The organism is Streptomyces sp. NPDC093591 (assembly GCF_044764885.1).
In the GTDB taxonomy this organism is placed as follows: Bacteria; Actinomycetota; Actinomycetes; order Streptomycetales; family Streptomycetaceae; genus Streptomyces.
The window spans coordinates 600,509-657,403 of the sequence record NZ_JBIWIY010000001.1 but is presented as its reverse complement, the minus strand read 5'-3'; the positions used below and the strand labels follow the sequence as shown (position 1 = coordinate 657,403).

Sequence of the window (56,895 nt, the reverse complement as noted above, 5' to 3'; positions counted from 1 at the left end):
CCTCGCCCTGCTGTTCGCGCTGATGCTCGACTCCGACAAGGTGCGGCTCGCGCCCTTCACCCGGCTCGCGATCTTCCTGCCGTACGCCATCCCCGGCGTCGTGGCCGCGCTGCTGTGGGGCTTTTTGTACCTGCCGGACGTGAGCCCCTTCTACTTCGCGCTCGACAAGCTGGGTCTGCCGCAGCCGGACCTGCTCGACGGCGGCCCGTTGTACCTCGCCCTGTCGAACATCGCCGTCTGGGGCGGCACCGGCTTCAACATGATCGTCATCTACACCTCGCTGCAGGCGATCCCGGCCGAGGTGTACGAGGCGGCCAAGCTGGACGGTGCCACGCCGCTGCAGATCGCGCTGAAGATCAAGATCCCGATGGTGGCTCCCTCGCTGGTGCTGACCTTCTTCTTCTCGATCATCGCCACGCTCCAGGTGTTCAGCGAGCCGACCACCCTCAAGCCGCTCACCAACTCCGTGTCCACGACCTGGAGTCCGCTGATGAAGGTGTACCAGGACGCCTTCGGCAAGGGCGACATCTACGCGGCGGCAGCCCAGGCCACGATCATCGCCCTGGCGACGCTGCTGCTGTCCTTCGGCTTCCTGCGGGCCGCGAACCGTCGTAACAAGCAGGAGGCAGCGCGATGAGTTCTCTTGCCGTGAGCAAGGCCGACACGGCCGCGGGCGTCACGCCCGGCACCGCCCGGAACCGCCCGCCGCTGCGGCGCCGGATCGCACTGATCCCGACGGTCACGCTGCTGCTCGGCGCCCTCTACTGCCTGCTGCCCGTGGCCTGGGTGGTGATCGCGGCGACCAAGTCCGGCAGTGAGCTGTTCTCCACGTTCACCTTCCTGCCGGGGACCGGCTTCGCCGACAACCTCTCGGACCTGAGCGCCTACCGCGACGGCGTGTACTGGGAGTGGATGGGCAACTCCGCCCTGTACGCCGGTCTCGGCGCACTGCTGTCGACGGTCGTCTCGGCGTTCAGCGGCTACGCGCTGGCGATCTACCGCTTCCCCGGCCGCGAGTCGCTCTTCAACGTGCTGCTGGCGGGTGTGCTGATGCCGCCGGTCATCCTCGCCATTCCGCAGTACCTGCTGCTGGCGAAGGTGGACCTCACGGACTCGTACCTGGGCGTGCTGCTGCCGCAGCTCCTGTCACCGTACGGCGTCTACCTCTCGCGGATCTACGCGGCCGCCGCCGTCCCCGCCGACGTGGTCGAGGCCGGGCGGATGGACGGGGCGAGCGAGTGGCGGATCTTCTCGCGGGTCGCGCTGCCGATGATGATTCCCGGAATGGTGACGGTGTTCCTGTTCCAGTTCGTGGCGATCTGGAACAACTTCCTGCTGCCGTACATCATGCTCAGCGACGACGAGAAGTTCCCGATCACGCTGGGTCTGTTCACGCTCCTCGAACAGGGCGCCAACACGCCGGCGCTGTACACGCTGGTGATCACCGGCGCGTTCCTCGCGGTGATCCCGCTGATCGCGCTCTTCCTGGTGGTCCAGCGGTTCTGGAGCCTGGATCTGCTCTCCGGGGCCGTAAAGTCATGACCATGAGCAACACGGGGGGCCGACGCAGACCGCCGACGATCCACGACGTGGCACGCGAGGCCGGAGTCTCACGGGGCACGGTCTCGCGGGTACTCAACGGCGGGCACTACGTCAGCCCGGCGGCGCAGGAAGCCGTCAACGCCGCGATCCGCAAAACGGGTTACGTCGTCAACCGGCATGCCCGTTCACTGATCACGGGCCGTTCGGACTCGATCGGCTTCCTGCTGACCGAGCCGCAGGAGAGGTTCTTCGAGGACCCCAACTTCAACGTCCTGCTGAGCGGTTGCACCCAGGCGCTCGCGGCGCACGACATCCCGCTGCTGCTGATGCTGGCGGGCACGCGGGACGAACGGCGGCGCATAACGCGGTACATCACGGCCGGTCACGTCGACGGGGTGCTGCTGGTGTCCAGCCACTCCGGGGACCCGGTGGCCGACGAGCTGCGCGAGGCCGGGGTGCCGCTCGTCCAGTGCGGCAAGCCCATGGGGCTCGGCTCCAAGGTGAGTTACGTGGCGGCGGACGACCGGGACGGTGCCCGTGACATGGTGCGCCACCTGCTGTCGCTGGGCCGCCGCCGGATCGGCGTGGTGAGCGGGCCGCTGGACACCCCGGGCGGTGTCGACCGCCTCGCCGGATACAAGGAGGTGCTCACGGAGGCGGGCATCGAGGTCGACGAGCGGCTCATCGTCTCCGGCGACTACAGCCGGGCCAGCGGCGAGGCGGGCACCGAACGGCTGCTGGCTCAGGTCCCGGACCTGGACGCCTTGTTCGTGGCCTCCGACCTGATGGCGCAGGGCGCCCTGACGGCGCTGAACCGGGCCGGCCGCCGGGTTCCCGAGGACGTGTCCGTGGGCGGGTTCGACGACTCCAGCGCGGCGACGGAAGCCACCCCCGCCCTCACGACGGTGCGCCAGCCCTACGACCGCATCAGCGCCGAGATGGTGCGGCTGCTGCTCGCGCAGATCGGCGGTGAGGACCCGGCGGCGGTGATCCTGCCGACGGAGCTGGTGAAGCGGGAGTCGACGTAACGGCGTGCGCGGGCCGCGAGGGCGCGCCGCACGGCGATCCGGCCGCGGGCGCGCCCTCGCCGCGCGACCGGTCAGGAATCGAGAAGCCGCCCGCCGCTCCCCCGCCCTAGCGTGAAACCACCGCCGAAACCGTCGGCGCACACATCACGTCAGGAGTACGCCATGACCGCCGGAGTCAACACGATCATCTACCCCGTCAAGGACCTCGACGGGACGAAGGCCCTGTTCAGGGCGCTGCTGGGCACGGAACCGTATGCGGACGAGCCGTACTACGTCGGCTTCAAGGACGCCGGACAGGACGTCGGCCTCGACCCCAACGGCCACGCGAAGGGCATGACCGGCCCGGTCCCCTACTGGCACGTCGACGACATCCGGACGACCCTCGCGGCCCTGCTGGACGCGGGCGCCGAGACGCTCCAGGACGTCCACGACGTCGGCGGCGGCAGGCTGATCGCCTCCGTGAAGGACGCGGACGGCAATCTCGTGGGGCTGCTCCAGGACCCGACCGGCTGAGAGCCCGCCACCGCCCCCTTGCACGTGCACTAGTTGCATAGTCAATGAATGGCCGATTCGGTGCTACCGTGCCGGTATGGCAGCGAAAACGGCCGACGCAGGGCTCGAGGAACGGTGGCGGGACATCCTGTCGGTGCACGCGCGCACCATGTGCGAGATCGACCGCGCGCTGCACCCGCACGGCCTCGGCGCGAGCGACTTCGAGGTGCTCGACATGCTCGCGTCGGCGGCGCCCGAGGAGGGCGACCAGTGCCGGGTGCAGAACCTCGTCGGGCGGGTCCATCTCAGCCAGAGCGCGCTGTCGCGGCTCATCGGCCGGCTGGAGAAGGACGGTCTGGTGGAGCGTTCCGTCTGCGCGGAGGACCGGCGCGGCGTGTTCGTCGCGCTGACCGGCAAGGGCCGCGACCTGCACGCCGAGGTCCTGCCGCTGCAGCGCGACGTACTGGCCCGGATGCTGGGCGGCTGACACCGGGCGGCGGGATCGTTCCACGCCCGTGCCATGACGAAGGGGATGAGCGGCTTCGGTGCCGCTCATCCCCTTCGCGTCGTCGTCCGGCGCTACGGCCGCGCCAGCAGGGTCCGTACGCCCTCCGACGTCAGGGTCAGCGGGTGTGGGGAGCCGGCGTCTATCGTCAGGGCCAGGTCGTCGGCCGGCCACTGCGAGGCGAGTGCGCCCAGCGGTACCAGGCGGTAGCGGGAGACGAAGGGCAGCAGTTCGGCCATCGCGGGCTCGGAGGTGAACACGGGGACGACCGGTTCGCCGCCCGCCCTCTCGATGACCGGCAGCGCCACGGCGCTGGGGTCGGTGGCGTCCTGCTCGGCGTCGTCCGGGACGGGGACGAGGACGTCGCTGCTCGCGAGTGTGTCCATCGCCGCCCTGTCCTCGGTGTTGTCGGCCAGCGCGTCCAGCGCCCGCCGGGCCGGTGTGGCGGTGTTGTCGTTCGCGGGTGTTTCCATGGCAGATCCCCTGGTAGCGGCGGTCGGGCGGTCCTGCTCGCGTACCCGATCCGGACCGGAGCATTCCTATGCCTGACCAGGGAATCCGCCGGGTGGTCGGGACCCCTGTCTGCCAGGGAGATCTTCTCCCAAGGGATCAAGGGATCGAGGAATCAAGGGATCAACGGAATGTGGTCGGAGGCAAGTCCCAGGCGGTCGCAGCCCACCCGGCGGGCGAGCGGCTCGGCCATGCCGGGGCCGACGTGGGTCCAGTACGTGGCCGCGTCCCGGAAGTAGCGCTGCATCCGCTCGCCGTCGCGCGCGTGCCGGGAACCGGCCGTGCGGAAGAGGGTGCCCTGCAGGACGTCCCAGGTCATGCGGCCGGCGTTGAGGAACATGAGCGCGAGGCGGTTGTCCTCGGCCATGGTGAAGGGGGCGCCGCCGGTGGTGTTGCGGCGGCAGGTCTCCATCCAGTCCTCGGCGGTGCGCCGCAGCGCCGCCTCGGCCGTGTGGATCACGCCGAGGGCCTCACCGAGGTGCCGCTGGTAGTCGTGGAGCTCGGCCCGGGTGCGGTCGGGTTCGAGGACGAGGGGGCGCTCGGCGACGGCACGGGCGTACTCGTCGGCGGCGGCGTACGCGGTGCCGATCATGATGGCGGCCAGCTCGCCGTGGAAGAAGCTGGGCGCCCGCCCGGCGTACATGGGGTTCCCGTGCAGCTCGGAGCCGACGCTGCCGCCCTCGACGGGCAGGTCGAGCAGGCTCGCCTCGCAGGTGAGGTACGCGGGGATGCGGACCTGCTCCATGTGGATGCTGTTGGAGCCGCTGCCGCGCAGTCCCAGGACGCCGTGCCAGTCGTCGAGCACCGTCCACACCGAGCGCGGGGCGACGAACAGCACCGGCGGTCCCGGCGGGGCGCCGGGGTGGTCGGGGGCGCGCAGGGTCTGGCCGACGTAGTGGGTGGAGTAGGGGGCGCCCGAGGAGTAGGGCCAGGTGCCGTCGAGGACGACATGGCCGTCGCCGTCGGGTTGCGCGACGCCGACGGGCGCGACCGTGGACGCGGCACGGAAGTCGCCGTCGGGGCCGAAGATCTCGTCCTGCGCCCTCTCCTCGAAGAGGGTGGCGACCTGCAGGACGTGGGCGGCGGTGAGGGACAGGGCCCAGCCGGTGGAGGGGCAGCCGCGGGCGATCTCGGTGACGACGCGGTAGAAGGTGGGCAGGCCGAACTCGTAGCCGCCGTACCGGCGCGGCTGCAGGATCCGGTAGAAGCCGGCCCGCAGGAAGTCGTCGTGGGTGTCCTTGGGGTAGTGCGTCAGCCGTTCCGTCTCCGGCTGGCGTTCGAGCAGCACGGGCCGCAGGTTCACGGCACGTTCGACGAGGTCGCGTTCGGTCGGGCCGGGCTCGGGAGCGGCGATCACGATGCCTCCTGACGTGGGGGGCCGTCCGTTCGTGCCGTGATGCGTGACGCGATACGAGTGATTGAACACGGCAACCGCCGCGGCGGTACCGACCGGATATCGCCAAGTGCCTGGACCCGGGCGAACAGTCGTAGCCTGAAGAGGTAGGGACAGGCTCCCGCCCTCGTGGGCGCGGGAGGCGGCGATGCGATACGACGACCGCAGGGCGGCCGGGCGGCAGCTGGCCGAGGGGCTTGAGGAGCTGCGCGGCCAGGATGTGGTGGTGCTGGGGCTGCCGCGGGGCGGGGTGCCCGTGGCGGCCGAGGTGGCCCGGCGTCTGGGCGCTCCGCTGGATGTGCTGGTGGTGCGCAAGCTGGGCGTGCCCGAGCAGCCGGAGTGGGGTTTCGGGGCGATCGGCGAGCACGGGGTCCGCGTCCTCAACCAGGACGTGATCGGCGAGGCCGGGCTGGATGCCGACGCGCAGGAGGTGGTCGAGGCGGCCGAGCGGGCCGAGCTGGAACGGCGGGTGCGCAGTTACCGCCAAGGCCGTGACGCGCTGCCGGTCGACGGGCGTACGGCCGTCGTGGTGGACGACGGGCTCGCCACCGGCGCCACGGCCGAGGCCGCCTGCCGGGTCGTACGAGGTCAGGGCGCGGCCCGGGTCGTGCTCGCGGTGCCGGTCGGCCCCGACCACGGCGTGGCCCGGCTGCGGGAGGTGGCCGACGACGTCGTCTGCCCGCAGACGCACCGGATCCTCGGCTCGGTGGGCGCCTGGTACCGGGACTTCGACCAGGTCTCGGACGCCGAGGTCACGTCCCTGATCGCGGACGCCGCCCGGTCCCTGCCCCGCTCCCCCGCCGCGGCCGCTCCCCCGAACCGTGAGGTGCTGATCCCGGCCGCCGGGGCGCAGCTGGGCGCCCGGCTGGTCGTGCCGGACGGGGCGCCGGCCGCCGTGGCGTTCGCGCACGGCAGTGGCAGCGGTCGGCACAGCCCGCGCAACCGGTACGTCGCCACCGCCCTCAACCGGGCGGGCCTGGCCACCTTGTTGCTCGACCTGCTCACCGACGACGAGGCGCTCGACCGGCACAACGTCTTCGACATCCTCCTGCTCGCCCGGCGCCTGCACGCCGCGTCCGTGTGGCTGCGCCGTGAATCCGGCCTGCCCGTCGCCTATTTCGGGGCCAGCACCGGAGCCGCCGCCGCGCTGGAGGCGGCCGCGCTGTCCGGCTCCGAGATCCGCTCGGTCGTCTCCCGCGGCGGCCGTCCCGACCTGGCGACTCCGGCGGCGCTGACCCGTCTTCGGGCGCCGACGCTGCTCATCGTGGGCAGCCTCGACACTCAGGTGCTCAGCCTCAACCGCCTTGCCGCCGACCGGATGCACTGCGAGCACCAGATCGCCGTGGTCCCGGGCGCCACGCACCTCTTCGAGGAACCCGGCACCCTCACCACCGTCGCCGAACTGGCCCGCGACTGGTTCACCGCTCATCTCGACAGGCCGACCGCGGACACACCACCGCGCCGGTCGGCGTGAGGCACTCGCCCGGCCGGGCTCCCGCGGCTTGTTCCGGACGGTCCGGAGGCCTCGGTTCAGCCCAACTCCGGGGCCATGGAGATTATGTGCGGAACATATGCCTAAACTCTGGATCCCGCACGGAGAGGGACCCTTACGTGAGTGAACCCAACGGCCCCGTCTGCCCGTTGTGCGGTGCACCCCGGGCATCGGACGGGACTCCGGCCTGCTCCTGCGCCCGCCGCGCCTCCGAGGCCCGCCGCAACGCGCGCACGGCGGAGGCGGCGGCCGCGGAGGACTTCGATCCCGTGCGGATACGGCCGTTCGTGGAGCTCGGTGACGACAGCGGGGCAGCTCCGGCGGCGGTGGACGAAGTCCCGCAGGAGCCAAGGGACTTGGCGGACCCGGACGGCATGCCCACGTCCCCGGCCGCAGCAGAGACGGCGCCCGGCGGAGCGCCCCTCGCCGGCCCGGCCGACGCCCAGGCAGGCCCCCCACGCAGGCGCCGCACCCTCCTCATCACGGGTGCGGGCGCCACCCTGGTCGTCCTGCTGACGGGCGCTTTCCTGGGCGGCCTGTTCCTGTACGACAGCCCTTCGCGGGACAGATCCGTGTCCGACGACGTACGGGCGCCCGTCCCGGACGGCTCCGCCGAGGACGGCACCTCTCCCGAGGGGCAGTCCGCCGGTACGGCCTCCGCATCGGCGTCCCGGAGCCCCACGTCATCGCCCAGCGCGACCCCGAGCGACAGCTCCGCCCCGCCGACCGGCTCCGCCGCCGTCCCGACCGCGGCTCCCTCCAGTGCGGGTGCCACCACCAGCGGCGCCCCCGAACCGAGTGACGCGGAAGGGCAGCCCCCGGTCCTGCGGTTCGGCGACCGGGGGCCGGAGGTCACCGAACTCCAGCTCCGCCTGCGCCAGATCGGCCACTACGGCGGAGACATCGACGGCGACTACGACCGCGAGGTCGAGAGCGCGGTGCGCGCCTACCAGCTCACCCGCGTCATCCTCGGCGACGAGTCCGGCGTCTACGGCACTCCGACCCGGAAGTCACTCGAATCCGAGACCTCTGAGCCGTGATCACCGAGCCGTGAGGGCCCGGCACGGGAGCGCTCGCTCGTCGGCTGCACCGCCCCCGTCCGTCACCCGGTACACGGACGCGCCCGGAGCCCGGGAGACGGCCTCCGTGAGCCGACCGTCCGTGAAGAGGGCGCCGGTGCCGTCGTCGAGGGCCCATCCGGCGGGCAGGGCCCCCGTCGCCACGGCCGACCGGTAGGAAGGGCGGCGCCCGGGTTCGCTGTCGTAGTGCGGGCACACCGAACCCGGCAGCAGGCCCAGGCCGTTCGGGAGGAAGGTGAGCGGGCCGAAGGAGTCGGTGAGCGAGGCCTCGGCCCAGCAGTTGGCGCCCGCGCTGATACCGCACAGCAGGCTTCCCTGGTCGTAGGCGGCGCGCAGCAGGCGGTCCACGCCGTGCGCGCGCCACACGGCGAGGAGGTTCGCGGTGTTGCCGCCGCCCACATAGACGACGTCCTGAGCGAGCAGGAACGCACGCAGCGCGTCGTCGTCGAGCTCCCTCTCGAACAGCCGCAGGACGGAGGGCTCGCAGTCCGGCCGGCCGCGGAACGCGGCGAGGAACTTCTCGATGTACGCGGGCGCGTCACCGCTGGCGGTGGGCAGGAAGCAGACCTTGGGGCGGGGCGTCCGCGCCTGTCCCAGCACCCAGTCGTCCAACAGGCCGTCCTCGTCGGTGGAGAAGCCCCCGCCGAGCAGGGCCAGGCGGCGCCGGTGGCTCACGCCGTCCCCTCCAGCAGCTCCGCGACCGTCGTCACCCGGATCAACGGCCGGTACAGGTCCAGCACGTGCAACGCCTTGGCGTGCGAGTCGTCGTCCGCACCCGCGCAGGCGTCGGCGACGACCAGCACCTCGACGCCCGCGTCGGCGGCCGCCAGCGCCGTCGACAGCACGCAGCAGTCGGTACTGACACCGGCCAGGACCAGGCGGCCCGCCAGGACGGTGCGTCGGGCCAGCTCCGGGGTCCACTTGCCGAAGGTGGTGGCGTCCAGTACGTGCTGTGCCTGATCGACGAACTCGTCCGTCAGCTGCCACAGTCGGGCGTGCGCAGGTCGCAGGGCGAAGGGGTGCTGTTCGTAGTACGCCCGCCAGGCTCCTTCCGGTTGGCCGGGTGCCACGAAGCGGGTGAAGGTGACCCGGTCCCCGAAGGCCGGCAAGAGGCGCCGTACGCCTGCCGCCGCTTCGGCGAAGCGTGGGGAGGCCCAGGGGCTGTCGGCGTCGGCGAAGACGCGCTGCATGTCGATGACGGCGAGCCATCCGGTGGTCATACGGTCGCCTCCTCGTCCGGCGTCGGGCTCGGTGCCTGCGCCTCCTGTTCGCGGACGCGTCCGCGCCGCAGCGCCAGCGTGCCGAGGAAGCCGAGCGCGAGGGCCGCCAGGACGCCGAGGTTGGCGTAGGCCCACGCTCCTGACCTGCCGCCGAGGCCCAGGGGGCCGAGCAGATAGCCCTGCCAGTCCAGCCAGCTCGCCGTCGAGTTGGTGACCAGGCCCCAGCCGAGGACGGTGGCCGTGAGCGTGAGGAGCAGGGGGGTCGGCGGGACGTCGCCGTAGCGGCCGGCCGGGCGGTAGAGGTCGGGGTCGTCGTAGTCGCGGCGGCGCAGGGTCAGGTCGGCGAGCATGATGCCGCACCAGGCGGCGATGGGGACGCCGAGGGTGGTGAGGAAGCCCATGAACGGGCCGAGGAAGTCGTCGGCGACGAACACGATGTAGATCGAGCCCACGATCATCAGGACGCCGTCGGCCAGCGCGGCCAGGTAGCGGGGCACGCGCAGGCCCGCCGAGAGCAGGGCCAGGCCGGACGAGTAGATGTCGAGGACCGCGCCGCCGACGAGGCCGAGGACGGCGACGACGGCGAACGGCACCAGGAACCAGGTCGGCAGGATGGTCGTCAGCGCGCCGATGGGGTCCGCGGCGACGGCGGCGCTGAGGTCGCCGGAGGAGCCGGCCAGCAGGAGGCCGAAGACCAGCAGGAGAAGGGGGGCCAGCGAAGCGCCGAAAGTGGTCCAGCCGATCACGCCCCGGCCCGACGCGGTGCGCGGCAGATAGCGGGAGTAGTCGGCGGCCGCGTTGACCCAGCCGAGGCCGAAGCCGGTCATCATGAACACGAGCGCGCCGATGAACTCCTGGGCGGAGCCCGCCGGTACGGCGCTGACGGCGGACCAGTGGATGTGGTCGGCGACGAGGGCGACGTACACGATGGTGAGCACACCCGTGACCACGGTGATCACTGCCTGCAGCCGCATGATCAGGTCGAAGCCCATGACGCCGACGACCACGACCAGCGCGCCCACCAGGACGAGGGCGACCACCTTCGTGCCCGTACCGCCGCCCCAGCCGAGCCGGCCGAACACGGTCGCGGTGGCCATGGTGGCCAGCGCGCACAGCACGGTCTCCCAGCCGACGGTGAGGACCCAGGAGATCACCGACGGCAGCCGGTTGCCGCGGACGCCGTACGCGGCGCGGCCGAGCACCATCGTCGGCGCGGAGCCGCGCTTTCCGGCGACGGCGACGAACCCGCACAGCAGGAACGAGAAGACGATGCCGACGACTCCGGCGGACAGCGCCTGCCAGAAGGAGATCCCGAAGCCGAGCGCGAAGGCACCGTAACTCAGGCCCAGGATGGACACGTTGGCGCCGAACCAGGGCCAGAACAGGGTGCGGGGCGTGCCTTTGCGCTCGGCGTCCGCGATCACGTCGAGGCCGTGGGTCTCCACCTGGAGCTTGCGGCCCGGGGTGCGGTCGTCGCGTGGGTCCGGGGGTGTGATCATCCCGGCATCGTCGCACCGCTCACCCCGCCGGGGAAGAAGGACGCCGATCCACGCACCGGCTTACCGCGACCACCTGCTGGAGATCCTCCGCGACTGGTGACTCCTTCGGGCCACGCGGCACGTTCAGTACTTCTTGGCGCCCGCCACGATCGCCTCGCGGATGCGGTGGTACGTCCCGCAGCGGCAGACGTTGCGGATCTCGTCGAGGTCGGCCTCGCTGATCTCGCGGCCCTCCTCGCGGGCCTGGCGGACCTTGGCGACGGCGGTCATGATCTGGCCAGGCTGGCAGTAGCCGCACTGGGCGACGTCGTACTCCAGCCAGGCCTCCTGCATGGGGTGGAGCTCCTTGCCGACCGTGGCGGGCAGCCCTTCGATGGTGGTGACCTCGTCGGTGGGCCGCAGGTCCTTCACGGGGACCGAACAGGGGTTGAACGCCTTGCCGTTGATGTGGCTCGTGCACGCCTGGCACACGCCGAGGCCGCAGCCGTACTTCGGGCCGGTGACGCCCAGGACGTCGCGGAGCACCCACAGCAGCCGTACGTCGTCCTCGATGTCCACGGTGACGGGCTCGCCGTTGAGGATGAAGGTGTGTTCGGGCACGGTGGCTCCTAGAAGGCGCGGCTCAGGCCGTCGGTCGGGGACGCGGGGATCGGCGGGGTGGTGGGCAGCGGCTCGAAGCCGAGCGGTTCGCCGTGGTTGAGGGGGAACGTCGTCGGCATGGTGCCGGTCGCGCGGCCGTAGGCGCAGGCGACGGCCGCCATCGCGCCCGCGACGGCCAGCTCGCCCGCGCCGCCGGGGGTGTCGGTGGTCGGCGGCATCACCACGATCCGCAGCTCCGGCGGGGTGTTCCACTGGCGGGTGTAGAAGTAGTTGTCCCAGCTTCCTTCCAGGAAGTGCCCGTCCGCGAGGTGCAGCCCGGAGCTGAGCGTGATCGCGATGCCGTCCATGATGCCGCCCATCATCTGGGCCTCCAGGCCGCGCGGGTTGACGGCCAGTCCGACGTCCACGGCGCACACGACCTTGGTGACGCGCGGGCCGGTGTAGGCGTCGGGGATCTTCCGGCCGGTGGTCTCGGGACGGCAGTCGATCTCGGCGAGGACGGCGACGTACGCGTGGTACTCGGGGTGGATCGCGATGCCCTGTGCCGTGCCCGCCGGCATGCCGCGGCCCCACTCCCCCACCTCGGCGACCTTGTCGAGGACGGCCCGCGCCCGCTCGTCCTTGAGGAAGGCGCGGCGGAACCGGTAGGGGTCCTTGCCCATGCGCCGGGCGAGTTCGTCCACGACCAGCTCCTGCGCGCAGCGCACGTTGGGCGAGTAGATGTTGCGCATGGAGCCGGTGTTGAAGCGCTTGTCGGTCTCGCTGAGGAGCTGGGTGACCACGCCGAAGTTGTACGGGGTCTGCTGGGTGAGCGCGAAGATCGTCTCGGAGAAGGTGAGGTCGCCGACGGGCAGGCGGGCGGCCTCGGCGGTGATGATCTCGCCGACGCCGTGGCCGAAGTCGGTGGCCACGGAGGTGTGGCGCTGGTCGTAGGTGAGCACCTGGCCGAGCGCGTGGGTGGCGCGTACCCGGGACGTCGACATGGGGTGGGTGCGGCCCTGACGGAAGTCGTCGGTGCGGTGCCACATCAGTCTGACCGGCTTGCCCATGGCCCGGGAGATCTCCGCGGCCTCGGCGGCGGCGTCGTGGAAGAGCTTGCGCCCGAACGAGCCGCCGCCCTCCGTCACATGGACCTTGACGGCGGTCACCGGGAGGCCTAGCTCGAGGGCGATCTCCTCCTGGGCGGTGATCGGCGACTTCAGGCTTGCCCAGATCTCGGCCGAGTCCTCGCGTACGTCGGCGACGGCGCAGTTGGTCTCCAGGGCGCTGTTGCTGGCGAAGTGGAAGGTGAAGCGGGCGTCGACCGCCTTGGTCAGCAAGTCCAGGCCGGGGAGCGGGAGTTCGGCCTTGCGCAGTGCGGCGCGGACGGTGTCGTCGGAGGCGTCCTGCGCCGTTCCCGGCGCCCAGGTGACCTCCAGCGCGCGCACCGCGTCGATGCACTGGCCGAAGGTGCGGCCGCGTACGGCGACGCCGGTCGAGATCCGTACGACGTCGGTGATGCCGGGCATGGCCCGCACCTCGTCCAGGTTCCCGACGGAGCGGACGGTGCCGTTGATCGTCGGCGGCCGGCACACCATGGTGGGCAGCGCGCCCGGCACTGCCACGTCCATGGCGAACTTCTTGCGTCCGGTGACCGCCTCCAGCGCGTCGATACGCCGCCGTGCGGTGCCGATGACCTTGAAGTCGGCGCGCTCCTTCAGGGTCACGGAGACCTGGCCGGTGGCCACCGAGGCGGCCTTCTCGGCGAGTTCGCCGTAGGTGAGGCTCTTGCCGGTGACGGTCGAGGTGATGGTCCCGGCCTTCGCAGTGAGGGTGTCGAGGACCTCCCCCAGTTCGAGCGCGGCGGCCCTGAGGAGCCGACCGCGGGCCACCGCGGCCGCCACGCGGATCGGGGTGTAGGTGGAGATGGTGGTGTTGGAGCCGCCGGTGATCTGGTTGAACAGCAGCTCGGGGCGGGCGTCGGCGAGGGTGACGCGGATCTTCTCCAGGGGCAGGTCCAGCTCCTCCGCGATGAGCATGGCGCTGGAGGTGGTGATGCCCTGGCCGACCTCGGCCCGGGGCAGCGCGAAGGAGGCCGTGCCGTCGGTGTCGAGCCGGATGGTGATCAGGTTCGCCGTGGGCAGCGCGGCGTGGGTGAGCATGTCGTTGAGGTCGTAGATCTCCGCCGGCCCGGGTACGGAGGGGACCGCCGCATCCGCCTCGGTGGGCGCGAGGAGCGTCTCGCCGAGTGGGGCGGCCACGGTGAGGGTGGACGCGGCCACCACGTACCCGAGGAATCGTCGCCGGCCGATGCCTTCCGAGGCGGCGTCCGGCTGCTCCGGACGGTCGTGAGCTCCCATCGGCTGTCCTCCCGACGACGTGCGGCTCCGCCCGTTCTTGGCGGATCTTGACTGTGCACGGCCCGGGCGCGTTGCGGAAGATCCTTGCGGCACTTCAACACGCAACACCCACAACCCACGTCCACACCACCGCCTCAGAAACCTCCCTTGCGGAACTCGCTGACCGAGGCGGTCGACACGCCGGTCACGTTGTGGCGGTCGCCGCTCGCGTCGCGGTTGCCCTCGTCGTGGTTGTAGCCGAGCTTCCCGCGACCTGCCCGATGTGATCAGACCCGGACAGGGCTGGACCTCCGACGGCGCCGAGATCCAGGTGGCGTTGCTCGCGCCCGGGGCGAGCGGTCAGGAGCAGGCGGAGGCGCTGCGCGCCATCGGAGCCGAGGCGAACCGCCGCGACGCCGGGCTGCCCGCCGCCCGGCGGCCCGTGCGGATCGGCACCCTGCCGGCGAAGGTGGAGTTCACGGCGGCGTACGAGAAGGTGCCCGAGGAACTGCGACGGCCCCTATGGGGTTTGCTGGGGCTGGGGGGCGACGATGTCGCACCGGTCGGGGTGGACTTCGCCGGCTCCTCGCCGACGTTCGTGGTCGCAGGGCCGCCCGGCTCCGGGCGCAGCACCACGCTGGCCGGCCTGGCGGTCTCCCTGCTCGCCTCCGGCACCCGGCTCGTCGTGCTCACGCCCCGGGAGTCGCCGCTGCGCGCCCTGAACGGTCATCCGGGGGTACGGCTGCTCACCGCGCAGTCCCCCACGGCACCGGAGCTGGCCGCCGCCGTGGGCAGCGGCAACGAGCCCCGGGTGGTTCTCGTCGACGACGCCGATCTGCTGATCCTGCCGGAGATCGACCAGGACCTGCGGGCCCTGGTCGAGTCCGGGCGGGACCGTGGCGTTGGTGTGGTCGCCGGTGTCACCGGGGAGACGATGGCGGGTGCCATGGGCTGGCTCAGTGCCCTGAAGCGGCACCGGCGGGGCGTGCTCCTCGCCCCCCCAGAATGTGATGGAGGGCGACATCCTGGGCGTCCGGCTCACCCAGGCTCAGCTGCGCAACCGCAGACCGGGCCGGGGCCTGACAGTCGACCCGCGCTCCGGGAAGCTGATCAGCGTGCAGATACCTCAGACCGCTCTCGGCTGACGGCTGCGGGCGTGTTGCAGGCGCCGGCGGCGCACTCCGTCAGCCACTGGTCGAAGTCGGCGTCGTAGCGGGTGCCGATGTCGGTGGCGTAGACGGCGTGGCCGCCGGCGTAGTCCCCGACGCGGAAGCGGGCCAGCATGCGGTGGATGTCGGCCGGGTGACGCTCGAACATGTAGCGGACGGCGAGGTAGCCCCACGGGTAGGTGCGGGTCACGTCGCTGTTGGCGTAGGTGTTCTGGAACAGCGTGCTCAGCCGGTACGTGTGCTTGCCCGCCTCCGCCACCGCCTGCGCGTCGGTGATCCCGCGGTAGCCGTAGGAGACGTACTCGGCCAGGCCCTCGATCCACCACACGTCCGGCACGGACGTCTGCTGGGCGAAGTCGCCCTTCATGTTGTACCGGGCGTCCAGGTAGTGGGTGTACTCGTGGTTGAGGTTCCAGATCCTGGCCGCGTGCCCGTCGTCCCGGCTCTTCTGGTACATGACGGCGAAGGGTTCGTTGGCAGGGTCGGCCGGGTCTCCGATCAGGGTCATGCCGCCGTTGTCCGTGCTGATCCCGAAGATCGCCCCGGCGTAGGTGCGGTAGTCGGCGCTGCTGGCGAAGACGACGAGGTCGAGGGTCGACAGATACTGCCCGGGTATGGGGCCGTCGTCCCGCACGAGATCGTGGAAGTACCGGCCCTGTCCCAGGACACTGGCGCACGCCGCGTCGAGATCGGCCGAGGTGAGCGCCTGGGCCCGGATGGTGTGCGTGGCGTCGCAGGAGTGGGCGATCGGCAGGGCCGCCCTGGTCAGCTGGCCGGCGAGGTCACAGACGCCGTAGTAGGAGCAGTTGGGGCCGTCGTAGTACTCGGCCTGGGTCGCCACCGCCACCCACAGTCCGGCCGTGGGGCCGGTGATCCGCGAGGCGCCCAGCAGTTCCCTGGCCAGGGGGCGCACCGTGGCTCGCAGCGCCGGGTGTTCGACGTAACGGGCCAGGTTCATCCCGGCGTTGGACGCCAGGTACGCCCGGTCGGTGTCGAGCAGGTCGAGGTGATCGAGCGCGAAGGTGCGCAGGGTCCGGACGATGGACGGGTCGGCGGCGACGGCGTCGACGTAGGCCGGGTTCCAATTGCCGCGCCAGAGCGGGGTATAGACGGCGTTGACGGCGGCAAGCATGCTGCGGATGGCGTCGTAGGAGCTGTCGTAGGCGTTCAGCATCCGCCGGTAGGTCCTCAGATAGCGGGCCTGCTGGTCGGCGCTGTCGGTGAGGACGACGACCTCGCTCAGGACGTCGCCGTTGGCCGCGGTGACGTCCCGGGAGCGGGGGCGCGCGAAGAAGGTGTCCAGGCCGCTGACGGTGTTGCGGGCCAGGGGTGCGCCGTACGGGCCGACGTCGTCCGGGTGGTTGAACTGCACGTAGTAGCCGGCGCGCAGGAACAGGACGAGCTGCCACACGCGGCCCGAGTTGTCGCCGCGATAGGTCCGCGCCGTATGCGTGAACGCCTTGGCGACGGTGACCATCTGGGACTCACGGAAGATGTCGCGGGCCTCCGGACCGGTCACCGCGAACAGGCTGTTGACGCAGTCCGTGGTCGAGGCCTTGACGAACGCGACGAGCTCGGCGCCGGTCCGGCGGCCGAAGTCGTCCGGGCTGCACGAGGCCGCCTTCGCGGCGGAGTCCGTACGCGGAGGGGTCGGTGCGGACGTCGGTGCCAGGGGCGGGAGTTCGGCCGGGATGAGCGGCTTGCCGTGTACGACGGGACGGGCGGCCGTGTCGGCCCTCGCCCCGATCGGCGGCGGGGGTTGCGTCGCCGACCGGGGCGAGGTCACGGAGGCGGTGGGGCCGGTGTCGGCCGGGGGTGCCGCGAGCGCGGGCGTCGACAGCAGGCCGGAGAGCGTGGCGCCGACGACGAGGGCGCCGGCCGTGCGTCTGGGCAGCACGAAGCGGTAGCGCATCTGGTTTCCTCCACGGATGTGATGCGCCTCGATACGGGTGCTGAGGCGTGTGAGGCACTGTCCCAGCGCGGACCTGCCCCAACAATGGCGTGTGACATAGCACATGGCACCGTCGGGCCATAACCTCCGTCGTCGGCTACGCCTTGGTCACGCTCCACGTGCGCGCCGCCCATGTGCGCAAGTGGGGGGAGCGTGCGACGAGTTCGCGGTACGCGCCGGTCGCGGACTGCAACAGCGCCTCGACCGCCGGCTCGGCGACCGCGTCACGCCGCCAGGCCAGCACATAGCGGCACCACAACGGCGTACCGATCAGCGGCTTCACCACGACCTGCGGGATCGGCCGGGTCGTCGCCTGGACGACGGCCACACCGAGGCCGTCGGCGATCATCCCCTGCAACTGCGACCGGTCGCCGAGGAATTCGTGCACGGCCTTCGGTGTGAAGCCGGCCGCCGCGCACGCCGTGTGGAAGACGCCGGGCCAGCCGGCCCCGTCGTCCGGCGTCAGGAACCAGGCCTCCTCGGCCAGATCGGCGAGGGCGATCTGAGGACGCCGGGCGAGTGGATGCCGGGCGGGCAGGGCCACGAAGTTCGGCTCGGTGACGATCCCCCGGTGGGCCACCGCGTCCGAGTGCTCCAGCTCCTTTCCCGGATAGTCCGCGGCGATGGCCACGTCCGCCGCACACTCCTCCAGCAGTTCGACGATGCGCGAGGAGGCGTACACACTGCTCACCGCGAGCGAGACCTCCGGAAGCCGGGCGCGGACCCCGGAGACCATGCCCGCCAGCATCGGCGAGTTCGTCGCCGCCACGCGCAGGGTCCGACGGACCGGCGCCCCGGGGCCGGGACGGCGCCCGATCGCGGCAGCGCGGGCCAGGACGTCACGCGCCTGGGCGACCACCTCGACGCCGTACGGAGTCGGCCGCACGCCCGCCGGGCCGCGCTCGAACAGCGGCTCACCGAAGTGCCCTTCGATGCGCCGGAGTTGGGTACTCACGGCGGGCTGCGAGTACCCGAGGTCGGCCGCGGCCCGGCCGACGCTTCCCGCGTCGGCGACCGCGCACAGCACCCGCAGATGCCTCAGCTCCAGTTCCACCCGTCACTCCCCCGATCCATATCTCACACAAACAGCATCAATATCGGTCATCTCGCCCCCCGTGTGACCCCCCTGTGAACGCCCGTCGCACTGCATGGTTAGCATATGAGCGCCACCTAGCTCGAAAGATAGGCACCGTGACTGTCAACGACGACTCGTTCACCAACTGGAAGAACCGCGAGGAGATCGCGGAGTCGATGATCCCGATCATCGGGAAGCTGCACCGCGAGCGGGACGTCACCGTCCTGCTGCACAGCCGCTCCTTGGTGAACAAGTCGGTGGTCAGCATCCTGAAGACGCACCGGTTCGCCCGGCAGATCGCCGGTGAGGAGCTCTCGGTCACCGAGACGCTGCCCTTCCTCCAGGCCCTGACCACGCTCGACCTCGGTCCGTCCCAGATCGACATCGGCATGCTGGCCGCGACGTACAAGGCCGACGACCGCGGTCTGTCCGTGGAGGCGTTCACCGCCGAGGCCGTCGCCGGCGCCACCGGCGCCAACAAGATCGAGCGCGGCGAGGGACGCGACGTCGTCCTCTACGGCTTCGGCCGCATCGGCCGCCTGGTCGCCCGCCTGCTCATCGAGAAGTCCGGCTCGGGCAACGGCCTGCGGCTGCGCGCCGTCATCGTGCGCGGCGGCGGGGAGCAGGACATCGTCAAGCGCGCCTCGCTGCTGCGCCGTGACTCCATCCACGGCCAGTTCCAGGGCACGATCACCGTCGACGAGGCGAGCAGCACGATCTTCGCCAACGGCAACGCGATCAAGGTGATCTACGCCAACGACCCGTCCGAGGTCGACTACACGGCGTACGGCATCAAGAACGCCATCCTCATCGACAACACCGGCAAGTGGCGCGACCGCGAGGGCCTGTCCAACCACCTGCGCCCCGGCATCGACAAGGTCGTCCTGACGGCACCGGGCAAGGGCGATGTCCCGAACATCGTCCACGGCGTCAACCACGACACCGTCAAGCCGGACGAGCAGATCCTGTCCTGCGCCTCCTGCACGACCAACGCCATAGTGCCGCCGCTGAAGGCGATGGACGACGAGTACGGCGTCCTGCGCGGCCACGTGGAGACCGTCCACTCGTTCACCAACGACCAGAACCTGCTGGACAACTACCACAAGTCCGAGCGCCGCGGCCGCAGTGCGCCGCTGAACATGGTCATCACCGAGACCGGTGCCGCCTCGGCCGTCGCCAAGGCGCTGCCCAACCTCAAGGCGAGGATCACCGGCAGCTCGATCCGCGTCCCGGTGCCGGACGTCTCGATCGCGATCCTCAACCTCCAGCTCGCGCGGGAGACCGACCGCCAGGAGGTCCTCGACTACCTGCGCGACGTGTCGCTGACCTCGCCGCTGCGCCGCCAGATCGACTTCATCACGGCCCCCGACGCGGTCTCCAGCGACTTCATCGGTTCGCGGCACGCCTCGATCGTGGACGCAGGCGCCCTGAAGGTCGAGGGCGACAACGCGATCCTCTACCTCTGGTACGACAACGAGTTCGGCTACTCCTGCCAGGTCATCCGTGTCGTCCAGCACGTCTCGGGTGTGGAGTACCCCACTTACCCGGCTCCGGCGGTCTGATCCCGCCCAGCCGTCACCGACCCGTCTGCCGGCAATGCGGTGCCGACAGGCGGGTCGGCGCTTCCCGCGCTCAGTGGCCGCGGAACGCCTCCTCCAGCCACCAGGACCCTCGATCGGCGACCACCTTGGCGTCGACGAGCAGCGGCGCGGTTCGCGGGCCGGCGACCCAGTCGGCGACGGCCTTCAGGTCGGCCCGGGACCGGACGGTCACCGCCTCGAAGCCGTAGCCCCGCCCGATGGCGGCGATGTCCGTCGGCGGGAACCGGACGGTGTCCAGCGGATGCCCCTGGGGACCGAAGTGGTGCACCTCGGCGCCGTAGGCCTCGTCGTCGTACACGACGACCACCATGGGCAGCCCGAGACGGCCTACGGTGTCCAGCTCGACGGCGCTCATCAGCGCGCCGCCGTCGCCGAGCGCGGCCACGGGCAGCCGGTCCGGCTGTGCCAGCGCCGCCCCGATCGTGGTCGCCAGCCCCAGGCCTATCGACTGGAACGCCTGCGTGAAGCAGAAGCCCTTCTCGTCCGGCACCGACAGGTACGCGCTCGGGTAGCCCATGAAGTTGCCGGAGTCCACGCCGACCACCCGCTCCGCGGGCAGGATGTCGTCGAGCGCGGCGCTCAGCGTCCGCGGGTCGATCCGCTCACGTGTGCTCGTGTCCTCGTGCGGCACGTCACGCCAACGTATTCGTGCCGCGAGGGCCGCGCCGACCTCCGCCGTCCGGTAGCCCTCCCGCTGTCCGCCGACGCCCGCCTCGATCGCCTCGCGCGCGGTGAGCCGTACGTCGCCGGTGACGCCGAGGTGCACCGGCCGGTGCGCGCCGAGCGCGGACGGCTCGTCGTCGACCTGTACGACGGTCGCGTCGGCGCCGATCAGATGGCCGTGCCGCATCGTCCACATGTTGAGGGCACAGCCCCAGCCGACGATCAGGTCCGCGCCCCGGATCAGCTCGGCGGCCAAGGGCGAGGCGAAACCGCCGGAGATGCCCAGGGACCACGGGTTGCCGTGGAAGAGCCCGTGGGCGACGGCCGAGGTCGCGGGCAGCGCGCCGTAGTGCTCGGCGAGCGTTTCCAGGGCATCCCGGCTGCCGGGTCCCCGCGCGCCCCGGCCGGCCACGAAGACCGGCCGCCGGGAACGGTCGAGCAGCTCGGCCAATGCCGTCACGTCGGCCCCGTCCGGCTCCACCGCGGCCCGTCGCGGCGGCGGAGCCGCCTGCGCCAGAGCACCGTCGGGCACCTCCAGGGCCTGTACCGGCAGGGGGAGATTGAGCAGGACGGTACGCCGCTCCCCCACCGCCGTCCGGACCGCCGCACACGCCTGCTCGACCGCTTCCTCCGCCGAGGTGACCCGAACCGTGACCGCGCCCACCGCGCGCGCCATCGCCTCCTGGTCGACATGGAAGTTGGACCTGGGCTCGGTCACCTCGGCCGCGAGCACGACGAGCGGCGTGCGGCTCTTGGCCGCCTCCGCGATTCCGGTCATCGCGTTCGTCAGGCCGGGCCCCTGGTGCACGCTCACCACCGCGACGGTGCCGCTGGTCCGGGCGTACGCGTCGGCCATCGTCGCCGCGCCGCCCTCATGGCGTGCGGCGACGAACCGCGCCCCCGCGGCGACCATCGCGTTCGTCACGTGGAAGTTGCCCGATCCGACCACCCCGAAGACCTGGTCGACCCCGGCCGCGCACAGCGCCCGGCCGACCGCTTCCGCGACGTTCATGAGCGCTCCACCAGGGCGAGGACCCGTGCGGGGGCCCCGGAGCCCGTGACGATGGGCAGCGGTCCCGCGATCACGACGGCGCCGGTCGGCGGCAGCGCGGCGAGGTTCCGCAGCTGGGTCAGGCCGTATTTGTCGCTGCCCATGAGGTAGGAATGGCAGGGAAAGGCGGGGTCGAACGAGAACGCGCGCCCGGCATCCGTCCCCACCGTCTCCACACCGAGGCCGATCACGGGCGCCTCCTCGGCGACCCAGCGGGCGCACTCCACCGACAGACCGGGGGTGTGCGGGCCGTCCTCGTCGGCGTTGAGGAACGCCTCCTGCGCATGCGAGCGCGCGTCCCAGCCCGTGCGCAGCAACAGCCAACCGCCTTCGGGCAAGGGGCTGTTCTGGGCTTCCCAGGCCTTGACGTGATCGACCTCGACCAGGAAGTCGGGATCCTCGGCGACCTCTTCGGTGAAGTCCAGTACGGCCGCGGGGGCGATGAGCCGGTGGGCCGGGACCGAGGCGACGTCGGCGAGGTCCTTGCCCGTGATCCAGTGGTTCGGGGCGTCGAAGTGGGTGCCGGTGTGCTCGCCGCTGCGGAAGTTGTTCCAGTACCAGGCGGGGCCCCGGTCGTCGTACCGGCTGATCTCCTCCAGTTCGAAGACGGCCGTCTGCCCGAACTCGGGCGGCAGTTGGATCACGGGTGTCGACGACGACAGCGGTGAGGTGAGGTCGACGACTTCGATCGATCCACCTCGCAGAGCGGACACCAGCGCGGCAAGGACGGAGGGCTCGGGCATGGGTGGCTCCTCGGTCGGGGCTCTGAACTGACAGCATCGCAGCCGTACTTCCCACCTCTTGACGCGTCAATGACAACAGTGGCTTCATGTGAAATGGGAGCGCTCCCACCTCATCAAGGGAAGGGAACGGCATGCGCGACACCCGCCGATCACGCTTACAACTCCTCCCGCTCTTCGGCCTGTTGGCCGGCCTACTCCTGCCCCTCAGCATGATCCTCGCACCCCCGGCCGCGGCCGCCCGGGCGGCGGAGCCCGTGCGCATCATGCCGCTGGGCGACTCCATCACCGGCTCGCCCGGCTGCTGGCGGGCGCTGTTGTGGAACCAGCTGCAGAGCGCCGGCTACACGGACATCGACTTCGTCGGCACCCTCGGCCCGCAGGGCTGCGGACAGCCGCACGATGGCGACAACGAGGGACACGGCGGCGAGTTGGTCACCAATGTGGCCGACCAGAACCTGTTGCCGGGCCGGCTGGCGGCCACTCTGCCGGACATCGTTGTCATGCACTTCGGCACGAACGACGTGTGGAGCGCCCTCGCCCCCGACCGGATCCTCGGCGCCTACACCAAGCTGGTGGGGCAGATGCGGGCCTCCAACCCGGACATGAGGATCCTGGTCGCGCAGATCATTCCGATGCACCCGAGCAGTTGCACCGGCTGCGCGCAACGTGTCGTCGACTTCAACGCGCGGATCCCCGAGTGGGCCCGGACGACGAGTACCAGCCGCTCCCCCGTGTCCGTGGTCGACCAGTGGACGGGGTTCGACACGGCCACCGACACCTATGACGGCGTGCACCCCAGCGCCACCGGCGACGAGAAGATCGCCGCCCGCTGGTACCCGGCCCTGGCGGCGCTCCTCGACGCGGGGCCTGGGGATCCCGAAGACCCGGGAGACCCGGAAGATCCAGGAGACCCGGGCGATCCCGGCGACCCGCCCGCCTGCATCGCGTCGTTCCGCGCCGTCTCCTCCTGGCAGGGCGGCTACCAGGGCGAGGTGACGGTGACCAACGCGTCCGCCTCGGCCCTCTCGGGCTGGACCGCGACGGTCGCACCGGCGGCCGGCGCCCGCCTCACCCAGGTCTGGAACGGCACCCTCGGCACGGCCGCCGACGGCACCGCGACCGTCACCAACGCGTCGTGGAACGGCACATTGGCCCCCGGCGCGAGCGCGAGCTTCGGCTTCATCGCCAGTGCCCCGGCAACGGCCGGCACCCCGTCGGCGACCGTCACGTGCACGGCGCGTACCGCGTCATCCTGACGCACCGTCACCCCATCTCACCCTTCGGAGCCGCCATGAGATCCCGCACCGGCATCACCCCACGAGTGACCGCCGTCCTGGCCGTCCTCCTGGGCCTGCTCGCCCCCCTGCTCTCCTTCGCCCCGCCTGCCCAGGCGGCGGCCACCGGCCTCCACATCCAGAACGGCCGGCTGCTGGAGGCGTCCGGCAACGACTTCGTGATGCGTGGCGTCAACCACGCCCACACATGGTACCCGGGCGAGACGCAGTCGCTGGCCGACGTCAAGGCGCTGGGTGCCAACACCGTCCGCGTCGTGCTCTCCGACGGTCACCGCTGGACCAAGAACAGCGCCGAGGACGTGGCGAGCGTCATCGCCCAGTGCAAGGCCAACCGGCTCATCTGCGTGCTGGAGGTGCACGACACCACCGGCTACGGCGAGGAGGCCGCGGCCGGAACCCTCGACCACGCGGCCGACTACTGGATCGGCCTGAAGGACGTACTCACCGGCGAAGAGAACTACGTCATCATCAACATCGGCAACGAGCCCTGGGGCAACACCAATCCCGCCGGCTGGACCGATCCCACGGTCGCGGCCGTCAAGAAGCTGCGCGACGCCGGCTTCGCCCACACGATCATGGTGGACGCACCCAACTGGGGCCAGGACTGGCAAGGCGTCATGCGCGCCAACGCCCAGACCGTCTACAACGCCGACCCCACCGGCAACCTGATCTTCTCGATCCACATGTACAGCGTCTACGACACCGCGCAGGAGATCACGGACTACCTGAACGCCTTCGTCAACGCCAGACTCCCCCTCCTCATCGGCGAGTTCGGAGGCCCGCCCGACCAGTACGGCGACCCGGACGAGGACACCATGATGGCCGCCGCCCAGCAGCTGAACCTCGGTTACCTGGCCTGGTCCTGGAGCGGCAACACCGACCCGATCCTGGACCTGGCGATCGACTTCGATCCCGCGCGACTCAGCTCCTGGGGCCAGCGCATCTTCAACGGCGCGAACGGCATCGCCGCCACCTCCGAGGAGGCCGCGATCTACTCCTCCGGCGGCGGTGACACCACTCCCCCGACCACCCCGGGGACGCCCACCGCCTCCGCCGTGACGTCCTCGTCCGTGGCCTTGAAGTGGACCGCCGCCACCGACGCGAACGGTGTCACGGGCTACGACGTGGTCCGCGTCAACGGCACGACCGAGGCCACGGCCACCACCACGGCCGGCACCTCCGCCACAGTCACCGGCCTCACCCCGGCGACCGCCTACACCTTCGCCGTCTACGCGCGCGACGCGGCCGGCAACCGCTCGCCGCGCTCCGGCACGGTGACGGTCACCACGTCCTCCGGCGGCTCTCCGGCGACGTGCGGTGTCGCCTACCGGGTGACGAACGAGTGGCCCGGCGGCTTCCAGGGCGAGGTCGTCATCCGCAACACCGGCAGCTCGGCGATCAACGGCTGGACCCTGCGCTGGACCTTCCCCGACAGCCAGCGCATCAGCAACCTGTGGGGCGGCACAGCGACGCAGAGCGGCGCCGAGGTGAGCGTCGCCTCCGCGTCGTACACGGCGACGATCGCCCCGGCGGGCTCGGTCACCCTCGGCTTCACGGCCACGAAGGGGAGCACGAACCCCATCCCGACGGCCTACACGCTCAACAGCTCCGCCTGCTCGCTCGGCTGAACCGGCCCAGCGCTGAACCTCCTTGGCGTCCTGTGTCGGCGCAGGGCGCCAAGGCGGTCGGCCGGTCAGGCGACCATGCCGCCGTTGACGTAGACCGTCTGGCCGTTGATCCACCGGCCGCGGCCGGCGATGAGGGAGATGACCTCGGCTATGTCCTCGGGGGTGCCGAGCCGCTCGAGGGGGTTCATCCCGGCCAAGGTGTCGATGGTCTCCTCGTCCTTGCCGTCGAGGAACAGTGCCGTGGCGGTGGGACCGGGGGCCACCGCGTTCACGGTGATGTCCCGTCCGCGCAGTTCCTTCGCCAGGATGAGGCTGACGGCGTCGACCGCACCTTTGCTGGCCGCGTAGGCGGCGTAGGTCGGCAGTGCGAGCTTGGTGACGGACGTGGACAGGTTGATGATGGCGCCGCCGGGGCGGACATGGCGGGCCGCCTGCTGGTTGACGACGAAGGTGCCGCGGATGTTGGTGCGGTGCATGCGGTCCAGGACGTCGAGGTCGAAGGAGGCCAGCGGAGCCAGCGCCATCATGCCCGCGGAGTTCACGACGACATCCACTCCGCCGAACTCGGCGATCACGGCGTCGAACACGGCGGCCACCGCCTGTTCGTCGGCGACGTCCGCCTGGTGGGCCGCGGCACGGCCACCGGCCTCGCGGATCGCGGCGACCGTGTTGTCGGCCTCCGTCTTGTTGCCCGCGTAGACGACCGCCACGGTCTGGCCGTCCGCCGCCAGCCGCTCGGCGACGGCACGGCCGATCCCGCGCGAGCCGCCGGTGACGATCGCGACGCGCTGCTCGGCTGTGGTGCTCATGGTGTGCTCCCTCATGTCCGCGGCCTCACGAATCGACCGCCGCCCTCACTGCCCCGTCGCTGCTTCCCTCACTGTTTCCATCGATAACGATACACCGATTCCAGCGATACGCAACCGCCGATATCGAGAATTCGTTATCATCGATTCGTGGCAGATCGAGTGGCAGACCGAGTGGCAGACCGAGCAGAGTCCCGGGCGGACCTCAAGAAGAGGCTCGTCGCGGCCGCCGCTGACCTGTTGGTCGCCGAAGGCCGGGACGCCGTGACCACGCGCGCGGTCAGCACCGCGGCGGGCGTCCAGCCGCCGACCATCTACCGCCTCTTCGGCGACATGAACGGCCTGCTGGCGGCAACGGCCGCCGACGGCTTCGCCCGGTACCTGGCCCAGAAGAGTTCCCGGACACCGTCCGCGGACCCCGTCGACGACCTGCGCGCCGGCTGGGACATGCACCTTGACTTCGGCCTCGGCAACCCCGCCCACTACCTGCTCATGTACGGGCACCCGCAGCCGGGCGGTGAGTCCGACGCCGCCAAGGAAGCACACCGCCTGCTGCGCGGGATCCTGGAGCGCGTCGCCAGAGCAGGACGCCTGACGGTCCCCGTCGAGCGGGCGGCCCAGATGGTCCACGGAGCCGGCATGGGCGTCACCTTCGCCCTTCTGGCGCTCGAGCCCGAAGAGCGGGACCTGGGCGTGTCGACCGCGACGCGCGAGGCCGTCATCGCGGCCATCACAACGCCGACGGACACGGACGACGACATCCCCCGCGCGCCGGACAGCGCGCGTGAGGCGCGCCGCAGGGTGCTGGCTCTCCGTTCGATTCTGGACGACATGCCGACCACGTACACCCCCGGCGAGCGCATGCTCCTGGAGGAGCTCCTCGACCGCGCGGGCCGCGATCCGGCCGAGGGCTGAGCGCCGGCGGGGCCGCGCCCCGAGGGCCGGAAACCTACCGAAAAGCGGCTGGCCGCGGGTTCGCCGGGGGAGGCAACCTGGTCAGGAGCGGAAACGTCTTTCGGGTGAGAACGCGAAGGGGCGGCCCGCGTGCCGACGACAGGAACGAGGGTGACGCGATGAGCGACAAGGCCCGCAAGCTGTTCGAGGCGCTCGACCTCGACGCGAACGGAACCCTGACCCGCGAAGAGGTGATCATCGCCCTGCGGACGAAGGGCCCGTCCCTGGCCGCCTCGGGGGATCTGCCCGTCTGGGCCGTGGGGGACGAGAACGCCTCCTCCGCCCTGTTCGACGCCGCCGACCAGAACGGCGACGAGGTACTCACCCTGGAGGAGTTCGCGGCAGTGGTGGACCGCCGTTTCGGCTGGACCTGAGGCTTCTCGCGCGCGGCCAACGTCCCGCGCCGGCCCTCCGGTTCGAGCCCTGACGCCACGCCTGAGTCCAGGGGCCGGCTGCCCTAGCAGGTGGCCCTCAGGGCTTCAAGGATGCCTGGCGAGGCCGAGGTCACAGAGACGGCGAGGGCAAGGTCACAGCCGTTCCCCCTGCTGCTCCTTTGTCGATCTGACCTAGCATCCGAGCATGACGGTCCTGCCTGACGACGGGCTCTCCCTGGCCGCCGAGTTCCCGGAAGCGACACATGAGCAGTGGCAGCGCCTCATAGAGGGCGTCCTGCGCAAGTCGGGCAAGGAAGCCTCGGGGGACGCCGCGGAGAACGCCCTGTCCACGCTGCTGGAGGACGGGCTCACCACCCGGCCCCTGTACACCGCGCGCGACGCCGCGCCCGACCCCGGCCTGCCCGGCTTCGCCCCGTTCGTACGCGGTGGCCGGCCCGAGGGCAACACCACGGGCGGCTGGGACGTACGCCAGCGACACGCGGCAGCCGACGGCAGCGCCGTCCTGACCGACCTGGAGAACGGCGTCACCTCGCTGTGGCTGGTCGTCGGCGACGCGGGCATCCCGGTCTCCTCGCTCGCCGCGGTGCTCGACGGCGTGTACCTCGACCTGGCGCCGGTGGTCCTCGAAGCGGGCGCCGAAGTGGAGCCCGCCGCGCGGGAGTTGCTGCGTGTCGTCGACGAGCGGGGCGTGGCGCCGGAGGTGGTGCGCGGCAACCTGGGCGCCGATCCGCTGGGGTACGAGGCCCGCACCGGGCAGTCGTACGACATGGCGCAGGCGACCGGGCTCGCCCGGCGGTGCGCGGACGCGTACCCGGGCCTGCGCGCGCTGACCGTGGACGCGCTGCCGTACCACGAGGCGGGCGGTTCGGCCGCGCAGGAGCTGGGCTGCTCGCTGGCGACCGGCGTGGCGTATCTGCGGGAGCTGACCGGGGCCGGGCTGAGCGTCGCCGAGGCGTGCGCCCAGCTGGAGTTCCGGTACGCGGCGACCGCCGACCAGTTCCTGACCGTGGCCAAGCTGCGCGCGGCCCGCCGGCTGTGGGCGCGCGTCGCCGAGGTGTGCGGGGCTCCGGGGCAGCAGGTGCAGCACGCCGTGACCTCCACGGTGATGATGACGCCGCGCGACCCGTGGGTGAACATGCTGCGGGCGACGGTGGCCACGCTGGCCGCCGGGGTGGGCGGCGCCGACGCGGTGACCGTGCTGCCGTTCGATCACGCGCTGGGCCTGCCGGACGCGTTCGCGCGCCGGATCGCCCGCAACACCTCCACGATCCTCATCGAGGAGTCGCACCTGTCCCGGGTGATCGACCCGGCCGGCGGCTCCTGGTACGTGGAGCGGCTCACCGACGAACTCGCCCATGCGGGCTGGGAGTTCTTCCAGAGCATCGAGAAGGCGGGCGGTCATGCCACCGCCCTGCGTTCAGGCATGGTGGGCGAGCGGTTGGCCGAGACCTGGTCCGTGCGCAGCGCGAAGCTCGCCAAGCGCCGCGAACCCGTCACCGGGGTCAGCGAGTTCCCGCACCTGGCAGAGAAGCCGGTGGTGCGCGAGCCCGCGCCCGAGCCGCCGTCCGGCGGGCTGCCGCGGGTGCGCCGCGACGAGGCGTTCGAGGCACTGCGCGCCCGCTCCGACGCCCACCTCGCGGCGACCGGCTCCCGGCCCCGGGTGTATCTGGCCGCGCTGGGTCCGGCGGCCGCGCACACGGCCCGACTCACGTTCGCCTCCAACCTCTTCCAGGCGGGCGGCATCGAGCCCGTGACCGAGGGCTCCTTCGCGGACAGCGGGGCGCGCGAGGTCTGCCTGTGCTCCAGCGACGCGCTGTACGAGGAGCAGGCGGACTCCGTCGCCGCCGAACTGCGCGCGGCGGGCGCCGAGCACGTGTTCCTCGCCGGCCGCCCCGGGCAGTACACCGGTGTCGACGGCTACGTCTTCGCGGGCTGCGACGCCGTCGCCGTCCTCACCGCCGCCCTCGACCGCATGGGAGTGTCGTGATGAACGTCCCCGACTTCTCCGGGATCGAACTCGGGGTACCGACCTCCGACGGCGGCCCCGACGAGTGGCGTACGGCCGTGAAGAAGGCCGCCGACGGTGACGACCTGCTCTGGGAGACCCCGGAGGGCATCACGGTCAAGCCGCTGTACACCGGGCAGGACCTGGAGGGCCTGGACTTCCTGGGCACCTACCCGGGCATGGCCCCGTATCTGCGCGGGCCGTACCCGACGATGTACGTCAACCAGCCCTGGACGATCCGCCAGTACGCGGGCTTCTCCACCGCCGAGGAGTCCAACGCCTTCTACCGGCGCAACCTGGCGGCCGGTCAAAAGGGCCTGTCGGTCGCCTTCGACCTGCCCACGCACCGCGGCTACGACAGCGACCACCCGCGGGTGACCGGTGACGTCGGCATGGCGGGCGTGGCGATCGACTCGATCTACGACATGCGGCAGCTCTTCGACGGCATCCCGCTGGACAAGATGACCGTGTCGATGACGATGAACGGCGCCGTGCTGCCGGTGCTGGCGCTCTACATCGTCGCCGCCGAGGAACAGGGCGTGCCGCCCGAGAAGTTGGCCGGGACCATCCAGAACGACATCCTCAAGGAGTTCATGGTCCGCAACACCTACATCTATCCGCCGAAGCCGTCGATGCGGATCATCTCCGACATCTTCGCCTTCACCTCGCAGCGGATGCCCCGCTACAACTCCATCTCCATCTCCGGCTACCACATCCAAGAGGCCGGTGCCACGGCCGACTTGGAGCTGGCGTATACCCTCGCCGACGGCGTGGAGTACATCCGGGCCGGGCGGGAAGCGGGCTTGGACGTGGACGCGTTCGCGCCTCGCCTCTCCTTCTTCTGGGCGATCGGCATGAACTTCTTCATGGAGATCGCCAAGCTACGCGCGGCGCGCCTGCTGTGGGCCAAGCTGGTCAAGCAGTTCGACCCGAAGAACTCCAAGTCGCTGTCCCTGCGCACGCATTCGCAGACCTCCGGCTGGTCGCTCACCGCGCAGGACGTGTTCAACAACGTCACGCGTACCTGCGTCGAGGCGATGGCCGCGACCCAGGGCCACACCCAGTCGCTGCACACCAACGCCCTCGACGAGGCGCTCGCCCTGCCCACCGACTTCTCCGCGCGGATCGCCCGCAACACGCAGCTGCTGATCCAGCAGGAGTCCGGCACGACCCGGGTCATCGACCCGTGGGGCGGCAGCGCGTACGTGGAGAAACTGACGTACGACCTCGCGCGCCGGGCCTGGCAGCACATCCAGGAGGTCGAGGCGGCGGGTGGCATGGCCAAGGCGATCGACGCGGGCATCCCCAAACTGCGCATCGAGGAGGCCGCGGCCCGCACCCAGGCCCGCATCGACTCCGGGCGGCAGCCGGTCATCGGAGTCAACAAGTACCGGGTGGACAGCGACGAGGCGATCGACGTCCTCAAGGTCGACAACTCCTCCGTGCGCGCCCAGCAGATCGAGAAGCTGCGCCGACTGCGCGAGGAGCGGGACGAGCGGGCGTGCCAGGACTCGCTGGACGCGCTCACCCGGGCCGCCGGCGGCGAGGGCAACCTGCTGGAACTGGCGGTGAACGCGGCCCGCGCGAAGGCGACGGTCGGGGAGATCTCCGACGCCCTGGAGAAGGTGTACGGCCGGCACGCGAGCCAGATCCGTACGATCTCCGGCGTGTACCGCAACGAAGCAGGAGAGTCCCCGAACGTGGACCGCACCCGCACCCTGGTGGACGCCTTCGCGGACGCGGAGGGCCGGCGCCCGCGCATCCTGGTCGCCAAGATGGGCCAGGACGGCCACGACCGCGGCCAGAAGGTGATCGCCACCGCCTTCGCCGACCTCGGCTTCGACGTGGATGTCGGCCCGCTGTTCCAGACGCCCGCGGAGGTGGCCCGCCAGGCGGTCGAGGCGGACGTGCACATCGTGGGCGTGTCCTCGCTGGCCGCCGGTCACCTCACGCTGGTGCCGGCGCTGCGGGAGGAACTGGCGGCGGAGGGCCGTGAGGACATCATGATCGTGGTCGGCGGGGTGATCCCGCCCCAGGACGTGCCCACGCTCCTGGAGATGGGCGCGGCGGCCGTGTTCCCGCCGGGGACGGTGATCCCTGATGCGGCGTACGACCTGGTCAAGCGGCTGTCGGCCGACCTCGGGCACGAGCTGTGATCGATCTTGACACCTATGTGAAGGGCGTGCTCGACGGGAAGCGCGCGCTCGTGGCCCGCGCGATCACCCTCGTGGAGTCGACGCGTCCGCAACACCGGGCCCTGGCACAGCAGTTGCTGACCGAGCTGCTGCCGCACAGCGGCAAGGCGCGGCGGATCGGTGTCAGCGGGGTGCCGGGCGTGGGCAAGTCGACGTTCATCGACGCGTTCGGCACGATGCTGACCGGGCTCGGGCATCGGGTGGCCGTGCTGGCCGTCGATCCGTCGTCGACCCGTACGGGCGGTTCGATCCTCGGCGACAAGACGCGGATGGAACGGCTGGCCGTCGACCCGGCGGCCTTCGTACGGCCCTCCCCCACCGCCGGGACGCTCGGCGGGGTCGCCAAGGCCACGCGTGAGTCGATCGTCGTGATGGAGGCCGCCGGTTACGACGTGGTGCTGGTCGAGACGGTCGGCGTGGGACAGTCGGAGACGGCCGTGGCGAACATGGTCGACACGTTTCTGCTGCTCACGCTGGCCCGCACCGGCGACCAGCTGCAGGGCATCAAGAAGGGTGTCCTGGAGCTGGCCGACGTGATCGCCGTGAACAAGGCGGACGGCCCGCATGAGCGCGACGCCCGCGCCGCCGCGCGCGAACTGGCGGGCGCGCTACGGCTGATGCACGGCAAGGACGCGTTCTGGACGCCACCGGTGCTCAGTTGCAGCGCGCGCGAGTCGGCCGGGCTCGACGTGCTCTGGGAGCGGCTGGAGCAGCACCGCACCCTGCTGGACTCCACCGGGCGGCTCGCCGCCCGGCGCCGGGACCAGCAGGTCGACTGGACCTGGACCATGGTCCGCGACGAACTCCTGGGCCGACTGCACGCCGACCCCGCGGTACGGGCGCTGGCACCCGAGCTGGAACGGCGGGTCAGGGAGGGCGAGTTGACGGCGACGCTGGCGGCGGACCGGATCCTGGGGGCATTCGCCGGGGAGAGCACCACGGGCCCGTCCTGACCGCCGGGTCCCCGCCGACGGCGGGCCGGTGCCCGTACACGGCGCCCGGCCTCATTGCTTGGCGCCGAAGTTCTGTGTCCACCACGGTCCGCCCGCACCTTCGTGGATGCCCACGCCGATGTCCTTGAACGAGCAGTTGAGGATGTTGGCGCGGTGGCCGGGGCTGTTCATCCAGGAGTCCATCACCGCCTCCGGGGTCTGCTGCCCCATCGCGATGTTCTCCCCGTACGTGGACCAGGTGTAGCCCGCGGCGGTGATGCGCTGCCCGGGGTCGGCGCCGTCCGGGTTGGTGTGGTCGAAGAAGTCGCGGGCGTCCATGTCCTCGGAGTGGCCCAGTGCGGCCTTGTTCAGCTGCGCGTCCTCAGTGAGCGGACCGCAGCCGGCGTCCGCCCGCTCCTTGTTCACCAGGGCGACCACCTGCGCGACGGCGCCCGTCGGGGTCGGCTCCGACTTGGGGGTGCTGGACGCACTCCGGGTCGGCCGAGGGGTCGGCCGGGGTGTGGGCACGCTCTTCTTGGTCGGGCGCGGGGACTTGGAAGGGCTCGCCTTCTTCGACGGCGACGCAGAAGGTGACGGGGACTTCGATGCGGACGGCGAGGTCTCGACGGGGATGGCTTCCTCGAGTTCCGCGGCGGGAGCGCCGGCGGTCCGCGCGGCGGTCGCCTCCTCGTTCCCCCTCCCGGGATCCGTGTCGAAGTACCACAGTCCGCCACCCGCCACGCAGGCCGCCACGACGGCACCTCCGACGGCCCGGCGGCGGTTGCGCCTACGTCGACGGGCCTCGGTGCGGGAGGCGGCCCGGCCCCGCCCGCCGCCGTGTCCGGACCCCGAGCCCGATCTGCCACGGCCCGCGGACGCGGACAGCCGGGACGCCGAGCCGGCCAGGGCCATCCCGTCTGAGGCCGAGAGCACGCTCTCCAACAGGGCGGGCGCCGCGGCGACCAGCGCCAGACCGGCCAGCAGCCCCTCCGCGGGCAGCAACCCGCTCCACAATCCTGAGCAATGAACGCAATCACGGGCATGCCGGGCTATTCGCTTGCGCCACAGCGCCGAGGGCCGGCCGTCCCAGGACGCCACCACACCCCGCAGTTCCTCGCAGCGCGGCCGGGCGTCGAGCGCGCGCACCACCACGCGGGCCGCCTCCAGCTGCGCCTTCATCCGTTGCACCCGGACCGCCGTGTGCTGCGGCGACAGCTCCAGGGCCGCGGCGACCTCGGACCGGGTCAGCTCGCCGGCGCACTCCAGCCACCAGAGCGACAACAGGCCTCGGTCGTCGGGCTCCAGCCAGCGGGTCGCACGAGCCGTCTCCTGCCGCTGCCCGGACAACTGGAGCTGGAGCATCGTCAGGTCCACGAAGTCGGCGCCCGGATCCGCGAGATCCTGGGCCTCCTCGACTGCGCCCGGGGCCGACTGCCGGTCGTACCAGTGGGCCCGTACCTGGTTCATGGCGATGGCCACGAGCCAGGAGCGGAAGCTCTCGGGGTCACGCAGACCGCCCAGCGCGTCGAGGGCCCGGAGCATGGTCTCCTGCACCACGTCGTCGACGTCGACCGAGCCGTTCAGGGCCCGGCCCACGACGTTGTAGACCAGCGGAAGGTACGCGCTGACCAGGGCGTCCTGAGCCTCTGAATCGCCGTTGCGGGCAGCGGCCACCAGTGCCACCGACTCCCTCGTGCGCTCTGTACTCATCACAAACTTCCCTGTCGTCGACGCCGAACGATGCTGTCCGATACTTGGGAGATCGATCGACGGGCCCGGGATAACAGTTCTTCGGACGCATGTTCCAAGAGAGACTCACGGGGCCGGTCGGGCGGCGCAATGGGGAAAGTCACATCGAGGGGGACGGGGAGCGTCGCAACGTCGGCACGGGGCTGCGGACCCGTACCCGTACGTCCGCCCTCGTCACATTTCGCGGCCTATGCCGGTGGCGCCACGTCGAGGCGGAGCAGCACAGCGGTGTCGTGGCGGGGCAGGGAGCCGGCGAATCGGGCCTCGGCGGCGTCCCAGTCCGCGGTGGCGTCGGAGGTGCCGGGGTAGAGGGGCGCGGGATGCAGGTGGGTGCCTCGCAGGTGAGGGATCGGGGTGGTTCGGGCGCTTTCGTCGACTTTGTGCGAGTCTTCGGATCTGTCCAAGTCTTCGGATCTGTACGGGTCTCGTGGGCGCCGGACCTCTTCTCCTCGCTCCTCCGCGGTCGGCTCCCGTCGCCACACGGCGAGCCAGGTGGAGTCCTGGCCGCGCCAGCCGTACGCGATCCAGGTGACCTCCATGAGGGATGGCCGAGCGGCCAGAAGGGAAGGCTCTCGGGGATCTCGGAGCGGATGGCCTTGTAGACGGAGATGCCCGAGCCACGGCGTCGGGCACCATCGCGAGCTACGAGGCCGAGGCCACCGGGAACATCCTCGGCGGCACCGCGGTGGCCCCGTCCGACACCGCCGCGTCGGGCGGCCAGTACGTCCACTGGCTCGGCAACGGGGCGAGCAACACCCTGCAGTTCAACGGCGTCACGGCTCAGACGGCGGGCCTGCACGGCCTGGTCACGCGTCGTCGTTCAGTAGCGGGTCGCGGTAATCGGTCGGTCGGTTCGGCGCCGGGGCTTCCTCCGGCGCCGAACCGCCGTTCGGTGTCAGGGCAAGGTCAGCACCGGTCCTTCCACTCCCAACATGGCGCGTAGGGACGGTATTTGACGCCACGTCATGCCGAGCGTGCGGGCGGCGAAGCGGAGGGTGACATGGGGTGCGCCTTGGGCTGCTTCCCGTATCGCCTCCCGTGCGTCCGGTGCGCTCCAGGGCAGGGCGGCCCGGGCGGGTGCCGGCGGCTCCCCTGCCGCGACGCGCTCCCGGTCGAGCTCGTGGATCCGCGTGAGCCCGGCCGAGAGGTCGGCGGCGGCTTCCAAGGTCGGCGGAAGTGCGTCGAGCAGGTGGGCCGCGACCGTGTTGTGGGCGAGGGCGTCGTCCAGGCCGGTGCAGTGGATGCGGGCGGAGGCGTCCGTGAGCGGGATGAGGTGGTTCACCGTACGGACCGGTCCGCGTACGCCGTCGACGGCCGCCGCGAACAGGGCGGACGCTTCGGAGGGGTGCCAGGACAGGGCCGTACGGATCGCGGCGACGTCCTGTGCGAGGGGGATGAGTACGTCGCCCTTCAGGCGGTCCAGGACGTCGTCCTGGGGGATCTCCCCGTCGGTTCCCGGACCGGCGACGTACACGGTGGCGGGCACCCCGGCGATCCTGCAGGCGGCGAGGACCAGCGCGTCCACCAGGGGGCTGCACAGGGTTTCCTCGTCGCCGTGCGTGAGGATGTCGCCGCCGACGTCGACGATGCGGACGTGGTCGTGTCCGGTGTCCGCGAGGCGCCGGATCTGCTCGGCCAGCGCGGCCGGCCCCTGCCACGGGTCGAGGAGGACCAGGCGTGCCGTGAGGTCCGCGGCCAGGTCGGGCAGTGTGGAACCGGCGGGGGCGATCGGCCGGGTGGCGGGGGTGATCACCGGTACGCCCGCGCGGTGCGTGAGACCGGTGAAGTGGACGGCTCCGAGTGGGCCGGGGGTCGGGTCGACTTCGAGGCGTTCCCAGGCGTACGTGGCGATAGTGGTCTCACCGAGGCGCGTGCCGGTGACAGCGCGGCCCACGGTGGCCGCGGCGATCGCGGTGCCCAGGGGGTCCCCGCCGCCGCCCGCCGCGACGAACAGGTCGCTCACGCGGTCTCCCGGGCCGTGCCGATGCCGGTGATGCGGACCGGCGTACCCATGTTCCTGCGGGCCCGCGCATTGGCTTCGTGCAGGCCTTCGTAGTACTCGCGGTCGAGGTCCTTGACGTGGTCCGAGTAGAACATCCAGGACAGGATGTCGCGGTACTTGAAGCCCTTGGGCGTGAGTTGGACGCGGCGCGGGCCGACGCGGTGGACCAGTCCGTTGGCCTGCGCGGCGTCGAGGATCCCGTCCACCTCGGAGGCGATCGTGTCCAGGCCGAAGCGGTCGAGTTCGGACAGGTCGAGGTCGAAGGTGTCGAGGACGAGCCGCTTGCGGACGATCTCCTCCGGGGTGAGGGCGAACCCCGTCGTGGGCCGCAGACGGTGGGCCCTGGCGTTGTCGATGTAGTCGGCGACCTCGGTCAGGGACGGCTTGACGCTGCCGGTCATGTAGTCGAGGACGGAGGTGTAGGAGCGGGCGCCGACACCGAGGCCGAGCAGGGGCACGCCGTGGAAGGTGAGGACCTTCTGTACGTAGCCGCCGCGGCCGGGCTTCTTGTAGCGGACGGAGCCTTCCTGGACGTAGCCGTGGGCGGTGAACACCTCGCGGGCGTAGTCGTAGCGCTCGTACAGCTCCGGCTTCCACATGTACTGGTACGCGCCGGTCCTGGAGAACCACGCGTCCGGTCGCACCGTGAGGAAGTAGGTGGAGATCGTCGTCGGGGCGAGCTTGGCCAGTTCGTCCACCGAGTGCCGCCAGGTCTCGGGGGTCTGCCCGGCGAATCCCATGATCAGGTCCGTGGACAGGTCCGGCAGTCCGCGCTCGTGGACGATCTCGACGGCCCGGCGGATGACGTCCTCCCCCGCCTGGCCTCGGCCCGCTTCGCGGATCTCCTGCGGGACCAGCGACTGGATGCCGATGTTGGCGCGCGTCAGACCCATGTCGAGCAGGCGCCCGAAGCCGTCCGGGTCGGCGACGATCGAGTCCGGCGTGGCCTCCAGGGCCACTTCCTCGACGGTGGAACGCCAGTTGGGGTAGATCTCGCCGAGGGTGGCGAAGATCTGCTCGAAGTGCCGGGTCGACAGCAGTGCGGGGGTGCCGCCGCCGATGTAGACGGTGCGCAGCCGGCGTGCCTGGATGATCTCCGCGTGGTCGCGCAGCTGGGTACAGAGCGCGTCGGTGTAGGCGTCGTACAGGTCCTCGTCGGTGGATATGACGGTGTAGAGGTTGCAGAACCCGCATTTGTAGCGGCAGAACGGGACGTGCAGATAGAGGTTGAGCTCGGGTACCTGGTAGTTGCCCAGGTCCTTCGCCCAGATGTCGTGGATGTCCCAGGCGCCCTCGTCGAGCGGGCGGTAGGTCGAGCGGGGCGGATACGAGTACTGGTACGGCGGGATGACACCCTGGCGGATGTACTCGGCGAGCTGGTCGTGCGGGCTGTTCACGATGGATGACTCCTTCGCACCATGCCGTTCGGTTGACCGTGCCCCTCGATCCGAACACGCAACATTTTGTTGAAGCTATCGGTGTTGTGCACCAACTCCCCCACGCCACAAGGGCGTCAGGGTTGTGGGTTCCGCCAACTCGGCTCTGTCAGCAGCGAGTTCTTTTCAGAGAACAGCCCGATGGACGGTGCGCCACCGCGACCGATCCACTGGGCCCGTGGACAGCAGCGACGAGCCGGGCATGACCGGCGTGATGGTGATCGAGCCCATGGGCAACGCGGGCCCCTTCCTGGTGAAGGCCGCGGCCCGCTTGGGCCTACGGCTGTACGCGGCCACCGACAAGCGGGTGCACGCCGGCTACGAGCCATGGCTGGCCCGCGGTATCGCCGGGGTGTGTCTGACCGACCTCGCCGACACCGCACGGGCGTTGGACGACATGGAGGCGTTCTGCCGTACCCATCGCATCGAGGGTGTCGCGGCCTGCTGGGAGTTGCTGACCCCGCTGGCGGCCATGCTCGCCGCCCGCCTCGGGCTGCCGGGCAACGATCCGCTGCGCGCCAATGCCGCCCGCAACAAGATCGCCATGGCGCGGGCGTTCCGAGCGGCGGGCGTGCCGGCCCCGGCGGACGCGGTGGTCGCCACCGCCGAACAGGCCCACCATGTCGCCGCGTCCGGACGGCTGGGGTGGCCGCTCGTCGTCAAACCGGCCGAGCAGGGCGGCTCCTGGGGGGTGAGTGTGGTGGCGGGCCCGGACGGCCTCGATGCCGCGGTGGCCGCCGCCGGGCGGTTCACCCGCGCCGAGCCGCACGGGCTGCCGCTGGACTCGCGGGTGCTGCTGCAGAGCTATGTGCCCGGCGAGGAGTTCTCCGCCGACACGGTCGTGCACCAGGGCGTGCCCTACCCGCTGCCCGTGGTCCGCAAGGACACCACGGCGGGCACCTACCGGGTGGAGACCGGGCACTCCTGCCCCGCCGGGCTCGACCCGCGCACGGTACGGGCGGTCCAGCACACCGCGGCGCGCGCCGCGCTCGCCGTCGGGGTGCGCAACGGCATCGCCCACACCGAGGTGAAGATCCCCCCGGGCGGCGAACCCGTCGTGATCGAGACCGGGGCCCGGCTGCCCGGGGACAACATCTGCGAGATCGTCGAGGCCGCGACCGGCGTCAGCGAGGCGAGTGCCTATCTGCAGGCCGTGACCGGGCAGGTGCCGCACACCGCACCGACCCGGGAAGCGGCGGCCGCACTGCTCTTCCTGCTGCCCGAGCGGGCGGGGGTGGTGGAGGAGGTCGTCATCCCCGACGTGCCCGGCACCCACAGCCAGGTCCACATCCGGCCCGGACAGCGGGTGCCCGAACCGGCCGACAGCTCCGGGCGGGTGGGGCACGTCGTGGCGTGCGCCGCGTCCGTCGAAGAGGCCCGCCGGCTTGCCGACCAGGTGATCGCCGACTCCCGAGTGAAAGTGAGCTGAGCCGTGCCCCGTCCCGGACACAACCCCGTACAGAAGATCGCGTTTCTGCGCTCCGTGGAGATCCGCCGCGCCGACCCCTACATCCAGCGCTGCGTCCGCGACCTGGCTGAACTCGGTATCGAGAGCTGCCTGTTCCACACCCACGGCACGGCCGGCGACGGGGACTTCCCCGGCGAGCGCCGCCGCCTCGACGCGGCCATCACGCCCGCCGAGTTCGCCCGGGAGGTCGCGCGGTGGGGCGCGGACGCCGCCGTCTCCATCTCGCTGCCGTGCGAGAACGCCCTGCGGGACGCCACCGTCAAGGAACTCCTCGACGCCCGGGGCATCCCCACGGTCATGACTCCGCTCCCGTCGACCCTGGCCCTGTGCGACAAGTGGGAGACCAAGCGACTGCTCCTGCACGCGGGCCTGGAGACCCCACGCGGCGTCAAGGTCGACTCCGATCTGCTCGCCGGGCGCGGGGTGGCGTTTCCCGCCTACGCGGACGCCCTGCACGCGTCCGCCGCCGGCATCGGCTATCCGCTCCTGTCCAAGCCGTTGTGGGACTCCACCAGCATGGGGATCAGGGCCCTGCCCGACGCCGCCGCCCTGGACGCCTATCTCGCCGACCCGCCCGGGGTGTCGGCGGTGATCGAGGAGTGCGTCGTCGGCGCGCTGTGCTCGGTGGACATCGTGGGCGAGCCCGGTAAGTACCGCGTACTGCCGGTGTGCTGGACGGGCACGGCAGGCACCGAGCCCGTGTTCACCTTCGCCGACCTGCGCTGGTGCGGCCCCAGGCCGCAGGCCGACGCCGATTTCGCGCCCGTCGCGGCCAAGCTGACCGCCCTGTGCGAGGAACTCGGCGTCCAGGGCTCCGTCAACGTCGACATGATCTACACCGGTTCGCGGTACGTGATCCTGGAGATCAACCCGCGCATCGGCGGCGCCACCACGCTGTCCTGCGCCGCCTCCGGCACCAACACCTTCGTCGCCCTGACCGACATGGCCCGCGGCGTGTACACCCCGGCCCCTGTGCGACGTACGGGATGGGCCGTCGAGTTCCTCACTCCCGAGCGCCTGCCGGAGTCGGTACGCGCCGAGCTGACAGGCCGTCTGAATCTGGTGACCGCCCACGAGTTGGTCATCGACGACATCAGTCACGGAGACATCGTCGTGTTCACCCTCGCCGAGGGCGAGGAGCGGCAGACCGTCAAGCAACTGGAGGAACTGCACCGGACGGCGGGCTGGCCGCGTCAGGAGATCCTGGGCAAGATCCGGGCCCTGCTCACGCCATGACCGGCACCGTCACGCCCCGAGCGCCCCGGTTGCGTCGTCTGCTCGGCCTGCCGGTCACCCGCGGCCACGGCCGGTTCATCGGCGGCAACCTCATCGACTCCCTCGGCAACGGCATGCTCCTGCCGCTCGGCCTGCTGTACTTCACGACCCTGCGCGATCTGCCCCTCGCCGCGGTCGGAGCCGCCGTCACCGTGGGCCAGCTGACCGCCCTGCCCGTCGTCCTCGCCGCCGGCCGGTTCATGGACCGGCACGGGCCGAAGCACGTCACCGTCACCGCCAACGTCGTCAGCGCCGCCGGCCTTCTCTGCTTCCTCCTCGCCGAGCGGCCCTGGCAGATCGCCGCCGCCTATTTTCTGGTGCAGTCCGGCGTCAACGCCTACTACACGGCGCAGCGCACGCTGATCCTGCACGCCGCGCCGCCCGCGGAGACGCGCAGTTGGTTCGCGTTCACCGGCAGCCTGCGCAACGTCGGCATCGGGGCCGGCGCGCTGCTGGCGGCCGGCGCGCTCGCCCTGTTCGGCACGGACGCCCTGACGTGGCTCGTCGTCACGGCCGCACCGCTGTATCTGCTGGCGGCGCTCTGCTTCGCCCGCGTGCCCACGAACCCCCCGCCCGGCACGGCCGCCGTCCCCACCGCCCCCGAGAGTGTGCCGAGCGGTGGCCGCGCGGCCCGCAAGGGGCACGAACCCGGGGACATGCGCCGCTACCTGCTCCTGGTGACCTGCAACATCCCCTTCGTCCTGTCCCAGGCCATGCTGTCGGTGCTCATCGCGGTGTACGCCACCGAGACGCTCGGGCTGCCCGCCTGGTCCGCGAGCATCCTGCTGGTGGTGAACACCGCGATGGTCGCCACGCTCACCAGCCCGTTGACGGCGCACGCCGCACCCGAGGACCCGCGGCGCACGCTCGCCCTGGGGCATGCCCTGCTGGTCTGCGCCATGGTCGCGTTCGCCGCGCCCGCGCTGCCCACGGCCGGCATCCCCGCATGGCCCGCCCTGGTCACCGCGATCATCCTGTTCAGCCTGGCCGAGATCTTCTACGCGCCGGCCGTCGGCGAACTCTCGGTCACACTCACCCCCAGCGCCGCGCGCGGCAGCAGGCAGAGCCTGTACCAACTCTCCTGGTCCGCGGGCAACATCGCCGCCCCGGCGCTGTTCACCGGCCTTCTCGACGCCGATGCGCTGCTGCCGTGGACCGTGCAGGGCGTGGCGTGTGCCATGGCCCTCGCCGCGATCCCGGCCCTCAAGTCCCCTGCCCCGCACGGCGGAAGGAAGCGCCCATGAAGACCGAGATCGTCAGCAGCGTCCACGCCGTGCCCGTGGCGGACTGGGACCGGCTCGCGCGGCACGCGGGCGTGTACCTGTCGCACCGCTGGCTCGCCGGGGAGGAGAGCGACTCCACCGCGACCGCCTCGTACGCACTGGTCCGGGATCACGACGGCACCCTCCTCGCGGCCGCGCCCCTGTATCTCGTGCACCACGAACCCAACGCCTACTACGAGCCCACGCACCTGCCGCCCGGCACGGAGAGACCACGGGTGATCGCAGGTGCCCGGCGCGGCTACCACAACACGCCTCTGACCGACCCGCGCCTTCCCGCGGACCTCGACGCCCACTGCCTGGCGTTGCTCCGCACGGCGGCACGCGGCCACGCCGAGCGGCACGGGACCGGTCACTGGTGGCCCTATCTGACCGAGCCCGCCGCGCGACGGCTCGCGCCGCTGTACGGCACGCCCCCGCACCGTATGGAGGACGACGCGACGATTCCGCTGCCCGGCGCCGGGTTCGACGACTACCTGGCCTCCCTGCCGTCCAAGCGCCGCGTGGCGATACGTCACGAACGCGCCGCATTCGCAGCCGCCGGACTCGACGTACGTCACCAACGCCTCGCCGACTGCCACCAGGACGCCGGACGGCTCCTCGCGGCACTGCAGAAGTCGCACGGTCACGGCGACGACACCGACGTCATGACGAGCCTGCTGAAACGACAGGCCGACGCCATGGGCGACCACGCCCGCGTGGTCGCCGCCTACGACGGTCCCCTGATGACCGGCTTCTGCCTCTACTACCACCAGGGCGGCACCACATGGCTGCGCGCCGTCGGCATCGACCCCGAACGCCCGGTCCCCTTCGCGTACTTCGCCCTCACGTACTACGCGCCCATCGAGGACGCGTACCGCCATGGCAGCACCGCGCTGCACGCGGGAATGAAGGCCATCGAGGCCAAGCGCCTGCGCGGTGCGCGGGTCAGCGGGCTGTACGCGCTGCACGACCCGCACCCGGGCGGGGGCACTTGACCTCTGACGGCAACCTCAGCGTCGTACGAGATGGATCCGGTACGTCCGTGTCCGTGACCCGTCCTCACTGGCCACGGAGACGACGGCCACCGCCGTGCCGGGCTCGTCGGGACGGTCGACGACAACGGTCGCGTAGGGGTCGCGTGCCGTCGCCGTGACCCGGCTCCGGGTCGGGGCGTCGGTGACGACCCGGTAGGTGGTCGTGTCCGGGTCGAACGAGGGGATCGCCTTCCCGGCCACCTCGATGGACGCGGCGGCGGCGTCCGAGGAGGCGCCGGCGCTCTCGGCGTACACCTCGATCTCGCTCATGGTGATGTAGCCGCCCTGCCGCGCGGTCATGACGACGCGCACCTCGGACACCGGTCCCGCCGCCAGTGGGACGTCGACGATCGGCGTGCCCTCGGTCCCGACCGTGACGGGGTCGCCCGCGTCGGTCCACGTGCCGGAGTCGGCCGCCCTGACCTGCACCTTGAGGCTCTCGGGGAAGGAGGCGCTGCTCCCGTCCCGGTAGAAGTGCGCGACGATCCGGTTCAGGTCACGTGGCTTCGGCAGGGTGAAGGTGACGGTGTCGGAGGGGTTCTTGGTGTTCCCGGGTTTCCAGTTGGACCAGGCCTTCTCGGACAGGTCGCCGTTGCGCAGGCGCTCCGCGGAGTACCCGCTCTCGGTGAAGGTGGCGGCGACCGAAACGCCGTCGGCTGCGGCGATGTTGGTCTCCACCGGTTCCGTGACCTGCACGCGCACGGCCGCGTCCACCTCGTCGCCGCCGACGACCCGGGCGACGCCGCGCAGGGTCACGACGCCGGCCGTGTCGAACGCCCCCTCGGGGGCCGGGCCCCACGTCACCGGAAGGTCGGCCCGGCCGCCGTTGCGGCCGATGCCGACGACCGTGGCCGGAAGGTCCGGCGTGCCGCCCACGTAGGTCTTGGCGCGTCCGGGAAGGGTCGAGGCGATCGTGTCGACGGTGACGACGGCGAGCGCGGGGATCTTCCGCCCGAGCGGATCGGTCGCCTCACCCCTGACCCGGACCGTGCCCGGATGGCGCCACGTCCGGTCCGGCGGAAGGTTCCACACGACGGGGAGCGCGCCCCGGGCGCCGTCCCGGAACACCGGCGTCACCCTCGTCGGCAGCTCGGGCCGCAGGCCGGGGACGGTGAACGCCTCGGCCGCGGCGGTGCGCAGCACGGTCTCGTCGGTCACGGTCCAGCGCTGGTTCGCCGCCGAGGTCGGGGTGTACGTGGACACCTTGGCGCCGTCCGCGGTCGACTGCCCGCTGACGTCGACCAGGCGGCCGGTGGCGACGTTGACGAACGTCCATGTGCCGTCACCGGTCGTCGACATGATCCACTGCGCCGCTTCGGGGACCCGGCCGCTCTCCGGCACCTCCAGGACGGCTTGGTTGTCACGTACGGCGAGCCGCTTGCCGGTCGTGGCGCTGGTGAGGGCGTAGCGCTCGCGGTGGTCGGTGCCACGCGTCAACTTCCGGACGGACCACAGCTGTTGCGCACTGGAGGCGTCGGTCGCCCGGATGACGACCCCGTTGCCGTCGTCCGACGGCGCCAAGGACTTGCCGCTCTGCGCCCCCTGGAGCCGGTAGACATGTCCGGGCTGGACGAGGGCGGCGTCCCGCGCCACTCCGCCGACGCCGTCGACCAGGAAGGTCGTGACCGACTTGGCGGGGACGGTGAGCGTGGCCGAGCGGTCGGTCACCGGGACCGGCGTGCCCCGTACGAGGGCGCCGTCGGTGCTCGTCACCACGGGCGTGACGGTGGCCCGCGGTGCGACCTTGCCGAAGCGCGAGAGGTCGAGGGTCACCGAGCGCGCGGAGGCGCCGCCGTTCACGTGCACCACGGTCGCCGTACGGCCGTCCTGCCGCACGGCGGCGACGCTCGACGGGTCGTCGGCCTTCACGAAGTGATCGCCGGGCCGGATGTAGTGGGTGAAGTTGCGGATGGTGTGGAACTTGGAGTTGGCCCGGACCGGACAGGTCTCCAGGGTGTCCTCGGCCGTGCAGTTGAACGGCACGTGGATGCTGCCCCAGTTCTTGCCGGCCGCGGCCTGCGGGATGGAGTCCTCGATCGGCTGCCAGAACACCCAGGCGGCGGGCTCCAGTTCCCGCATGTCGTCGACCATCCGGGTGGCGATGCCGAGGCCCGGGTCCATGCCGGTGAAGTCGGTGCCGGTGCCCCAGGTGCCCTCGACCTCGCTCATCCACAGCTTCTTGTCGGCGCCCTTGGCGATGTCGCGTGCGCTGGTGCGCTGGCCCGTGCCGTAGGTGTGCACGTTGAGCTGGTCGACGGCGGCTCGGGCGGCAGGGCCGTAGGCGTTCCAGTTCTGGGTGAAGATGCCGGGATTGGTCTCGTCCATCGCGGAGATCTCGGCGTCGGTGCGGGCCCCTTCGAGGGCCTTGTCGAGCGCGAGGATCACCTTCTGCTGGAGCTCGGGGCCCGCGTGCGCGCCTTCCTGGCGGCCGCCCGTGGGCTGGCCGTCCGCCCCGAGCTGGGTGCCCCAGTAGGGCGTGTTGGGCTCGTTGAGCGGGTCGATGGTGTCGAACTCGATGCCGTGCGCCTGCTCGATGCGGTCGGTCACCCGTGTCAGATAGGTGGCGAAGTCGTCGACGCGGTCGGCGCGGATCTGGTCGGCGCTCGCGTCGAAACCGCCGGAGACGTAACCGCTGACCGTCTGGAACCAGGGCGGCGAGTTGCTGAACGCCTCCCAGCGGTCGACCTTGTCCTTGATCTGGTCCACCCACCAGCGCTGGCCTGCGTCGGCGTCCCAGTCCCAGTGGTCCGGGTTGTTCGGGTCCCACCAGTCCATGTCCTTCCGGGTGGTCCCTTCGGGGGCCTTCCAGAAGCCGTCCATGGTGGCGCCGGTCTTCATGTAGTCCTTGCGGACATCGGGGGCGTTGCCACCGCCGATGTTGTACCGGGCGATGTTCAGGCGCAGCCCGTCCTCACCGAACAGCATGTCCACGAGCCGTCTTCGGATGGGTTCCGGGTAGCCGCCGGTCGCGTTGGCGAACCAGACGAGGCTTGTCCCCCAGCCCTCGAACTCCTGCTGTTGGTAGGAGGGGTCGATCCGCACGGTGACCGCGCTCTGCGGCGCCGGGTCCGCCGCACTCGCCACGGGCGCGGCGGCCACGAGACTCGCGCCGAGCACCAGAGGGACCGTCGACGCCAGGGCCCGGACGATGCGATGCCGTTGGGTCACGGCACTCCCTTCCACAACACAGAGCTGAACAGAACCGAACAGAAGGAATCGTGCTCAGGGCATGCTCCGGGACAGTAATGAACTCGTCAAGATGGCGGGCGAGTTGGGGCCGGACGTGGGGGTTCGGCGATTTCGTTGACATGCCCAGGGCGCCTGGCTACTCTCCGGGACACTCGGGAAAGCGCTTTCCGCCTCCCGTCCGACTGCCGTGCCCGTCCCCGTTTCCGCACGACCCAACAAGATCCGCCCCTCGCCCCGGGAGGAACCGCATGAGGTCGTCGTCACGCACCGCACGCGCCGTCCCCGCTCTCGCACTCGCCCTGTTGCTCGGCGCGATGACGGTGCCGTCCGGCACCGCCGCCGAACCGCTCGCGGAGACGTCCCCCACCGGCTTCGCCGCCGTCGACGCGCTCGGCCAGAACGGCACCACCGGCGGAGCCGGCGGCCCGACCGTGACCGCCACCACCACCGAGCAGTTCCTGGAGTACATCGACACGACCGGCCCGCTGGTCATCCGCGTCCAGGGCACCATCGACATCACCAGCAAGCAGGGCGTACGGCCCGACAAGACGATCGTCGGAGTGGGGTCCTCGGCCGTCATCAACGGTGGCGGACTGGACTTCTACCGCTCCCACAACGTCATCGTGCGCAACATCCGGTTCACCAACGCCGAGGACGACGCCGTCAACGTCGGCCAGGAGTCGCACCACATCTGGATCGACCACAACGAGTTCGTCGGCGCGGTCGACGGAGCGGTCGACATCGTCCGGGGCTCCCAGTACGTCACCGTGTCGTGGAACTGGTTCAACAAGACCGACAAGTCCATGCTGCTCGGCCACTCCGACGCCAACAGCGCTCAGGACACCGGCAAGTTGAAAGTCTCCATCCACCACAACTTCTTCGACGGATCGCGACAGCGGCATCCGCGCGTGCGGTTCGGTGAACCGGTGCACGTCTACAACAACTACTACAAGGGCAACGCGGTCTACGGCATCGCGTCGACCATGAACGCGGGCGTGCTGGTCGAGGGCAACTACTTCGACGCCGTCCCCCACCCCTGCTACTCGGCCGGCGGCTACGACGAGTCCGGACCGGGCCGGCTGGTCCAGCGCGACAACGTCTTCGCCGGCACCGGGACCGGCGCCTGCGAGACCAACGGGACCGTGACCGAGCCGCGCACCTACTACGCGTACACGCTGGACCGCGCGGCCGACGTGCCCTCCCTCGTCCAGGCCGGGGCGGGAGTCGGGAAGACCGGCACCTGACCACCACCTGACCGGCTCCGCCCGCATCCGTCCTCGGCGGACGCACTGATCAACCGTCGCCCCCCCAACACACACGCGACGGCCAACCCCCCACAGGAGGACCCCCGATGAGTTCACGACGAGCCCCGCTGCCCGCCCGGCACACGCCCATACCCTGGCGCGCCAAGGCGGTCGTCGCCGCGTTGGCAGCCGCCGTACTGGCAGGCCCGGGCATCGCGCAGGCCACCCCGCAGACCGCGCCGGCCTCGGCATCGACGTCCGCCGCGCAGGGGCAGGTATCGGCGGCGGCCACCATCACCTGGAGCCTGGAGCGGGCGAGCAACCCCACCCCGGACCAGCAGGACGCGTACAACCGCATCACGGCAGCCATGAACGCCGCGGTGGCCCGCTACAACAACCTCAGCGACCTGGGCAAGACCATCACCGTCCGCTACGACCCGGGCGTGCCCACCGCCGACGGCAACATCAACGGAACCATCCGCTTCGGCAGCAACCGCAGCTACATGGCCGAGCGGACCGCGCTGCACGAGATCGCCCACACCATCGGCGTCGGCACCAGCTCGGGCTGGTCCCGCCTCGGCGGCAGCGGCACCTGGACCGGTGCGCAGGCCACCGCGCTGGTCCGGCAGTTCGACGGCGCGAGCGCCAAAATCTCCACCGGCGGCGGCCACTTCTGGCCGTACGGACTGAACTACGACAACGAGTTCTCGAACACGGCGGCCGACCGCCACGTCCAGATCGTCGCCGCGATGGTCCGCGACGGCCTGTGATCCGAGGGGTCGGTGCCCGGGGCGCAGACGCTCCCGGGCACCGACCCTTCCGTCACCGGGGCATCCGGGCGCCCGCGCCGCTGACCCGTACCTTCGGGTCGCCGGCGTGCAGGGTCACGGTGAGCACACCCGGCCTGCCCATGTCCTCGCCCTGGTGCAGCGTGAGCACCGACTCCGCGGGTACCAGGGCGAGTTCACGGGCGTACGCCCCGAAGGCGGCGGCCGCGGCGCCGGTGGCCGGGTCCTCCACGACACCGCCGACCGGGAAGGGGTCACGGACGTGGAAGACGGTGTCCGCGGCACGCCACACCAGCTGCACCGTCGTCAGATCCAGCTTGCGCATCAGGGCGGCGAGCCGCTCGAAGTCGTACGAGAGGTCCGCGAGCCGCTCCCGGCTGCCGGCCCCCAGCACCAGGTGGCGGGCGCCGGCGAAGGCGATGCGGGGCGGCAGCAGCGGGTCGAGGTCGGCGGAGGGCCAGCCCAACGCCGCCAGAGCCTCCGCCAGTTCTGCCTCCTCGATCTCTTCGACGCGGGGCTCCACGCTCGTCAAGGTCGCCCGGAGCGTGCCGTCCGCCTCACCGCTGACGGTCACCGGCACGGTGCCCGCGCGCGTGGCGAAGACCAGATCGCCCGGACCGATCCGCTCGGCCAGCGCCACGGAGGCGGCGACGGTGGCATGGCCGCAGAAGGGCACCTCCGCCTGAGGGCTGAAGTAGCGGATGGTGAAGGCCCGTCCGGGTTCCCCGACCAGTTCCTTCAGTTCCTCGGGCGGACCGGTCAGGAACGCCGACTCGCTGTAACCCAGCCGGGCGGCGATCTCCAGCATCTCGGCGTCGTCGAGGCCGGAGGCGTCCAGGACCACGCCGGCCGGGTTGCCGCCGTCCGGGTGGGTCGAGAACGCGGTGTAGTGCAGCACATCGGGGGCGCCGTCGGCCCGCTCGTTGATCTCCATGCCGTACGACAACCAGCGCGCCGGCGCCCCGATTCCCGCGCGTCCCGGTGCGCGGGAGCCGTACTCGATTCGAGTAGGTCTGCCGTTGCGCGAGAACATGGCCGAAGCTGGTGTGGCGCATGAGATGTGGAAGGTTCAATAATCCGTGACGGCGCTTTCCCACAGCGCCGGGCAACCGTTCGAGGCATCCCCACTCCGGCGCAGCCGTGCGCCCGGAGCCGAGAATCCGGAGTTCTTCATGCGTCTTCGCCCCGCTCTCCGCCGTACCCGCGTCTCCGCCCTGGCCGCAGGGCTCGCGGCGGCGGGCGCGCTGACCCTCACGACGCCCGCGTCGGCGGCCACCGCCCAGGCCGACGTCACCGCCACGCTCCGCGTCACGATCACCGACGGGGACTCGGTCATGACCCAGACCGCGGGCGTCTACACCTGCCACAGCGACTTCACCGTCGGCCAGGCGAAGGACATCTCCGTCACGGTGCCGGCCGGCCAGTGGGTCCAGGTCTTCAGCAGCCACGGCTGCTACGACGCCCTCAACATCAGTGGCGCCACCATCGAGAGCGACGGACAGGTCATCAGCTTCACGCTGTGACCGGCGCTGTCCCTGGGCATGCCGGGAGCCGGCACGGCACCGTAACGGTCGGTCAGTTCTCCTGGAGCACGGAGAGAACGTTCCCTGCGGGGTCGGTGAACCACGCGATCGCCGCGGGGCCGCCGTTGCCGACCCGGACGATGCCCTTCTCGTCGTGGTCGAACCCGGCGTAGCGCTCCAGGGTCACACCGCGGCGCTCCAGTTCGGTGACCGCGGCCTCGATGTCGTCCACGGGGAAGTTGAGAATCGTGAACGTCGCCGGGGTGTGCTGCTCCTTGGGGTAGACGAAGACCTGCGCGCCGCTGCCGAGCTTGACGAGCAGCATCCGCATGTCGCCCTCGCCGGTCTCCTCCGCATCGAGGCCGAGTACCTCCCCGTAGAAACGGCGTGCCTCGCCGAGGTCGTCGACCGAGAAGCCGCTGAAGGCCTGCGACTGTCCGAACATGGTGTGTTTCTCCTTCATGGGTGAGCCGTCCTGGCCTCTCAGGGCACACCACCCGGCGCCGAAGCCGGACGCGCGCCGCGCGGGCGGCGTCCGGATGGCGTGCGTCCTTCACCCGCACGAAGCGATGGCCGCGTTCAGCGACGGCAGCGTCTCAAGGAGTTCGCGCGCCCTCGCGTCACGGGTGGTGACGCAGGAAGCCCAGGTCCTCGCCCCAGGCGTCCAGCACCGCGCCGTGCCCGGCCCGCCGGGCGGCCGCCTCGACCTGGGCGAAGAGACGGCGCTGTGCCGGTACATCGCCGGTGGCCGAAATACGGTCCACAGCGGCGAGCAGCCTGCCGGTGTCCCAGTCGGGCAGCGGGAAACGGGTCAGCTCCCACTCCAGGTATTTGTTGTAGGGGCGGGGGCGACGGTCGAGGGCGAAGAGCAGTTCCAGGAGAAACCGGATGCTGTCGGCGGCGTCGAGCCGGGCCGCGAGCGTGTGTCCGTCGCGGTCGTTCTTGATCGAGCGGTACAGGGAGTTGGCGTAGGCGTCGAGCCACCCACCCGCGTCCCGGAAGGCCTCATCGGCGTCGAGCCGTGCCTTGCCGGCCACGATCTCGGCGATCCCTCCCTCGAGCCGGTCGAGCACGATCCGGGCGCGGGCAAGGGCGTACCGCTCGAAGCCCGGCATACCGGCGGCGCGGAATTCGTCGAGGGAGACGATGACGAGGTCGAGTTCTACGGTGCGGTGCCCTGTGAACCGGGTGAGCGTCGTTGCCGCGCCGTCGGCGAGGACGACGTACAAGTCGTGGTCGGAGTGGTCGGTGGTCATGCCGTCGTGGGCCCGGGAACCCTTGAGGACCAAGCCGACGACGGCTGGATCAGCGGCGGCGAGTTCGATGAACGCGTCGTAGGTGAGGGGCTGCTGAGCAGTCATTGCGTGATCTCCGGTGGAGTGGTGACGGGTATGCCGGCCGGGCGGCCCCGTCCGATGGGGTCGCCGACACCGTCTGCGGCGGCGCCTGGCCACCGCCCGGGAGATCAACGCACGTGCGGACTCTATCCCCGGACCGACCGGGACGTCTCGCGCTCGGCCGGCCTTGAGCGGACACAGCGGGTGCGCCTCGCCCCCCGGCGGTCCAGGGGAGCGGGGCGGTGGGCGCGGCGGCGGCCGGGTGGGACCGCGACCTGCGCCGCGAGGTCGCGCTCAGGCTGCTCGTCCTCGACTCCGGCATCGATCCCGATCCGCCCATGCGGTTCGACCGGGAGGGCGTCGCGGCAGCCGGGGTTGAGGTGTCGTCAGGTCGCCTGCGGCGGCAGGAACCGCGCCGACAGGTCGTCCAGGCTCACCATGCCGGTGAGCCGGCCCGTTACGTCCGGGACTGCGGCGAGCGGGGCCCGGCATCGGCGCAGCGGGTCGATCGCGTCGGCGACCGGGGTGCACTCGGTCGGCTCGAGTTGGGCGGGCCGGCGGGCAGGCCGAGTGCGGCGCGCAACGGCGTGTCGATCGGGATCCGTCGGTCTGGCGGACACGCAGTGGCTTGCGTGGGTCTTCCTCCGGTCAACGATCGTGGCCGAAACACCGTTCCCGATCCCGTAGGGCGTACACCACCCGTGGTTCCGTCACGCGGCGGAAGACCCGCTGGACGGCAGGGGCGCACAGCCCGGTCATGATTGCCGCCGCGACCAGCGTGACGGTGATCTCGCCGACGGGCTGCCGGATCCAGGCGGGGTCGTACCAGCCCCAGTACTTGGCTCCCTGGGCGACGAAGCCGTGCAGCAGGAAGCCGCACAGCGTGCCCGCGCCCAGCGCGGTGAACCAGGTCCGGCGCCCAGGGACCCAGGCGAGGAAGCAGACGACCAGGACGGCCGAGCAGCCGAAGGTGGCCAGTGTCATCACGGGGCCGTACCAGGCGGGCGCGGCGAGTTCCTCGGCGCTCTCGCTGTGGAAGAACCAGGCGTAGTTCATCCGCGGGACCGTCCAGTAGGCGACCGCGAGGGCACCGGCGAGGACCGGCAGGGCCAGGACGCGCACCGCGCGGCGGCGGACCAGCCGGACATGCTCCGGCCTCAGGAGCGTGCCGAGCACGAAGTACGGCAGGAACTGCAGGACCCGCTGCAGTCCGAGGTCGTCGCCGATGGAGGGCGAGAGGGTGGCGAGCATCGCGACGGCGAGAGCCAACGGCAGTGGCCACCGCACGAGCCGCCACAGCGGTGACGTCAGCCGCCAGATGAACAGCGCCGCGAGGAACCAGGTGAGGTACAGGGGATCCAGCAGGCTGATCGGCCGGTCGGGATCCTGGCTGGTCCATCGGGTGAAGAGGGTGTACGCCACCTCGAAGAGCGCGTAGGGAACCACCACACCGGTCAGCAGGCGTGCGATCTTCCGTGGCTCCGCCTCGAAGCCGCGCGAGAAGTAGCCCGAGATCACGGCGAACGCCGGCATGTGGAAGGCGTACACGAGTACGTACAGCGCGGTGACGGCCCGGCTTCCCTCCCGCAACGGCTCCCACGCGTGGCCGACCGCCACCAGCACGATCGCCAGGTACTTGGCGTTGTCGAACAAGGGGTCGCGATGATCGACCCGTCTCGGCACCGCTCCCGCGGACGGCAGCGGCCGCTGCTGTCGCTCCGGTGCGCGTGTGACGGTGGGTACGGGTGTGGCGTCGGCGGACATCGCAAGCACCCTAAGCACACCTCCGCACGCCGCTTCAACCGCGCTGTGTGCGAACGCACACGTATGAGCCACCCCGGCCGCGGAAACCGCACCGTCAACTTCTACATTACTGTAGAAGTTGCGGGCGTCCGGTTCGGGCGGCCGACAGCCCCTACCCCGTTTGGAGTTCTCATGGCCCTGTGGGACCGCATCAAGGAGTCCGCATCGACGATGCAGACCCAGCTGGCGGCGAAGAAGAACGACCTCAAGAGCGGCGCCTTCCGCGACGCGAGCATGGCCATGTGCGCGCTGGTCGCCGCCGCCGACGGCACCATCGACCCCTCCGAGCGGCAGCGCGTGGCCCAACTGATCGCCGGCAACGAGGTGTTGCGGAACTTCCCGGCCGACGATCTGCGCCGGCGCTTCGAGGAGAACCTGAACCGGCTGACCACCGACTTCGACTTCGGCAAGGTCAGCGTGATGCAGGAGATCGCCAAGGCGCGGAAGAAGCCCGCCGAGGCGCGGGCCGTCGTCCAGATCGGCATCGTCATCGGCGGCGCCGACGGGAACTTCGACGAGGACGAGCAGGCCGTCGTGCGCGAGGCGTGTTACGCGCTCGACCTTCCGCCGCACGAGTTCGACCTCTGACCGGTCGGCGTCCCGTGCGCCGGGCGGACGCGAGCGGCGTCGGCCCGGCGCGGCAGGTCAGCGAATGTCTTCGGGGTCGAGGTCCGTCCCGACGACCAGGGTGACCACGTCCGCCGCGGCGTCCGGCGCCCGCGTGGCCCGGACTCCGGGCAGCCGGGCGGCCAGCGCCTCGGCCGACTTCTCCAGGCCCGCCGGATAGGTGACGGTCGTGGTACCGGTGTCCTGCGGGGCGTTGCCCGTGCCGACGACGGTGAGGCCGGCCGCGCGGAGCTTCTCGGCGACGGTGGCGGCCCGCCCTGATACGCCGGTGCCGTTGAGGACCTGGACGCGCACGGAGGAGGCGTAGAAGGGATCCTTCGTCTCCGCCTGAAGTTGTTTCTTGGCGACCTCCTTGTCCTTGGCCAGGGAGGTGAACAGGTCGGCGGCCTGCGGGTACTGCCAGACGACGTTGGCCTTGTCGGTGGCCACGTCGGCCTCCCGCGGATAGTTGGGCACGGTGAGGAACGCCAGGCGATCGCTGGGGATTCCCTTGAGCTGCGACGCGAGTCCGTACAGCGGCTTGATGCCGGCCAGGTCGGGGTCCGTGGTCAGGGACTTGGTGGCGGAGCCCAGGAAGCCGTACAGCGCCTTCGGGTTGGTCAGTTTGGCCTTCGCCTTCTCGGCCAGGGCGTTCATGAACTCCTGCTGGCGTCCGATGCGTCCGATGTCGGAGTTGTCGCCGACGCCGTAACGGACCCGTACATAGCCGAGGGCCTGCTCGCCCTCGACGGTCTGGCAGCCGGCGTCCATGTCGAGGCGGGCCTTCTTGGAGTGGATGGCCTGCTCGGGGCAGACCTCGATGCCGTCCAGGGCGTCGACCATGCCCTTGAAGCCCTGGAAGTCGACGGACATGAAGTGGTCGATGCGCAGGCCCGTGTTGGCCTCGACCGTCTTGATGGAGCAGGCGGCGGCCCCGGCGACCTCGCCGCTGGTGCCGCCGATCGCGAACGCCTCGTTGATCTTGGCGTGGTGCGGGGCGGAGTCGCTCCCGTCGCCCTTGTCGCAGGCCGGTATCTCCACCCAGGAGTCACGCGGGAACGACACGACCGCGGCCCACTTCCGGTTCGCGGGGACGTGCAGCACCATCAGCGTGTCCGACTGCATGGTGGTCAGGTCCTTGCCGTACTCGGCGTTGGCGCCGTCGCGGCTGTCGGAGCCGACGACCAGGATGTTCTTCGAGCCCGGGCTGAGGTTGACGGGACGGTCGCCGCCGATCTTGTCGTCGACGTCGGCGGACTTGATGTTGGAGTTGAGGTCCTGGTAGACCCAGGCGCCCACCCCGGCGATCCCGAGGACGACCACCGAGGTCACCCCCGCGCCCCACGCCAGGACCCGCCCCCGCCGCGTCGGCCGGGCCTGCCCCCCGCCGGCCGGCGTACGCCGACGCTTCCCCGTTCCACTCATCCGCGCCCCCTCAGTAGATGTACGGCCGCAAGGCCCGGTCTCCTCACCATGACCAGACCACGATCTTGGCAACATCAGTTGCCTGAACCGAACGAAATGGCGAAACTCCGCGCCTGATCAGGTGCCCCCGCGTTCCCTTCACAGGGGTGTCGCCGCGCGCAGGACGAGGACCAGCGTCACCGCCGAGTTCGCGGACGACATCGCCGACGCGGCCGTCCCCGCGGCCGCGCACCATGCCGCGAGGCCCACCGGCGTGAACGTCGACGGCCGTCGGCGTACCGGCGGAGCGGGCCCGAGCAGCGCGGCCACCCGGCGCGGCACCGGCCCCGGCGCCGCGAAACCGGCGAGCGTCGCGACCGGGGTGTCCCGGGACACGAGCGCCGCCTTGCCGATCGCCGACGCCACCGTGCGCCGGCTGCCGACCGCCCGGGCCGCCTCCTCGTCCGCCCAGCGTTCCGCCGTGTAGGACACCGCCGTACGCAGCGGACGCAGGAACGGGTTGGCCCGCGCGGCCAGTTGGACGGCGAGCAGGAAGCGGTGGTGCCGCGCGGTCAGATGGGCCCGCTCGTGGGCGAACAGCGCACGGCGTTCGGCGGGTTCGAGGTGGTCCAGCAGGGCCGTGGTCACCACGACGCGGGCGCGGCGCCGGCCCGGAAGCGCGTACGCGTACGGCACCTCGTCGGGGAGGACGGCGACCGTCGTTCCGGGCAGTCCGGTCAGCGCCCGGTGGGCACGGCGGCGTACCCGTCCGTGTCGCCACAGGGTCCGGCCGCAGAGCGCGATCACCGCGCACAGCGTCGGAATCGCGGCCTTGCCGGCGACCTCGTCGTACGGCACCGCCGCCCGCACCTCGGGGTCGGACCAGCCGTCGGGCAGCGGGTTGCCGGGCAGTTGCGCGGTACCCACCACCATCAGCAGGGCCAGGCACACCGTGCTGCACACCGCCATCACCGCGGCCACGCCGGTCAGCAGCCTCGTCGCGGTGCGGGGGTGCAGGTGCTGCTCGGCCAGGCGGGCGATCGGCCATGCCGTGAGCGGCAGGACCAGCGGGAGAAAGACGAAAACCCCCATGCGGCGTCAGTCTTCCCCTTCGCTTCGGACTTCCCTTTCGCTTCGGGCTTCCCCTTCGCTTGGGGAGTGGCCCAGCAGTTCGCGCAGCAGCCGCTCGTCGTCCGGCGCCAGGCCGGTGACGAAGCTGGCCAGTACTGCTTCCCGGTCGCTCTCCGCGTCCAGCACCTTGCGCATCCGGTGCGCCGCGAGGCCCGCCTGGCCCGACGCCGACCGCCACGCGAAGGACCGGCCCGCTCGCTCCCGGGTGACCGCGCCCTTGGCCAGCAGCCGGGTCAGGATCGTGATCACCGTCGTGTAGGCGAGGTCCCCGCCGAGCCGCTCCTGCACCCAGCCTGCCGTCGCCGGGCCGTCCGCCTCCCGCAGCGCAGACAGGACCAGCGCCTCCAGCTCGCCCTGTCCCCGGCGCCGGGAACGCCGCCGGTCGTCCGCCATGCCCTGTCTCCCTTCCGCCGACCCGCGCGTCATGTGCGATACGTCGAGCGGTCCATCGTAAGGAAAGCGGAGGCCGGCGATGACCGGCCCTTTCCCCGCCCGCCGAACGGCACCGGTGTGCCGCCTACCCTCCCCGCTCCGCGTCGGCCGTCTCGTCGACGCGTTCGGCCACCCAGGCCAGGAAGGCCTGTACCTCGGGGGTGGGCAGTGGGGTCGCCGCGGTGCGCGAGGGGCGTTCATAGCTGCGCAGTGCGGCGTTCAGGAGCGGCCGGAAGCGTTCCTCGGACGCCGCGACCGCGTGCGCCGCCCGGCGCTTGGGCTGCCAGCGGCCCGTGCGGCAGTACTGCACGGAGCGGCAGCCGTTGAGGACCCGGTTGTCGGCGAGATGCCCTTCGCCGGCGCTGTGCTCACGGACCGAGGCGCGGATCGCGGTGAGCACGTCGGCGCGGGCGGGTTCGGCGATCGCTTCCCGCGCCGGCCTGCCGTAGAGCACTCGCCCGGCCTGGTGGGCGACGGAACGGTCGATGACGTACCAGAACGACAAGGACTGCGCCGGGTCGAGGCTTACCCGTTCGGGCAGCAGGGGTCCGGTGTTGAGGTCCAGCAGGTACCCGGCCTCGCCGGAGGGCCGGGCCGCGAAGTCCTCGTCGTAGACCACCAGCTCCAGTCCCGCCGCGGGGCACGGAAGGGCGGGGTGCGCCAGTGCGGCGGCCAGGTCGGGCAACGCACGCCCGCTCAGCGGCGCGTCCACGACCACGGTCACGTCGGTGTCGCTGCGCCCGTGCCGGTAGTCCCCGAGCGCGACGGAGCCCACGGCGATGACGCTCACCAGGTGGGATCCGCATACGGCGCGGGTTCGGTGGACGAGTTCCTGGAGGTAGGGGCGGAGTTCGGCGGGGACGGCGTGCGGGTCCACGAGAGTCCTGGTCATACGGTCAGTGTCGGCCCCTCGTCCGGGCGCCCCGCGCAGAAGACTCCCCTGCGCGGGGCGCGACGGCGCTCGTGACCCGGCTCAGGCGAGTTCCACCAGAAGATCGCCGCCCTCGACCTGCTGGATGCGGTTGATGGCCAGTCGGGCCACCCTGCCGGACTTCGCGGCGGTGATCGACG

General features: G+C 71.3%; 51 protein-coding genes (2 of these 51 only partly in view). 24 read left to right on the top strand and 27 right to left on the bottom strand.

Annotated features, from left to right (window positions below; all coding sequences use genetic code 11):
- The 5 genes from ACIREI_RS02805 to ACIREI_RS02785 form a co-directional block, all read left to right on the top strand.
- Positions 1–637: the 3' portion of a carbohydrate ABC transporter permease gene (locus ACIREI_RS02805; RefSeq protein ID WP_403326652.1), read on the top strand. The gene continues 287 nt to the left of window position 1, outside the view; the window shows 637 of its 924 coding nt (coding positions 288–924); its start codon lies beyond the left edge, outside the window; its stop codon occupies positions 635–637.
- Positions 634–1,542, top strand: coding sequence for a carbohydrate ABC transporter permease (locus tag ACIREI_RS02800; RefSeq protein WP_403326651.1), 909 nt, complete (start codon positions 634–636; stop codon positions 1,540–1,542). The genes ACIREI_RS02805 and ACIREI_RS02800 overlap by 4 nt, the downstream gene beginning before the upstream one ends.
- Entirely contained in the window at positions 1,539–2,570 is a 1,032-nt protein-coding gene (locus ACIREI_RS02795) for a LacI family DNA-binding transcriptional regulator (protein ID WP_403326649.1), read from the top strand. The genes ACIREI_RS02800 and ACIREI_RS02795 overlap by 4 nt, the downstream gene beginning before the upstream one ends.
- 162 nt (positions 2,571–2,732) lie before the next feature.
- Positions 2,733–3,083 carry a VOC family protein gene (locus ACIREI_RS02790; protein ID WP_403326647.1) on the top strand — a complete coding sequence of 117 codons (351 nt, stop codon included), beginning with the start codon at positions 2,733–2,735 and terminating at the stop codon, positions 3,081–3,083.
- A gap of 76 nt (positions 3,084–3,159) precedes the next feature.
- Positions 3,160–3,549, top strand: coding sequence for a MarR family winged helix-turn-helix transcriptional regulator (locus tag ACIREI_RS02785; RefSeq protein ID WP_403326645.1), 390 nt, complete (start codon positions 3,160–3,162; stop codon positions 3,547–3,549).
- A 92-nt stretch (positions 3,550–3,641) separates the two neighbouring features.
- Here the strand turns inward: ACIREI_RS02785 and ACIREI_RS02780 are convergent, their stop codons facing one another.
- Together ACIREI_RS02780 and ACIREI_RS02775 are read right to left on the bottom strand one after the other, a co-directional pair.
- Positions 3,642–4,040 carry an SseB family protein gene (locus ACIREI_RS02780; protein WP_403326643.1) on the bottom strand — a complete coding sequence of 133 codons (399 nt, stop codon included), beginning with the start codon at positions 4,038–4,040 and terminating at the stop codon, positions 3,642–3,644.
- A gap of 152 nt (positions 4,041–4,192) precedes the next feature.
- Positions 4,193–5,434 carry an acyl-CoA dehydrogenase family protein gene (locus tag ACIREI_RS02775; RefSeq protein ID WP_403326642.1) on the bottom strand — a complete coding sequence of 414 codons (1,242 nt, stop codon included), beginning with the start codon at positions 5,432–5,434 and terminating at the stop codon, positions 4,193–4,195.
- Between the two features lie 184 nt (positions 5,435–5,618).
- On the opposite strand from ACIREI_RS02775, the gene ACIREI_RS02770 reads away from it, so the two are divergent.
- Together ACIREI_RS02770 and ACIREI_RS02765 are read left to right on the top strand one after the other, a co-directional pair.
- Positions 5,619–6,944, top strand: coding sequence for a phosphoribosyltransferase family protein (locus ACIREI_RS02770; protein WP_403326640.1), 1,326 nt, complete (start codon positions 5,619–5,621; stop codon positions 6,942–6,944).
- Between the two features lie 137 nt (positions 6,945–7,081).
- Positions 7,082–8,002, top strand: coding sequence for a peptidoglycan-binding protein (locus tag ACIREI_RS02765; RefSeq protein ID WP_403326638.1), 921 nt, complete (start codon positions 7,082–7,084; stop codon positions 8,000–8,002).
- On the opposite strand, the gene ACIREI_RS02760 is transcribed toward ACIREI_RS02765, so the two are convergent.
- The 5 genes from ACIREI_RS02760 to ACIREI_RS02740 form a co-directional block, all read right to left on the bottom strand.
- Positions 8,003–8,716 carry a Type 1 glutamine amidotransferase-like domain-containing protein gene (locus ACIREI_RS02760; RefSeq protein ID WP_403326636.1) on the bottom strand — a complete coding sequence of 238 codons (714 nt, stop codon included), beginning with the start codon at positions 8,714–8,716 and terminating at the stop codon, positions 8,003–8,005. It lies immediately after the preceding gene.
- A complete protein-coding gene (locus ACIREI_RS02755) occupies positions 8,713–9,261 on the bottom strand; it encodes a cysteine hydrolase family protein (RefSeq protein WP_403326634.1) in 549 nt (182 codons plus the stop codon). Before ACIREI_RS02755 ends, ACIREI_RS02760 begins: the two co-directional genes overlap by 4 nt.
- Entirely contained in the window at positions 9,258–10,760 is a 1,503-nt protein-coding gene (locus ACIREI_RS02750) for a purine-cytosine permease family protein (protein ID WP_403326631.1), read from the bottom strand. The genes ACIREI_RS02755 and ACIREI_RS02750 overlap by 4 nt, the downstream gene beginning before the upstream one ends.
- A 123-nt stretch (positions 10,761–10,883) precedes the next feature.
- Positions 10,884–11,360, bottom strand: a complete 477-nt coding sequence (locus tag ACIREI_RS02745; protein ID WP_403326629.1) for a (2Fe-2S)-binding protein — start codon at positions 11,358–11,360, stop codon at positions 10,884–10,886.
- Positions 11,361–11,368: 8 nt separating this feature from the next.
- On the bottom strand, positions 11,369–13,699 hold the full coding sequence (locus ACIREI_RS02740) for a molybdopterin cofactor-binding domain-containing protein (RefSeq protein ID WP_403326627.1): 2,331 nt from the start codon (positions 13,697–13,699) through the stop codon (positions 11,369–11,371).
- A 262-nt stretch (positions 13,700–13,961) separates the two neighbouring features.
- Here ACIREI_RS02740 and ACIREI_RS02735 point away from each other — a divergent pair, with 262 nt between their 5' ends.
- Complete coding sequence (locus ACIREI_RS02735) at positions 13,962–14,891, top strand: hypothetical protein (RefSeq protein ID WP_403326624.1); 930 nt, start codon at positions 13,962–13,964, stop codon at positions 14,889–14,891.
- Here the strand turns inward: ACIREI_RS02735 and ACIREI_RS02730 are convergent.
- A complete protein-coding gene (locus tag ACIREI_RS02730) occupies positions 14,789–16,759 on the bottom strand; it encodes a collagenase (protein ID WP_403326621.1) in 1,971 nt (656 codons plus the stop codon). The genes ACIREI_RS02735 and ACIREI_RS02730 overlap by 103 nt on opposite strands.
- 136 nt (positions 16,760–16,895) lie before the next feature.
- Positions 16,896–17,852 carry a LysR family transcriptional regulator gene (locus ACIREI_RS02725; RefSeq protein ID WP_403326618.1) on the bottom strand — a complete coding sequence of 319 codons (957 nt, stop codon included), beginning with the start codon at positions 17,850–17,852 and terminating at the stop codon, positions 16,896–16,898.
- Between the two features lie 137 nt (positions 17,853–17,989).
- Here ACIREI_RS02725 and ACIREI_RS02720 point away from each other — a divergent pair, with 137 nt between their 5' ends.
- A complete protein-coding gene (locus ACIREI_RS02720; protein WP_403326616.1) occupies positions 17,990–19,435 on the top strand; it encodes a glyceraldehyde-3-phosphate dehydrogenase in 1,446 nt (481 codons plus the stop codon).
- A 70-nt stretch (positions 19,436–19,505) separates the two neighbouring features.
- On the opposite strand, the gene ACIREI_RS02715 is transcribed toward ACIREI_RS02720, so the two are convergent.
- Positions 19,506–21,149: a thiamine pyrophosphate-binding protein gene (locus tag ACIREI_RS02715; RefSeq protein WP_403326613.1), complete on the bottom strand. Its 1,644-nt coding sequence runs from the start codon at positions 21,147–21,149 to the stop codon at positions 19,506–19,508.
- On the bottom strand, positions 21,146–21,931 hold the full coding sequence (locus ACIREI_RS02710; protein WP_403326610.1) for a cyclase family protein: 786 nt from the start codon (positions 21,929–21,931) through the stop codon (positions 21,146–21,148). The genes ACIREI_RS02715 and ACIREI_RS02710 overlap by 4 nt, the downstream gene beginning before the upstream one ends.
- Positions 21,932–22,062: 131 nt before the next feature.
- Here ACIREI_RS02710 and ACIREI_RS02705 point away from each other — a divergent pair, with 131 nt between their 5' ends.
- Positions 22,063–23,187 (top strand): cellulose binding domain-containing protein, encoded by a 1,125-nt coding sequence (locus tag ACIREI_RS02705; protein ID WP_403326608.1) that lies wholly within the window; start codon positions 22,063–22,065, stop codon positions 23,185–23,187.
- Positions 23,188–23,222: 35 nt separating this feature from the next.
- Positions 23,223–24,854 (top strand): cellulase family glycosylhydrolase, encoded by a 1,632-nt coding sequence (locus tag ACIREI_RS02700; RefSeq protein ID WP_403326605.1) that lies wholly within the window; start codon positions 23,223–23,225, stop codon positions 24,852–24,854.
- Positions 24,855–24,919: 65 nt separating this feature from the next.
- Here the strand turns inward: ACIREI_RS02700 and ACIREI_RS02695 are convergent, their stop codons facing one another.
- Positions 24,920–25,663 carry an SDR family oxidoreductase gene (locus ACIREI_RS02695; RefSeq protein WP_403326603.1) on the bottom strand — a complete coding sequence of 248 codons (744 nt, stop codon included), beginning with the start codon at positions 25,661–25,663 and terminating at the stop codon, positions 24,920–24,922.
- Between the two features lie 147 nt (positions 25,664–25,810).
- Here ACIREI_RS02695 and ACIREI_RS02690 point away from each other — a divergent pair, with 147 nt between their 5' ends.
- The 5 genes from ACIREI_RS02690 (at position 25,811) to meaB (ending at position 32,162) form a co-directional block, all read left to right on the top strand.
- Positions 25,811–26,575: a TetR/AcrR family transcriptional regulator gene (locus ACIREI_RS02690; RefSeq protein WP_403326600.1), complete on the top strand. Its 765-nt coding sequence runs from the start codon at positions 25,811–25,813 to the stop codon at positions 26,573–26,575.
- A gap of 158 nt (positions 26,576–26,733) precedes the next feature.
- Positions 26,734–26,988 (top strand): EF-hand domain-containing protein, encoded by a 255-nt coding sequence (locus ACIREI_RS02685; protein WP_403326597.1) that lies wholly within the window; start codon positions 26,734–26,736, stop codon positions 26,986–26,988.
- Positions 26,989–27,193: 205 nt separating this feature from the next.
- Positions 27,194–28,996, top strand: coding sequence for a methylmalonyl-CoA mutase family protein (locus ACIREI_RS02680; RefSeq protein WP_403326594.1), 1,803 nt, complete (start codon positions 27,194–27,196; stop codon positions 28,994–28,996).
- Positions 28,996–31,170: a methylmalonyl-CoA mutase gene (gene scpA, locus ACIREI_RS02675; RefSeq protein ID WP_403326591.1), complete on the top strand. Its 2,175-nt coding sequence runs from the start codon at positions 28,996–28,998 to the stop codon at positions 31,168–31,170. Before ACIREI_RS02680 ends, scpA begins: the two co-directional genes overlap by 1 nt.
- Positions 31,167–32,162 (top strand): methylmalonyl Co-A mutase-associated GTPase MeaB, encoded by a 996-nt coding sequence (gene meaB / locus ACIREI_RS02670; RefSeq protein ID WP_403326589.1) that lies wholly within the window; start codon positions 31,167–31,169, stop codon positions 32,160–32,162. The genes scpA and meaB overlap by 4 nt, the downstream gene beginning before the upstream one ends.
- A 51-nt stretch (positions 32,163–32,213) precedes the next feature.
- On the opposite strand, the gene ACIREI_RS02665 is transcribed toward meaB, so the two are convergent.
- From ACIREI_RS02665 to ACIREI_RS02650, 4 genes are all read right to left on the bottom strand, one after another.
- Positions 32,214–33,851: a sigma-70 family RNA polymerase sigma factor gene (locus ACIREI_RS02665; protein ID WP_403326586.1), complete on the bottom strand. Its 1,638-nt coding sequence runs from the start codon at positions 33,849–33,851 to the stop codon at positions 32,214–32,216.
- Between the two features lie 227 nt (positions 33,852–34,078).
- Positions 34,079–34,294 carry a hypothetical protein gene (locus tag ACIREI_RS02660; RefSeq protein WP_403326583.1) on the bottom strand — a complete coding sequence of 72 codons (216 nt, stop codon included), beginning with the start codon at positions 34,292–34,294 and terminating at the stop codon, positions 34,079–34,081.
- Between the two features lie 491 nt (positions 34,295–34,785).
- The gene (locus tag ACIREI_RS02655; protein ID WP_403326580.1) at positions 34,786–35,853 is read right to left on the bottom strand and encodes a DUF1152 domain-containing protein; all 1,068 of its coding nucleotides are present in this window, start codon (positions 35,851–35,853) and stop codon (positions 34,786–34,788) included.
- Positions 35,850–37,289: a coproporphyrinogen-III oxidase family protein gene (locus ACIREI_RS02650; RefSeq protein ID WP_403326577.1), complete on the bottom strand. Its 1,440-nt coding sequence runs from the start codon at positions 37,287–37,289 to the stop codon at positions 35,850–35,852. The genes ACIREI_RS02655 and ACIREI_RS02650 overlap by 4 nt, the downstream gene beginning before the upstream one ends.
- A gap of 217 nt (positions 37,290–37,506) precedes the next feature.
- On the opposite strand from ACIREI_RS02650, the gene ACIREI_RS02645 reads away from it, so the two are divergent.
- Genes ACIREI_RS02645 through ACIREI_RS02630 form a run of 4 tightly spaced genes read left to right on the top strand, consistent with a single transcriptional unit; the run spans position 37,507 to position 42,328 of the window.
- Positions 37,507–38,757, top strand: a complete 1,251-nt coding sequence (locus tag ACIREI_RS02645) for an ATP-grasp domain-containing protein (RefSeq protein ID WP_403326575.1) — start codon at positions 37,507–37,509, stop codon at positions 38,755–38,757.
- 3 nt (positions 38,758–38,760) lie between these two features.
- Positions 38,761–40,032 carry an ATP-grasp domain-containing protein gene (locus ACIREI_RS02640; RefSeq protein WP_403326572.1) on the top strand — a complete coding sequence of 424 codons (1,272 nt, stop codon included), beginning with the start codon at positions 38,761–38,763 and terminating at the stop codon, positions 40,030–40,032.
- Positions 40,029–41,315 carry an MFS transporter gene (locus ACIREI_RS02635; protein WP_403326569.1) on the top strand — a complete coding sequence of 429 codons (1,287 nt, stop codon included), beginning with the start codon at positions 40,029–40,031 and terminating at the stop codon, positions 41,313–41,315. Before ACIREI_RS02640 ends, ACIREI_RS02635 begins: the two co-directional genes overlap by 4 nt.
- Positions 41,312–42,328, top strand: a complete 1,017-nt coding sequence (locus ACIREI_RS02630) for a peptidogalycan biosysnthesis protein (RefSeq protein WP_403326567.1) — start codon at positions 41,312–41,314, stop codon at positions 42,326–42,328. Before ACIREI_RS02635 ends, ACIREI_RS02630 begins: the two co-directional genes overlap by 4 nt.
- Before the next feature lie 15 nt (positions 42,329–42,343).
- Here the strand turns inward: ACIREI_RS02630 and ACIREI_RS02625 are convergent, their stop codons facing one another.
- Positions 42,344–45,535, bottom strand: coding sequence for a glycoside hydrolase (locus tag ACIREI_RS02625; protein WP_403326565.1), 3,192 nt, complete (start codon positions 45,533–45,535; stop codon positions 42,344–42,346).
- A gap of 269 nt (positions 45,536–45,804) precedes the next feature.
- Here ACIREI_RS02625 and ACIREI_RS02620 point away from each other — a divergent pair, with 269 nt between their 5' ends.
- Both ACIREI_RS02620 and ACIREI_RS02615 read left to right on the top strand, forming a co-directional pair.
- Positions 45,805–46,800 (top strand): polysaccharide lyase family 1 protein, encoded by a 996-nt coding sequence (locus tag ACIREI_RS02620; RefSeq protein WP_403326562.1) that lies wholly within the window; start codon positions 45,805–45,807, stop codon positions 46,798–46,800.
- Between the two features lie 107 nt (positions 46,801–46,907).
- Positions 46,908–47,570 carry a hypothetical protein gene (locus ACIREI_RS02615; RefSeq protein ID WP_403326560.1) on the top strand — a complete coding sequence of 221 codons (663 nt, stop codon included), beginning with the start codon at positions 46,908–46,910 and terminating at the stop codon, positions 47,568–47,570.
- Between the two features lie 52 nt (positions 47,571–47,622).
- Here ACIREI_RS02615 and ACIREI_RS02610 read toward each other — a convergent pair whose 3' ends face one another.
- Positions 47,623–48,522, bottom strand: a complete 900-nt coding sequence (locus ACIREI_RS02610) for a PhzF family phenazine biosynthesis protein (protein WP_403326877.1) — start codon at positions 48,520–48,522, stop codon at positions 47,623–47,625.
- 238 nt (positions 48,523–48,760) lie between these two features.
- Here ACIREI_RS02610 and ACIREI_RS02605 point away from each other — a divergent pair, with 238 nt between their 5' ends.
- On the top strand, positions 48,761–49,111 hold the full coding sequence (locus tag ACIREI_RS02605) for a hypothetical protein (protein WP_403326557.1): 351 nt from the start codon (positions 48,761–48,763) through the stop codon (positions 49,109–49,111).
- Positions 49,112–49,163: 52 nt separating this feature from the next.
- Here ACIREI_RS02605 and ACIREI_RS02600 read toward each other — a convergent pair whose 3' ends face one another.
- The 4 genes from ACIREI_RS02600 to ACIREI_RS02585 form a co-directional block, all read right to left on the bottom strand.
- Positions 49,164–49,556, bottom strand: a complete 393-nt coding sequence (locus ACIREI_RS02600) for a VOC family protein (RefSeq protein WP_403326554.1) — start codon at positions 49,554–49,556, stop codon at positions 49,164–49,166.
- Between the two features lie 175 nt (positions 49,557–49,731).
- The gene (locus ACIREI_RS02595) at positions 49,732–50,472 is read right to left on the bottom strand and encodes a hypothetical protein (RefSeq protein WP_403326551.1); all 741 of its coding nucleotides are present in this window, start codon (positions 50,470–50,472) and stop codon (positions 49,732–49,734) included.
- A 362-nt stretch (positions 50,473–50,834) separates the two neighbouring features.
- Positions 50,835–51,068 carry a hypothetical protein gene (locus tag ACIREI_RS02590; RefSeq protein WP_403326548.1) on the bottom strand — a complete coding sequence of 78 codons (234 nt, stop codon included), beginning with the start codon at positions 51,066–51,068 and terminating at the stop codon, positions 50,835–50,837.
- A 28-nt stretch (positions 51,069–51,096) separates the two neighbouring features.
- Positions 51,097–52,212 carry an acyltransferase family protein gene (locus ACIREI_RS02585; RefSeq protein ID WP_403326545.1) on the bottom strand — a complete coding sequence of 372 codons (1,116 nt, stop codon included), beginning with the start codon at positions 52,210–52,212 and terminating at the stop codon, positions 51,097–51,099.
- Between the two features lie 171 nt (positions 52,213–52,383).
- On the opposite strand from ACIREI_RS02585, the gene ACIREI_RS02580 reads away from it, so the two are divergent.
- Positions 52,384–52,839, top strand: a complete 456-nt coding sequence (locus ACIREI_RS02580; RefSeq protein ID WP_403326542.1) for a tellurite resistance TerB family protein — start codon at positions 52,384–52,386, stop codon at positions 52,837–52,839.
- A gap of 57 nt (positions 52,840–52,896) precedes the next feature.
- On the opposite strand, the gene ACIREI_RS02575 is transcribed toward ACIREI_RS02580, so the two are convergent.
- From ACIREI_RS02575 to ACIREI_RS02555, 5 genes are all read right to left on the bottom strand, one after another.
- Entirely contained in the window at positions 52,897–54,282 is a 1,386-nt protein-coding gene (locus ACIREI_RS02575) for an LCP family protein (RefSeq protein WP_403326540.1), read from the bottom strand.
- Between the two features lie 138 nt (positions 54,283–54,420).
- Positions 54,421–55,353, bottom strand: a complete 933-nt coding sequence (locus ACIREI_RS02570; protein WP_403326538.1) for a M56 family metallopeptidase — start codon at positions 55,351–55,353, stop codon at positions 54,421–54,423.
- A 6-nt stretch (positions 55,354–55,359) separates the two neighbouring features.
- A complete protein-coding gene (locus tag ACIREI_RS02565) occupies positions 55,360–55,785 on the bottom strand; it encodes a BlaI/MecI/CopY family transcriptional regulator (protein ID WP_403326536.1) in 426 nt (141 codons plus the stop codon).
- Positions 55,786–55,909: 124 nt separating this feature from the next.
- The gene (locus tag ACIREI_RS02560; RefSeq protein WP_403326534.1) at positions 55,910–56,716 is read right to left on the bottom strand and encodes an aminoglycoside adenylyltransferase domain-containing protein; all 807 of its coding nucleotides are present in this window, start codon (positions 56,714–56,716) and stop codon (positions 55,910–55,912) included.
- Between the two features lie 81 nt (positions 56,717–56,797).
- Positions 56,798–56,895, bottom strand: the end of a protein-coding gene (locus ACIREI_RS02555) for a pyruvate carboxylase (RefSeq protein ID WP_403326532.1). It continues 3,277 nt past the right edge of the window; 98 of the gene's 3,375 nt are visible here — the last part of the coding sequence; its start codon lies off the right edge, out of view — the gene reads right to left on this strand; its stop codon occupies positions 56,798–56,800.

Bases quoted from the DNA above. Each gene is read 5' to 3' on its own strand.
- ACIREI_RS02800 (WP_403326651.1), top strand. From the start codon at position 634: ATGAGTTCTCTTGCCGTGAGCAAGGCCGACACGGCCGCGGGCGTCACG.
- ACIREI_RS02795 (WP_403326649.1), top strand. From the start codon at position 1,539: ATGACCATGAGCAACACGGGGGGCCGACGCAGACCGCCGACGATCCAC.
- ACIREI_RS02790 (WP_403326647.1), top strand. From the start codon at position 2,733: ATGACCGCCGGAGTCAACACGATCATCTACCCCGTCAAGGACCTCGAC.
- ACIREI_RS02785 (WP_403326645.1), top strand. From the start codon at position 3,160: ATGGCAGCGAAAACGGCCGACGCAGGGCTCGAGGAACGGTGGCGGGAC.
- ACIREI_RS02780 (WP_403326643.1), bottom strand. From the start codon at position 4,040: ATGGAAACACCCGCGAACGACAACACCGCCACACCGGCCCGGCGGGCG.
- ACIREI_RS02770 (WP_403326640.1), top strand. From the start codon at position 5,619: ATGCGATACGACGACCGCAGGGCGGCCGGGCGGCAGCTGGCCGAGGGG.
- ACIREI_RS02755 (WP_403326634.1), bottom strand. From the start codon at position 9,261: ATGACCACCGGATGGCTCGCCGTCATCGACATGCAGCGCGTCTTCGCC.
- ACIREI_RS02750 (WP_403326631.1), bottom strand. From the start codon at position 10,760: ATGATCACACCCCCGGACCCACGCGACGACCGCACCCCGGGCCGCAAG.
- ACIREI_RS02740 (WP_403326627.1), bottom strand. From the start codon at position 13,699: ATGGGAGCTCACGACCGTCCGGAGCAGCCGGACGCCGCCTCGGAAGGC.
- ACIREI_RS02730 (WP_403326621.1), bottom strand. From the start codon at position 16,759: ATGCGCTACCGCTTCGTGCTGCCCAGACGCACGGCCGGCGCCCTCGTC.
- ACIREI_RS02715 (WP_403326613.1), bottom strand. From the start codon at position 21,149: ATGAACGTCGCGGAAGCGGTCGGCCGGGCGCTGTGCGCGGCCGGGGTC.
- ACIREI_RS02710 (WP_403326610.1), bottom strand. From the start codon at position 21,931: ATGCCCGAGCCCTCCGTCCTTGCCGCGCTGGTGTCCGCTCTGCGAGGT.
- ACIREI_RS02705 (WP_403326608.1), top strand. From the start codon at position 22,063: ATGCGCGACACCCGCCGATCACGCTTACAACTCCTCCCGCTCTTCGGC.
- ACIREI_RS02700 (WP_403326605.1), top strand. From the start codon at position 23,223: ATGAGATCCCGCACCGGCATCACCCCACGAGTGACCGCCGTCCTGGCC.
- ACIREI_RS02695 (WP_403326603.1), bottom strand. From the start codon at position 25,663: ATGAGCACCACAGCCGAGCAGCGCGTCGCGATCGTCACCGGCGGCTCG.
- ACIREI_RS02685 (WP_403326597.1), top strand. From the start codon at position 26,734: ATGAGCGACAAGGCCCGCAAGCTGTTCGAGGCGCTCGACCTCGACGCG.
- ACIREI_RS02680 (WP_403326594.1), top strand. From the start codon at position 27,194: ATGACGGTCCTGCCTGACGACGGGCTCTCCCTGGCCGCCGAGTTCCCG.
- scpA (WP_403326591.1), top strand. From the start codon at position 28,996: ATGAACGTCCCCGACTTCTCCGGGATCGAACTCGGGGTACCGACCTCC.
- ACIREI_RS02665 (WP_403326586.1), bottom strand. From the start codon at position 33,851: ATGAGTACAGAGCGCACGAGGGAGTCGGTGGCACTGGTGGCCGCTGCC.
- ACIREI_RS02635 (WP_403326569.1), top strand. From the start codon at position 40,029: ATGACCGGCACCGTCACGCCCCGAGCGCCCCGGTTGCGTCGTCTGCTC.
- ACIREI_RS02630 (WP_403326567.1), top strand. From the start codon at position 41,312: ATGAAGACCGAGATCGTCAGCAGCGTCCACGCCGTGCCCGTGGCGGAC.
- ACIREI_RS02620 (WP_403326562.1), top strand. From the start codon at position 45,805: ATGAGGTCGTCGTCACGCACCGCACGCGCCGTCCCCGCTCTCGCACTC.
- ACIREI_RS02615 (WP_403326560.1), top strand. From the start codon at position 46,908: ATGAGTTCACGACGAGCCCCGCTGCCCGCCCGGCACACGCCCATACCC.
- ACIREI_RS02610 (WP_403326877.1), bottom strand. From the start codon at position 48,522: ATGGAGATCAACGAGCGGGCCGACGGCGCCCCCGATGTGCTGCACTAC.
- ACIREI_RS02605 (WP_403326557.1), top strand. From the start codon at position 48,761: ATGCGTCTTCGCCCCGCTCTCCGCCGTACCCGCGTCTCCGCCCTGGCC.
- ACIREI_RS02600 (WP_403326554.1), bottom strand. From the start codon at position 49,556: ATGTTCGGACAGTCGCAGGCCTTCAGCGGCTTCTCGGTCGACGACCTC.
- ACIREI_RS02595 (WP_403326551.1), bottom strand. From the start codon at position 50,472: ATGACTGCTCAGCAGCCCCTCACCTACGACGCGTTCATCGAACTCGCC.
- ACIREI_RS02585 (WP_403326545.1), bottom strand. From the start codon at position 52,212: ATGTCCGCCGACGCCACACCCGTACCCACCGTCACACGCGCACCGGAG.
- ACIREI_RS02580 (WP_403326542.1), top strand. From the start codon at position 52,384: ATGGCCCTGTGGGACCGCATCAAGGAGTCCGCATCGACGATGCAGACC.
- ACIREI_RS02575 (WP_403326540.1), bottom strand. From the start codon at position 54,282: ATGAGTGGAACGGGGAAGCGTCGGCGTACGCCGGCCGGCGGGGGGCAG.
- ACIREI_RS02570 (WP_403326538.1), bottom strand. From the start codon at position 55,353: ATGGGGGTTTTCGTCTTTCTCCCGCTGGTCCTGCCGCTCACGGCATGG.
- ACIREI_RS02565 (WP_403326536.1), bottom strand. From the start codon at position 55,785: ATGGCGGACGACCGGCGGCGTTCCCGGCGCCGGGGACAGGGCGAGCTG.
- ACIREI_RS02560 (WP_403326534.1), bottom strand. From the start codon at position 56,716: ATGACCAGGACTCTCGTGGACCCGCACGCCGTCCCCGCCGAACTCCGC.